Annotated in this window: 48 protein-coding genes, 13 pseudogenes and 1 other annotated feature (1 of these 62 running past the window's edge); of the genes and pseudogenes, 43 read left to right on the forward strand and 18 right to left on the reverse strand. The window is 42.7% G+C overall.

Annotated elements, in window-relative coordinates:
• Positions 1 to 173 precede the first annotated feature (173 nt).
• Together PCORN_RS10220 and PCORN_RS10225 are read right to left on the reverse strand one after the other, a co-directional pair.
• On the reverse strand, positions 174 to 986 hold the full coding sequence (locus PCORN_RS10220) for an alpha/beta hydrolase (protein WP_241433162.1): 813 nt from the start codon (positions 984 to 986) through the stop codon (positions 174 to 176).
• Positions 987 to 1,055: 69 nt separating this feature from the next.
• Complete coding sequence (locus PCORN_RS10225; protein ID WP_036080076.1) at positions 1,056 to 1,892, reverse strand: alpha/beta fold hydrolase; 837 nt, start codon at positions 1,890 to 1,892, stop codon at positions 1,056 to 1,058.
• A 153-nt stretch (positions 1,893 to 2,045) separates the two neighbouring features.
• Between PCORN_RS10225 and PCORN_RS10230 the strand changes: the two genes are divergently transcribed.
• Together PCORN_RS10230 and PCORN_RS10235 are read left to right on the forward strand one after the other, a co-directional pair.
• Positions 2,046 to 2,504, forward strand: coding sequence for a DUF4064 domain-containing protein (locus PCORN_RS10230; protein ID WP_036080079.1), 459 nt, complete (start codon positions 2,046 to 2,048; stop codon positions 2,502 to 2,504).
• A gap of 104 nt (positions 2,505 to 2,608) precedes the next feature.
• Positions 2,609 to 2,857, forward strand: coding sequence for a hypothetical protein (locus tag PCORN_RS10235; protein ID WP_051999388.1), 249 nt, complete (start codon positions 2,609 to 2,611; stop codon positions 2,855 to 2,857).
• Positions 2,858 to 2,877: 20 nt separating this feature from the next.
• Here the strand turns inward: PCORN_RS10235 and PCORN_RS10240 are convergent, their stop codons facing one another.
• Positions 2,878 to 3,123, reverse strand: a complete 246-nt coding sequence (locus tag PCORN_RS10240) for a DUF3116 family protein (RefSeq protein WP_051999389.1) — start codon at positions 3,121 to 3,123, stop codon at positions 2,878 to 2,880.
• Positions 3,124 to 3,548: 425 nt separating this feature from the next.
• Here PCORN_RS10240 and PCORN_RS21095 point away from each other — a divergent pair.
• The 9 genes and pseudogenes from PCORN_RS21095 (at position 3,549) to PCORN_RS21100 (ending at position 11,792) form a co-directional block, all read left to right on the forward strand.
• A pseudogene (locus PCORN_RS21095) lies at positions 3,549 to 3,847 on the forward strand (lmo0954 family membrane protein).
• A 29-nt stretch (positions 3,848 to 3,876) separates the two neighbouring features.
• A pseudogene (locus tag PCORN_RS10250) lies at positions 3,877 to 4,745 on the forward strand (PspA/IM30 family protein).
• A 180-nt stretch (positions 4,746 to 4,925) separates the two neighbouring features.
• The gene (gene nagA, locus PCORN_RS10255) at positions 4,926 to 6,065 is read left to right on the forward strand and encodes an N-acetylglucosamine-6-phosphate deacetylase (RefSeq protein ID WP_036080082.1); all 1,140 of its coding nucleotides are present in this window, start codon (positions 4,926 to 4,928) and stop codon (positions 6,063 to 6,065) included.
• A gap of 13 nt (positions 6,066 to 6,078) precedes the next feature.
• Complete coding sequence (locus tag PCORN_RS10260; RefSeq protein ID WP_036080085.1) at positions 6,079 to 6,783, forward strand: glucosamine-6-phosphate deaminase; 705 nt, start codon at positions 6,079 to 6,081, stop codon at positions 6,781 to 6,783.
• A 154-nt stretch (positions 6,784 to 6,937) separates the two neighbouring features.
• Positions 6,938 to 7,660, forward strand: a complete 723-nt coding sequence (locus PCORN_RS10265) for a GntR family transcriptional regulator (RefSeq protein WP_036080088.1) — start codon at positions 6,938 to 6,940, stop codon at positions 7,658 to 7,660.
• 315 nt (positions 7,661 to 7,975) lie between these two features.
• Positions 7,976 to 9,589, forward strand: coding sequence for a copper resistance CopC/CopD family protein (locus PCORN_RS10270; RefSeq protein WP_036080091.1), 1,614 nt, complete (start codon positions 7,976 to 7,978; stop codon positions 9,587 to 9,589).
• 16 nt (positions 9,590 to 9,605) lie between these two features.
• Positions 9,606 to 10,115 carry a YcnI family copper-binding membrane protein gene (locus PCORN_RS10275; protein WP_149024314.1) on the forward strand — a complete coding sequence of 170 codons (510 nt, stop codon included), beginning with the start codon at positions 9,606 to 9,608 and terminating at the stop codon, positions 10,113 to 10,115.
• Positions 10,116 to 10,631: 516 nt separating this feature from the next.
• Positions 10,632 to 11,294, forward strand: a complete 663-nt coding sequence (locus tag PCORN_RS10280; RefSeq protein WP_036080097.1) for an MOSC domain-containing protein — start codon at positions 10,632 to 10,634, stop codon at positions 11,292 to 11,294.
• 81 nt (positions 11,295 to 11,375) lie between these two features.
• Positions 11,376 to 11,792: pseudogene (locus PCORN_RS21100) on the forward strand (VOC family protein).
• Here the strand turns inward: PCORN_RS21100 and PCORN_RS10290 are convergent.
• Positions 11,781 to 12,563 (reverse strand): potassium channel family protein, encoded by a 783-nt coding sequence (locus tag PCORN_RS10290; RefSeq protein WP_149024315.1) that lies wholly within the window; start codon positions 12,561 to 12,563, stop codon positions 11,781 to 11,783. The pseudogene PCORN_RS21100 and the gene PCORN_RS10290 sit on opposite strands and share 12 nt — an antisense overlap.
• A gap of 94 nt (positions 12,564 to 12,657) precedes the next feature.
• On the reverse strand, positions 12,658 to 13,575 hold the full coding sequence (locus tag PCORN_RS10295) for a COX15/CtaA family protein (RefSeq protein ID WP_036080100.1): 918 nt from the start codon (positions 13,573 to 13,575) through the stop codon (positions 12,658 to 12,660).
• Positions 13,576 to 13,893: 318 nt separating this feature from the next.
• Here PCORN_RS10295 and cyoE point away from each other — a divergent pair, with 318 nt between their 5' ends.
• The 7 genes and pseudogenes from cyoE to PCORN_RS10330 all read left to right on the forward strand — a co-directional run bounded on the left by cyoE (position 13,894) and on the right by PCORN_RS10330 (position 18,976).
• Positions 13,894 to 14,802: a heme o synthase gene (gene cyoE, locus PCORN_RS10300; protein ID WP_036080102.1), complete on the forward strand. Its 909-nt coding sequence runs from the start codon at positions 13,894 to 13,896 to the stop codon at positions 14,800 to 14,802.
• Positions 14,803 to 14,923: 121 nt separating this feature from the next.
• Entirely contained in the window at positions 14,924 to 15,976 is a 1,053-nt protein-coding gene (locus PCORN_RS10305; RefSeq protein ID WP_036080104.1) for a CAP domain-containing protein, read from the forward strand.
• Positions 15,977 to 16,045: 69 nt separating this feature from the next.
• Positions 16,046 to 16,495 (forward strand): YlbF/YmcA family competence regulator, encoded by a 450-nt coding sequence (locus PCORN_RS10310; protein WP_036080107.1) that lies wholly within the window; start codon positions 16,046 to 16,048, stop codon positions 16,493 to 16,495.
• A gap of 15 nt (positions 16,496 to 16,510) precedes the next feature.
• The gene (locus PCORN_RS10315) at positions 16,511 to 16,792 is read left to right on the forward strand and encodes a DUF2129 domain-containing protein (protein ID WP_036080110.1); all 282 of its coding nucleotides are present in this window, start codon (positions 16,511 to 16,513) and stop codon (positions 16,790 to 16,792) included.
• Positions 16,793 to 16,864: 72 nt separating this feature from the next.
• Positions 16,865 to 17,438 (forward strand): annotated as a pseudogene (gene rsmD, locus PCORN_RS10320) (16S rRNA (guanine(966)-N(2))-methyltransferase RsmD).
• Positions 17,431 to 17,931 (forward strand): pantetheine-phosphate adenylyltransferase, encoded by a 501-nt coding sequence (gene coaD, locus PCORN_RS10325; RefSeq protein WP_036080114.1) that lies wholly within the window; start codon positions 17,431 to 17,433, stop codon positions 17,929 to 17,931. Before rsmD ends, coaD begins: the two are co-directional and overlap by 8 nt.
• Positions 17,932 to 17,933: 2 nt before the next feature.
• A pseudogene (locus PCORN_RS10330) lies at positions 17,934 to 18,976 on the forward strand (SepM family pheromone-processing serine protease).
• A 30-nt stretch (positions 18,977 to 19,006) separates the two neighbouring features.
• On the opposite strand, the gene PCORN_RS10335 reads toward PCORN_RS10330, so the two are convergent.
• On the reverse strand, positions 19,007 to 20,194 hold the full coding sequence (locus tag PCORN_RS10335; RefSeq protein ID WP_036080118.1) for a nucleotidyltransferase: 1,188 nt from the start codon (positions 20,192 to 20,194) through the stop codon (positions 19,007 to 19,009).
• A 264-nt stretch (positions 20,195 to 20,458) separates the two neighbouring features.
• Here PCORN_RS10335 and PCORN_RS10340 point away from each other — a divergent pair, with 264 nt between their 5' ends.
• The 4 genes and pseudogenes from PCORN_RS10340 to PCORN_RS10355 all read left to right on the forward strand — a co-directional run bounded on the left by PCORN_RS10340 (position 20,459) and on the right by PCORN_RS10355 (position 22,729).
• Positions 20,459 to 20,986, forward strand: a complete 528-nt coding sequence (locus PCORN_RS10340; RefSeq protein WP_036080120.1) for a YceD family protein — start codon at positions 20,459 to 20,461, stop codon at positions 20,984 to 20,986.
• Between the two features lie 97 nt (positions 20,987 to 21,083).
• On the forward strand, positions 21,084 to 21,260 hold the full coding sequence (rpmF, locus tag PCORN_RS10345; RefSeq protein WP_036064226.1) for a 50S ribosomal protein L32: 177 nt from the start codon (positions 21,084 to 21,086) through the stop codon (positions 21,258 to 21,260).
• 197 nt (positions 21,261 to 21,457) lie between these two features.
• Positions 21,458 to 22,348, forward strand: coding sequence for a 2-dehydropantoate 2-reductase (locus PCORN_RS10350; RefSeq protein ID WP_036080123.1), 891 nt, complete (start codon positions 21,458 to 21,460; stop codon positions 22,346 to 22,348).
• Positions 22,345 to 22,729 (forward strand): annotated as a pseudogene (locus tag PCORN_RS10355) (DUF3397 domain-containing protein). The gene PCORN_RS10350 and the pseudogene PCORN_RS10355 overlap by 4 nt, the downstream one beginning before the upstream one ends.
• Here the strand turns inward: PCORN_RS10355 and PCORN_RS18485 are convergent.
• Both PCORN_RS18485 and PCORN_RS10360 read right to left on the reverse strand, forming a co-directional pair.
• Positions 22,726 to 23,145: a periplasmic substrate-binding domain-containing protein gene (locus PCORN_RS18485; protein WP_051999390.1), complete on the reverse strand. Its 420-nt coding sequence runs from the start codon at positions 23,143 to 23,145 to the stop codon at positions 22,726 to 22,728. The pseudogene PCORN_RS10355 and the gene PCORN_RS18485 overlap by 4 nt on opposite strands.
• A 58-nt stretch (positions 23,146 to 23,203) precedes the next feature.
• The gene (locus PCORN_RS10360) at positions 23,204 to 24,457 is read right to left on the reverse strand and encodes an ABC transporter substrate-binding protein (protein ID WP_051999391.1); all 1,254 of its coding nucleotides are present in this window, start codon (positions 24,455 to 24,457) and stop codon (positions 23,204 to 23,206) included.
• Positions 24,458 to 24,558: 101 nt separating this feature from the next.
• Between PCORN_RS10360 and PCORN_RS10365 the strand changes: the two genes are divergently transcribed.
• Positions 24,559 to 25,806, forward strand: coding sequence for an MDR family MFS transporter (locus PCORN_RS10365; RefSeq protein WP_036080126.1), 1,248 nt, complete (start codon positions 24,559 to 24,561; stop codon positions 25,804 to 25,806).
• Positions 25,807 to 25,862: 56 nt separating this feature from the next.
• Here PCORN_RS10365 and PCORN_RS10370 read toward each other — a convergent pair whose 3' ends face one another.
• The gene (locus PCORN_RS10370) at positions 25,863 to 26,600 is read right to left on the reverse strand and encodes an ankyrin repeat domain-containing protein (protein ID WP_036080128.1); all 738 of its coding nucleotides are present in this window, start codon (positions 26,598 to 26,600) and stop codon (positions 25,863 to 25,865) included.
• 274 nt (positions 26,601 to 26,874) lie between these two features.
• Here PCORN_RS10370 and mraZ point away from each other — a divergent pair, with 274 nt between their 5' ends.
• The 20 genes and pseudogenes from mraZ to PCORN_RS10475 all read left to right on the forward strand — a co-directional run bounded on the left by mraZ (position 26,875) and on the right by PCORN_RS10475 (position 48,638).
• Positions 26,875 to 27,306 (forward strand): division/cell wall cluster transcriptional repressor MraZ, encoded by a 432-nt coding sequence (gene mraZ / locus PCORN_RS10375; RefSeq protein WP_036080131.1) that lies wholly within the window; start codon positions 26,875 to 26,877, stop codon positions 27,304 to 27,306.
• Positions 27,307 to 27,325: 19 nt separating this feature from the next.
• On the forward strand, positions 27,326 to 28,261 hold the full coding sequence (gene rsmH / locus PCORN_RS10380) for a 16S rRNA (cytosine(1402)-N(4))-methyltransferase RsmH (RefSeq protein WP_036080133.1): 936 nt from the start codon (positions 27,326 to 27,328) through the stop codon (positions 28,259 to 28,261).
• A gap of 18 nt (positions 28,262 to 28,279) precedes the next feature.
• Positions 28,280 to 28,651, forward strand: coding sequence for a cell division protein FtsL (ftsL, locus tag PCORN_RS10385; protein ID WP_036080136.1), 372 nt, complete (start codon positions 28,280 to 28,282; stop codon positions 28,649 to 28,651).
• A complete protein-coding gene (locus tag PCORN_RS10390; RefSeq protein WP_036080139.1) occupies positions 28,648 to 30,894 on the forward strand; it encodes a penicillin-binding protein in 2,247 nt (748 codons plus the stop codon). Before ftsL ends, PCORN_RS10390 begins: the two co-directional genes overlap by 4 nt.
• A gap of 232 nt (positions 30,895 to 31,126) precedes the next feature.
• Positions 31,127 to 32,614, forward strand: coding sequence for a UDP-N-acetylmuramoyl-L-alanyl-D-glutamate--2,6-diaminopimelate ligase (locus PCORN_RS10395; protein ID WP_036080213.1), 1,488 nt, complete (start codon positions 31,127 to 31,129; stop codon positions 32,612 to 32,614).
• 51 nt (positions 32,615 to 32,665) lie between these two features.
• A complete protein-coding gene (gene mraY, locus PCORN_RS10400) occupies positions 32,666 to 33,643 on the forward strand; it encodes a phospho-N-acetylmuramoyl-pentapeptide-transferase (RefSeq protein WP_036080141.1) in 978 nt (325 codons plus the stop codon).
• A 34-nt stretch (positions 33,644 to 33,677) separates the two neighbouring features.
• Positions 33,678 to 35,046 (forward strand): annotated as a pseudogene (gene murD, locus PCORN_RS10405) (UDP-N-acetylmuramoyl-L-alanine--D-glutamate ligase).
• Positions 35,043 to 36,138 (forward strand): annotated as a pseudogene (murG, locus tag PCORN_RS10410) (undecaprenyldiphospho-muramoylpentapeptide beta-N-acetylglucosaminyltransferase). The pseudogenes murD and murG overlap by 4 nt, the downstream one beginning before the upstream one ends.
• Positions 36,139 to 36,144: 6 nt before the next feature.
• Positions 36,145 to 36,952: pseudogene (locus tag PCORN_RS10415) on the forward strand (cell division protein FtsQ/DivIB).
• 348 nt (positions 36,953 to 37,300) lie between these two features.
• The gene (gene ftsA, locus PCORN_RS10420; protein WP_036080143.1) at positions 37,301 to 38,575 is read left to right on the forward strand and encodes a cell division protein FtsA; all 1,275 of its coding nucleotides are present in this window, start codon (positions 37,301 to 37,303) and stop codon (positions 38,573 to 38,575) included.
• A gap of 48 nt (positions 38,576 to 38,623) precedes the next feature.
• Positions 38,624 to 39,790, forward strand: a complete 1,167-nt coding sequence (gene ftsZ, locus PCORN_RS10425) for a cell division protein FtsZ (protein ID WP_036080146.1) — start codon at positions 38,624 to 38,626, stop codon at positions 39,788 to 39,790.
• A gap of 30 nt (positions 39,791 to 39,820) precedes the next feature.
• Positions 39,821 to 40,498 (forward strand): YggS family pyridoxal phosphate-dependent enzyme, encoded by a 678-nt coding sequence (locus PCORN_RS10430; protein ID WP_036080149.1) that lies wholly within the window; start codon positions 39,821 to 39,823, stop codon positions 40,496 to 40,498.
• Positions 40,499 to 40,517: 19 nt separating this feature from the next.
• A pseudogene (locus PCORN_RS20350) lies at positions 40,518 to 41,010 on the forward strand (cell division protein SepF).
• A 56-nt stretch (positions 41,011 to 41,066) separates the two neighbouring features.
• The gene (locus tag PCORN_RS10445) at positions 41,067 to 41,315 is read left to right on the forward strand and encodes a YggT family protein (RefSeq protein ID WP_338151775.1); all 249 of its coding nucleotides are present in this window, start codon (positions 41,067 to 41,069) and stop codon (positions 41,313 to 41,315) included.
• Between the two features lie 184 nt (positions 41,316 to 41,499).
• Entirely contained in the window at positions 41,500 to 42,276 is a 777-nt protein-coding gene (locus PCORN_RS10450) for a YlmH family RNA-binding protein (RefSeq protein ID WP_036080158.1), read from the forward strand.
• Positions 42,277 to 42,424: 148 nt separating this feature from the next.
• Entirely contained in the window at positions 42,425 to 42,967 is a 543-nt protein-coding gene (locus PCORN_RS10455) for a DivIVA domain-containing protein (RefSeq protein ID WP_036080160.1), read from the forward strand.
• Positions 42,955 to 43,196: a binding site (T-box leader), on the forward strand. It overlaps the preceding gene by 13 nt.
• Positions 43,197 to 43,410: 214 nt before the next feature.
• Complete coding sequence (ileS, locus tag PCORN_RS10460; protein WP_036080161.1) at positions 43,411 to 46,176, forward strand: isoleucine--tRNA ligase; 2,766 nt, start codon at positions 43,411 to 43,413, stop codon at positions 46,174 to 46,176.
• 78 nt (positions 46,177 to 46,254) lie between these two features.
• Positions 46,255 to 47,265, forward strand: coding sequence for a diaminopimelate epimerase (dapF, locus tag PCORN_RS10465; RefSeq protein WP_036080163.1), 1,011 nt, complete (start codon positions 46,255 to 46,257; stop codon positions 47,263 to 47,265).
• A complete protein-coding gene (locus tag PCORN_RS10470) occupies positions 47,262 to 47,954 on the forward strand; it encodes a phosphatase PAP2 family protein (RefSeq protein ID WP_036080166.1) in 693 nt (230 codons plus the stop codon). Before dapF ends, PCORN_RS10470 begins: the two co-directional genes overlap by 4 nt.
• Before the next feature lie 483 nt (positions 47,955 to 48,437).
• Positions 48,438 to 48,638 (forward strand): cold-shock protein, encoded by a 201-nt coding sequence (locus tag PCORN_RS10475; RefSeq protein ID WP_036080169.1) that lies wholly within the window; start codon positions 48,438 to 48,440, stop codon positions 48,636 to 48,638.
• Between the two features lie 72 nt (positions 48,639 to 48,710).
• Here PCORN_RS10475 and budA read toward each other — a convergent pair whose 3' ends face one another.
• The 9 genes and pseudogenes from budA to ilvB form a co-directional block, all read right to left on the reverse strand.
• Positions 48,711 to 49,436, reverse strand: a complete 726-nt coding sequence (gene budA / locus PCORN_RS10480; RefSeq protein WP_036080171.1) for an acetolactate decarboxylase — start codon at positions 49,434 to 49,436, stop codon at positions 48,711 to 48,713.
• 309 nt (positions 49,437 to 49,745) lie between these two features.
• Positions 49,746 to 51,015, reverse strand: a pseudogene (gene ilvA / locus PCORN_RS10485) (threonine ammonia-lyase).
• Between the two features lie 21 nt (positions 51,016 to 51,036).
• The gene (gene leuD / locus PCORN_RS10490; protein WP_036080174.1) at positions 51,037 to 51,618 is read right to left on the reverse strand and encodes a 3-isopropylmalate dehydratase small subunit; all 582 of its coding nucleotides are present in this window, start codon (positions 51,616 to 51,618) and stop codon (positions 51,037 to 51,039) included.
• Positions 51,596 to 52,994 (reverse strand): annotated as a pseudogene (gene leuC / locus PCORN_RS10495) (3-isopropylmalate dehydratase large subunit). The gene leuD and the pseudogene leuC overlap by 23 nt, the downstream one beginning before the upstream one ends.
• A gap of 2 nt (positions 52,995 to 52,996) precedes the next feature.
• A complete protein-coding gene (leuB, locus tag PCORN_RS10500) occupies positions 52,997 to 54,088 on the reverse strand; it encodes a 3-isopropylmalate dehydrogenase (protein WP_051999394.1) in 1,092 nt (363 codons plus the stop codon).
• Positions 54,045 to 55,587: pseudogene (locus PCORN_RS10505) on the reverse strand (2-isopropylmalate synthase). The gene leuB and the pseudogene PCORN_RS10505 overlap by 44 nt, the downstream one beginning before the upstream one ends.
• 206 nt (positions 55,588 to 55,793) lie before the next feature.
• Entirely contained in the window at positions 55,794 to 56,789 is a 996-nt protein-coding gene (ilvC, locus tag PCORN_RS10510) for a ketol-acid reductoisomerase (protein ID WP_036080179.1), read from the reverse strand.
• Between the two features lie 66 nt (positions 56,790 to 56,855).
• The gene (gene ilvN, locus PCORN_RS10515) at positions 56,856 to 57,338 is read right to left on the reverse strand and encodes an acetolactate synthase small subunit (protein ID WP_036080183.1); all 483 of its coding nucleotides are present in this window, start codon (positions 57,336 to 57,338) and stop codon (positions 56,856 to 56,858) included.
• A protein-coding gene (gene ilvB, locus PCORN_RS10520; RefSeq protein ID WP_036080186.1) for a biosynthetic-type acetolactate synthase large subunit crosses the window boundary here: on the reverse strand, positions 57,339 to 57,671 show its 3' portion. It continues 1,371 nt past the right edge of the window; only the last 333 of its 1,704 coding nucleotides appear in the window; its start codon lies beyond the right edge, outside the window — the gene reads right to left on this strand; the stop codon is at positions 57,339 to 57,341.

The following is a 57,671-nucleotide window of genomic DNA, read 5'->3' on the forward strand; positions in this document are numbered from 1 at the left end:
AAATTTAATAGCCTTACTCCGAGTGAATATCGAAATAAGGCCATCAATGAAGCGTAGTTGAACAGATAAATATGGTATTTTTGTTCCAAGTCATATTATTTTCTTTTTTGTTTTTTTAGCCTGTCTACTTGACAGGGGGCAGTTCAGTATAATCGGACGTAGCGCCTTTTTGTTTATGGCCAGAGAAATTGTTTCACAGCCTTATCAACCTCTTTGTTTTCGTGAAGTTTACTATGTTGCGCCTTACTACCAGTAAACACAAGCTCTTTATAACTAGCGACCTGATCAAAAATAAATTTACCAGATAACGCACTGGCTAGAGAAACGCTCGTATCACTTTTCGTGCCATCCTGCACATCCCCAGCAATATTCAAAACTTCTAGCGTAGCAGGTAGTGCTTTTTTATTCGTCATAAAATTTTGATACCGTTCTGTTTTCGTCTCAGGGCCATTTTCTGTTAAATCATATGCCGTTTTGCCATCTTCACCAATGACTAGCCCATTAAAAGGAGCGCCAATAGCAACCAACTTTGTCACCGTTGGAAAATCATCTCTGTCGCTGCCTTCTTCCAAATAACTCACCCAGTCAACACCGCCCATCGAATGACCAACGACATTCACAGTAGGGATATGATACTCGCTTTTGAGTGTACGCATTACATTTTGCAACCAGATCGTTTGATTAGTCAAAGAACTTTTATTATCCTCAAAAAGGATTTGAATCAACGGTTTTGTCGCAAATTTGTCCCAATCACCAGTTGCTTTCACCTTGCCTTCTGGTGAGACTGAAAGAACGAGCGAGCGAGCGGCATCCCCATTTCTAGCAAGTCGGTCCATCATGTGGCCCATCGAATTTTTCGTTCCAGAATAGCCATGTAGGAACAGTGTTGGTGTCTCGATACTTTTTACTTGGGCAGCCGCGTCTTTTGTCGCCGTTTTCTTTGCAACATTATCTGTTGTCTGAGGCTTTTTTTTCCGCCGCATCATGCGTGGCAAAGATGAAGCCGAATCCTACAGCAAAAACCGCTAAAACAGTAAAAACGATTAAAATCTTTTTCATTTCGTCGACTCCTTAAATCCCCATAAGAATTTAGCAACATAGTCATCAACTACCGGTAATTCATGCATGTTACTATGTTTTGCGGTTGGACCGGTCAGCGTGTGGGCCTCTACATATTGATTCGTAAACAGCTCTTTCCCATACATGACACTATCAATTTTGACTTCGCCATCACTGTTCGATCCATCTTCCAAATTACCACCAATAATCATAATTCGCGTCGTAGATTTAAGCTTCTGCTCCATCTGCTTGGCGAACTTAGTATGAATAGCACTCGCGTTTTGCAAATCCACTTCCTGATCGCCGTTTACATACTCTTCCGGATAAAACGGAACCGCTAAAAAGACGATCTTCTCGACTTCAGGGTAATCCGGGTTATTAGCATAAGAAGCAAGATAAGAAACCCAAGCGCCGCCCCCCATCGAGTGACCAACCGCATTAAATTTCGTCACATCATAATGGTCTTTCAAGTAGCGCATCACTTTCTTCGTCCATAAGGATTGCTGCGTCACAGTAGCTCGATTATCAGCAAAAACAATATTAATAAGTGGATTACCCGCTTCCTTGCTGTTATACGAACCTTTCACAGAGATATCACCAGTTGGACTAACCTTTACAGTCAAAGCATCCGTAGCCCAATCATATTTCTGATCGAAACGGCGAATCATCCCATGAAGCGATCTATCCGTGCCACGATACCCATGAATAAAAATGGTCGGTGTCGTACTTTTATTCACCTCCCGATGCGTTTCATTCAATTGAAGCAATAACAGTACGGAAGCCGCAACAAAAATAGCTGACAACAATCCCATCCATAAACTTTTTTTCCACATAGGCCAAATCCTCTTTTCTAAAATAACAATATCTTTATAAAGTATACAAGTTTTTTCGGAAAAACGCATCTTCTATCTATCTTTATTTTTACAGCGGAATGTATTTATAGTATACTAAAAACAAACATGTAAGAAATGAGGGAGTAGAAGAATATGATTAAACGTACAGCAGAGGTTGTCCTAGCTGTCATTGGTATGCTTTTCGGATTAGTAACCTTAGTTGGGTTTACGGCAATAGGGTTTATCTTAGATAGTGCAGCCAGTACAAAAGAGGGCGTCGCATCTTTCACGCGAAGCTATTACCAAAGTTTAGAGGAATCAGGTATTGCCGTATCGGATGTGCCGAGCGCGAAGCAAATTCTCGATATGGTGCATACATATGCCATTCTTGCCTTAATTGCAACGATTGTTTTCACGGTCTTGTTGATTATTGGCCTGATTTGCATTACTGGAAATAAAAAGCCTATCCTAGCTGGATTTATGTTTTTAATTGCAGGTATTATCGTCACAATTGGCGGTTTTGTCGTGGCTGGATTCATACCAGGATTACTGTTAGTTATTGCAGCAATACTAAGCTTTGTCCGCAAGCCAAAAGATCCATTTTTAGCATAGAATACTATCGTTTTTGTGAACCGTGTCTTTCATCGATGCGGTTTATTTTCATTTAGAGTGGGAAAAGGAAGAGAGATAGCGATTAGGAAGGTGAGGTATACGAGATGAAGGATAAGAAGCACTGGGTATTGCTCGGAACGGCAGTAGGCGCCATCAGTGGAGTCATTGCATATGTGCTATGGAATCAAAAAACATTAGATCCATTTGAGGAAGGGAAAGAAGAACTTAATTTGGAAGAAAATAATATGATTTCAGAAGGTGCGATGACGAGTATTGATTATGAAAACAGAAGGCAAGCGTTAAAAAAAATAATGTTCTTATGGCCTACCGCTAAGCATCTTCACTTGCGGTAGGCTTTTTCATCTCAATATTTCTATTCTTTTTCTAAAAGTCGTTTTCCTTTTGGTGTAATGTGGTAGGTTATATCTTCCAAATGATACACTCGAAATACATAACCGTAACTTTCCAACGTATAGAGGACAACTAAAATTATATCTTTGCTAAGGTTCGTTTTTCTCTCTATCTGCGTACTTGCTTTATTAAAATGTGTTAGCGATAGACCACCCTCATCTAAATGCCTTAAAATGGTAGTCAAATGCTTATTTATTTCTCTTTTCATTTCCCTTTCACCTCTATTTCCATTTGTCCCATTGGTACATTATCCCCTGTACACATACGTTGAAAAAGCCCTTGTTGTCAAAAAGTTAACAATCACCCCCGATACCTAGAGAATCAATAAGTTCATTGGTTTATCACCCCCATTCCGAGTATAACCTTTGTAAAGAAAAAAATAAAAATCAGAATCGATAGAAAGTGTATCGAACAAATCAAAAGGTTAATTTTGCTAGATGATAGTTTTTAAGGTGAGCTAGTAAGTTAGGGCAATATTTGATATAGTAAGAATAAGAAATCGTATACATAGGATGGACCTATAGAATAGTGGAGTAGGACTCTAGTTGTAGTGAAAGTTCAAACCCGAGTAGCTTACTGAAATCCGGAATCTATTTTATGATGGTTGTATAGTAAAGCAAGGAGGACATAATCATGAGAGGAATTATTATTGGCGTATTAGTCGCAGCACTTATTATTGCATCATTGTTTTCCTTTGGCCCGCGATTATGGCGGCGCTTGGAGCTGCACTTGGTTATTGGGCTCTAAGAAAATGTATGATAGCAACTAATACAGGCGAAAAGATTTTATATGGCGTACTTATCGGTGTTGGCGCATTAATCATTTTATCTAATTTGCACGGCGTTCTAACAGTAGCCATTGTTGTAGCATTGATTTATTTCTTAACAAAGAATAAGCGTAAAACCACAAATACGAATACATTTGATTACTAATAGATACGAAACAATTGGAGGAAAAAACAATGACAAACTTTTTTTAATAAATTCAAACAAGCAGTGAATAACGATTGGGACGCAATGAAAGAAAAGCGCGAAGAGAAGAAACGTAATTCCGTATCTTATTATATGGATCAAACGAAGAAAGAAATGAAAGATATTGAGCGTGCGGTTGACAAACAACGCGAGCTGAAATCTTTATTCTATAAAGAGTGCACAGAAATCGAAAAATACATCGAAAAACGTGAATACCAAGCAGGAATCGCGGAAGAAGCTGGCGAAACAAAACTAGCGAACTTCGCAAAAGAAGAAGTAGCACAGTACAAAGAGCAGTTGGCAACCACACAAGGACACTATGATAGTGCTTCTGAGCAATTAGATACGTTAGAATTAAAAATGCACGAGATGCGTCTGAAATGGAAGAACCTAAAGACACAACACCTAGCAGAGACAGCCGAAAAGAATGCAACAGAAACAGCTGAAAAAATGGATAAAGTCATTCATGATATGAGCTGGGGCAGCGTTACAGACTATCACGAAGCACAGAAACAACGCGATCTTGCTAATACAGCTAAAAAAACAAGCAGACATGACAAGTGAACTCTCACAAACATTTGATGAATTAATGGCAGAATTAGAGAAGAAAACGGCAAAAGGAAAAGAAGCTATCAAAGGAAAGACACAAGATTTCACGCAAATGGTCGATGAAATTATCGAGCGCGAGAAACAAAACTTTAAGAAAAAAGACAATGCTTCGATGGAGGAAATGTTAGAGGACTTGGAGCGTGACGCGAAGAAGCAAGCGAAGGAAGACAAGCCAGAAGAAAAGGAAGTTCTTATTCCTGAACTTGAAAAGAAAGATGTACCAAACGAAGATAAAAATGAGCAAAAATAGATAAAGATGTAAAGATACAGCTGTTTCTCAGATTGGAGAAGCGCTGTATCTTTTTTTATTTTCAACGTCTAAGGCATAGTTATTGGAATCTAGGGTAAAGAAACAACGTAAAGAGTTGCATTTTTTAAAATAAGTTGTATAATAATTGGTATAGACCAGTTAGAGAAGGGATGTTTTTAAATGACTTCAAAAGTAATCAAGAACGCAGTAGTGTACACCGGCGATTCCGTTATCGAGGAAGGGTTTGTGAGGTTCAGTAAGACTGTGAGTGAAGTTGGCCCGATGACAAGCTATCAAGAAGTAGCAGGCGAAGAAGTTGTAGATGCCAAAGGTCAGAAATTAGTACCAGGATTTATCGATGTTCACTCGCACGGAGGCTTTGGTTTCGACGCGATGGATGCCGATCCTGTCAAATTAAAAAAACAAGTACAAGGTATGCTGAACGAGGGAATTACCACGTACTTCCCAACGACGATGACGCAATCCAGTGAAAATATTGAGAACGCGTTGAAAGTCATTGACGAAGTAGCAAAAGATGAGCCTCTAATCGGTGGAATTCATCTGGAAGGTCCTTTTGTGTCACCTGTTTTCAAAGGTGCTCAGCCAGAAGAATATATTACCGCGCCTGACTTGGAACTTTTCAAAAAATGGTTTAAGGCAAGTGGAGAACGTATTAAATTGGTGACATACGCGCCAGAACACAGTACGTCACCGGCTTTTGAGGATCTTTGTATTGAACTTGGTGTTGTTCCATCTGTGGGCCATTCTAATGCCGTTCGTGCGGAGTTGATTCACAGCAAGGCGAGCCACGCGACCCATATGTACAATGCGTGTCGTCCGCTACATCACCGCGAACCAGGCGTTGTAGGGCACGTTATGTTGGAACCTAGCATCCATGCAGAATTGATTGTAGATGGCATTCACGTGCATCCTGACATGATTAAACTGGCTTACAATGTGAAAGGTCCGAAGCGTATTAACATTATTACAGATGCGATGCGTGCAAAAGGAATGCCGGATGGTGACTATGAATTAGGCGGTCAGAAAGTATTTGTGAAGGATCGCCAAGCGCGTTTGGAAGATGGGACGCTTGCTGGAAGTGTATTAATGTATGATGATGCTTTCCGTAACATGGTGAAATTTACTGGTTGTTCGATTGAAGATGCGGTATTAATGTCCTCGGTTAACCAAGCAGAAGAATTTAAATTGGATTCAAAAGGCGGTATTGCAGTAGGTAAAGATGCTGACTTTAATCTTTTGAATGATGCGCTTGACATTCAAGCAACCTATTCATTCGGGAAAAAACATAGCAAACAATAGGAGGAAATAAATCATGAATATTATTGTAAAAGAGTCAAAAGCAGAAGCATCAAAAGAAGCTTTTCAACTGATTGAGAAAGCTATCAAAGCCGGTGAGGCAAAAACACTGGGCCTTGCAACCGGAAGTACGCCAACCGATTTATATAAAGAGTTTGTGACTAGTGATGTAGATACATCGAACTTGGTTGCTGTGAACTTAGACGAGTACGTTGGGCTTTCAGCGGAAGATCCAAATAGCTATCATTTCTATATGAACGAGGCGTTGTTCTTGAAAAAGCCATTTAAAGAAAGCTATTTACCAGACGGTTTAGCGGAAGATGGGGAAGCTGAATGTGCACGTTATGAGCAAGTTTTGGCAGATCACCCAATTGATATTCAAGTTTTGGGAATCGGTACGAACGCGCATATCGGTTTTAACGAACCTGGAACGCCGTTTGAAACGCCAACGCATAAAGTTTTGCTAACGGAATCAACACGCGAATCGAACAAGATTTATTTTGAGCATGAAGAAGATGTACCGACACACGCGTATTCGATGGGAATTAAGTCGATTATGGGCGCTAAAAAGATTATTTTACTAGCATTTGGCGAAAATAAAGCACAAGCTATCAAAGACACAGTAGAAGGCAAAGTGGATGTAAGTATCCCAGCTTCTGTCTTGCAAAATCACCCAGATGTGACGATTGTTGTAGATAAAGCCGCGGCATCTTTGCTATAGGGAATAAGCAAGATATTAGGTGTTTTTCTTCGGATAGGCCATGAATCTTGCTTTCCGCCGATTTATTTGGGTTATGTACTAGACTAGTTCTAGGAATGGCGTAGCTTGGTGTTATATGTTATACTTCACTTCTACAAAAAAGAAGGTGTAAATAATGATAGATAAGTCGTCAGGGATTCCGATCTATATTCAAATTCAAGGTGAGATTAAGCAGAAAGTTGAAGATGGTACGTGGCAAGTTGGCAAAGCAATTCCAGCTGAGAGGCAGTTAGCGGAGATGTTTCATGTGAGCCGAATGACGGTTCGCCAAGCTATTCAAGGGCTTGTGGATGACACGATTTTGCAACGTCGGGTTGGTGCGGGGACATATATTGCAGAGAAAAAGATGACAGAACATTTAGAAGCGGTTACCAGTTTCACGAATTTAATGATGCATGAAGGAAAAACGCCATCGTCACGGATTGTTTCCTATGGTATTAGACCTGCAAGCGCGCAGGAACGTGAGGCATTGCAATTACCGGAGAACAGTAATGTTATGCGGATTGAACGGATACGTTATGGTGATAAGATACCGATTTTATTTGAAGTCGTGGTTGTTCCGGAAAATATTGCTTCGTTATTGAATAAAGAAGATATCATGGATTCGCTTTATGAAGCTATTTTGTCGAAGTTGGGTCAAAATATTGGAGAAGCCGAGCAGATTATGGAAGCAGCGCTTGTATCTGAAAAAGTCGCGCCATATTTGGATGTAAAACTCGGTTCACCGGTGATGAAATTACGCCAAATTACATTTTTACAAGATGGGAAGCCGTTTGAATTTACGCGTTCGCAATACGTTGGGAATCGCTTCCAATTTGTAGCGAGAGTGAAACAATAAAAAGACTGGAGTAGTCAAGCATAAAATTATGTCTTGACTATTCCAGTCTTTATTTTGCCTGTTTTTATGGGATAAAGAACAAGATGTGTGTTAGGGTTGCGTTTGTGATCCCTATTGACGCAAAGTTATGGGATTATAATGTGGCGCTTCATTGGAATGTCGTTGCGTACACACAGGTTTAGGAATTTTGAAGATGAAAGGAGGTTGGAGTCTTGTGAGGCTTTCGACTTTTGTGAAGCAAATTAATTTCGCAAAGACGAGACGCGTGTTATCTTAGAGGGTAGGAAGTTTTCGTTAAGAAGGAGTCGGTGGCAGTTGAAGCAATTTTGGTGGTGGAGTGTGGGATTGGTTGTTGCGGTGTGTTTGTTCTGTGTGCCAACTACTGTAGTGCAAGCCCATGCATATTTGCAAAGTTCGACGCCAGTGGATCAATCCTCCGTAAATCAAGCACCTAAAAAGATTGTATTGACGTTTACGGAGATGATTCAAAATGAGTATCCCTCTGTTGTTGTTAGGGATTCAGATGGGCGTCGTGTGGAGAATGGGAAGGCGTTTATTAACCCAAAGAACGATCATGTGGTGGAAGTTGGTCTGCAGGATGATTTACCTGATGATGTATATAGTGCGGAATGGCGTGTTGTATCGGCCGATGGGCATCCGGTTTCAGGTGTTATTTCTTTTAAGGTTGGTGAAACGAGCCAAGGCTTTACAACTGGTGGGGATTCAGCAACGAATGCGACTTCATCATGGCCTAGTACGATTGTAAAAATTGTTTTGTACATAGGTTTCAGTTTGGTGGCTGGTGTGTTATTATTTTTCTTGGCTCTTTATCGAGTAGAGGTGGGCCTAAAATTGCGTAAGACTACGATTCGTGTCTTATTCGCAGGACTTGGGTTACTGGTCATCGGATTCTTGCTATTTTTACCGTTACAAGTTCAGATTTATACAGGTGGAAACGGTTGGGATTTTACGGCGATGGGGGAATTGGTGATGCAGTCAAGAATCGGGCACCTGTGGTTGGTTCAGGTTGCGAGTCTTCTGGCTTTGATGCTCAGTTTGTTTCTCCTTTTCCAGAAAAATTGCTTGGAAAAAGTCTGGCTTTGGCTAGTGCCACTTGCCTTGTTTATGGTACTATTATTTATAAAGGCTATGCAGGGGCATGCAGCGGGGAGTCCTGATAAGACAATCGCGATTCCGATGGATTTTCTGCATCTTGTAAGTGCTTCGGCATGGGTAGGTGGCATCGTCGTGCTATTTTTACTCCTGCCAAAACAACTAGAGGCAAAAGTCGCGTGGAATCGATTTAGTCCTTGGGCCGCAAGTTTTGTGGGGATGATTATTGTGAGCGGGTTGCTGATGAGCGTAATGAATCTAGGCTCGATGGCGAAATTGTTCACGACGGAATATGGGAAAGTTATTTTGCTTAAAATAGCGCTGTTTCTCGTGATGGGTGCGCTTGGTTTGGTCCATTATTTGTACATGCGGCAAACTGGGAAAATGATGTCGGCAAAAACGATTGTCGTCGAATTTGGCCTTGGTATAGTCATCCTTGGAGTAGCCGCATTTTTGACGAATGTGCAGACGCCACCGCCAACTCCCCCAGAAGCTTTTTCTCAAAAAGTGGCAACGGATTCCGGTTTCGTTTCCCTAAAAATTGACCCGGCGATTGTTGGTGACAATACGTTTCTCGTTACGTTTACAAATCAAGATAATCAGGTGCGAACTGATTTTCAGAAGGTGACGTTGACGGCGACTCCATCTGGTAATAAAAAAGCGACGGAGTTCGAGGCACGAAAGAATTCACAAAATGAATACGCGACAAGTGGTCTATATTTGAATGCGACAGGGCGTTGGGAAATAAAAGTTCACGCACTAACAAAGGATTTTTCAGAGATTGACCAAAGTTTTACCATAAAAATAAAACAATGAGGGAGTGTGTGATAGAATGAAAAAAATAATGACTGGTTTATTGGCTGGAGCGATGTTGCTGATATCGCCAGTGCTTGCGAGCGCACATGTAACGGTAGCACCAGCAGAATCCACAACGGGAGCTTGGGAAACATACACGGTGAAAGTACCAGTAGAAAAAGAAAGTGCGACGATCAAGGTGGTCGTGAAAGTACCAGCGGGCGTGGCTTTTCAATCGTATGAGCCGGTTCCAGGGTGGCATGTCGTGGTAAATAAAGCAGATAGCACGGTGACTTGGACGGCGACTGGTGGTGGCATTCAGAATGGACAATTCCAACGTTTTAGCTTTGTGGCACAAAATCCAGATAAAGCTGGAACGGTAGATTGGAATGCGTACCAATATTATCAAGATGGCTCCATTGTAGAGTGGACTGGAAATGAGGACGCGGATTATCCTCATGCGACAACGACTATTTCAAAGGCTGTATCGGACAGTGCTACGGATTCACATGGTAAAAAAAGCGACAGAAAAAAGCGAGACCGATGAGGATGAAAAAAGCCCTTCTGTGATGCAATGGATTTCGCTAAGCATTGCTATTTTAGCACTTGTTCTAGCTCTTTGGACATTTGTGATGAAGCGCAAGAAATAATGAAAGGATTTGATAGGAATGACAAAGGATAAGGTTTGGGCGATACTTTCCTACGCTAGCCACTTCTTCTTACCAATTATTTTTCCGGCGGTAGTATGGATTTTTGTGAAATCGGAATATGTAAAAAAAACATGCTAAGACGGTGTTATTTGTCGATTTAGTTCCGACTGTATTGAATATCTTATTTTTAATTACGCTGGGATTATATGGATTTTCAACGGGCGACAGTTCTGGAATGACGTTTATTGCCATGTTCATGCTATGTGTGATTATTGTTGTGAACATCGTTATCTTCCTATGGATAATTGTCAGAATTGTGAAGGTCTCCATGAATAAAATATAAAAAAAGGACGTCAGAGCTTGAAAGTTCGGCGTTTTTTTTGTTAAATTGAAAGCATCAGAGGGGTGAAGACATGGAAGGGAAAATTATTGGACTTGCTATTGGTGAGCCAAAAGAGATGGCGATTGGTAAGAAGAGGTCGATGATGACGGGAATTGTAAAGCAGCCAGTTGAGAAAGCAATGTTGACGCAATATGGATTTTTAGACGATGGGCAACAGGACCTGAAGCACCACGGCGGAGTGGATCGTACCGTTTGTATTTACTCCGCAGAGCACTACGCGCGCTGGAATGAGCAGTTTGGAATCGAGTTGCCACCTGCAGCGTTTGGTGAAAACTTGACAGTAACGGGAATGCTGGAAAAAGATGTGTGTATCGGTGATGTTTTTAGAATTGGGAAAGCGATTATTCAAGTAACAGAGGCACGTAATCCGTGTGCAACGATTGGAAAGCGCAATGATTTATCTGAATTATTCAAAGAAGTTAGAAATACAGGGTATACGGGATATTTATGCCGTACGATTGAGGTTGGCGAGATTTGCCTAGGGGATAAAGTGGTGTGCATCGAACGCCCGGATGACTTGGTGACAGTTGCGTATTGCCATGAAAACATTCTCCACGGACATGGAACAGAAGAAGAGATGATTCGCATTTTAGAGGTGGAAGCACTGGCGGAGCGTTATCGTTTTGATGTGGAGACGCGTTTAATCAACTTGACGATGGTAAATGAGAAATAAATGTGTGTGCTTTTCTTTAGTAGTATGATATAATTTTAGCGAATGAAAGCGTTGTAAAATCAAAAGAAGGTGGGAATAAAGATGACATTAGGTGTATATATTAATATGAAAGATCAGGTAAGTGAGGCGTTAGATTTTTATGGGGAAATATTTGGTTCGACGTGTACGGATATGATGACGTACGGTTCTATTCAGGAAGAAGGTGGACCTGAAATAGATGAAAAAAACAAAAAAAATTAGTAATGAATGCGAGTCTTCAAATTGAAGGAGACACAGTAATGTTCTCGGATACACCGGATTTCATGGAGTTCATTCCTGGAAATAACGTAACACTCGTATTGGATACGAAGGATGCGGAGAAGCTAACGCGGTACTTTGATGCTTTATCCGATGGGGCGACGAAAATCATGCCATTACAAAAAAACATTCTGGTCAGAGCAATTTGGTCAATTAACGGACAAATATGGCGTTGGTTGGTCTTTTAACTTAACGGAGTAATAAAAAGGGTTTGCATTTCGTCTTAGGACGAGGCGCAAACCTTTTTTTTATGGAGCGTCTTCGGGTGTTTTTTTTGCTGTGAAGAAAGGTTTGGATCATGTTTATTTCTGCTTCTGTTAAAGTGCCAGCTTGCTCGATGCTTCGCGTAATTTTTGTGATTTTTTCGGAGCTGTTGAGCTTTTTCTTATTGTTTGTAATAAAGCTACGAATAGTGGATGTTAATGCTCCTATGAAACCGATTCCGAATAGCATTAGGAGAATAGCTAAAAAACGACCGATTCCTGTGACTGGGATAATATCACCGTAACCTACCGTTGTTGTCGTTACAATGGAAAACCAGATGGCGTCTGGGTAATTCTTAATATCTGGTTCTACAAGAATGAGTGGTAACGGAATAACGATGACGAGAATCACGAATGTATTGATCATCCGATTGAAACCATTCGTCCGTAAGAAAGTATAGAGTGGAGCGATGTAGCGTCGTCCGATAGCTGTTAATTGAAGGATTCGAAACAAACTAACGATACGAGCTAGACGGAAGAAGCTGTATAGTGGTAAAATCGCAATGAGTTGAAATAGGTGTGTTTTGATGTATGTTTTTTTATCTTTTGCCAGGATTAGCCGTGCGAAATAATCGACTGTAAAAACGGCCCAAATAACGGTATTAAGGATGGTAACTGCCTTGCTATGTATCGGGATAGTTAGGATGGAGAGCAGGACTAACAGGAGCATGAACAATTCGTAATAAAGCGTGCGGCGTGGAGCTTTCAACCGATTACCTACTTTCTGATTATATAATACACCTATTCTATCACAAAAAACCGCTAAACTCATCTGGAACGCGAGTTTGGCGGTTTTATTCGTGTTATCTAATACGTAATCTATTCTGCTTACTACGACTAGCGAGCAGGCAAAGATAGGTCATCAGGGCGAACATCATTGTGATAATTAAGCTGTGCGCCAGTGCTACATAGAGGTTCACGTTTGTTACGACAGACATGATTCCTGTAAAAGCTTGAGCCGCAACGAAGATGATTTCAAGCACCATTGCATATTTCAATACGCGATAATGGCTGTATTCGCGGAACACAATCCACGTGACGTATAAAATCCAAACAACGAGAATGAACGCTGCGAACCGATGCAAATATTGTACGTAATCTTGCACGTTGGTTGGCATGACGAATTTTCCATCTTCAAATGGCCATGCTGGAACTGCGAGGCTTGCTTTTTCGTGACGAACGAGCGCACCTGTGTAGACCGAGAGATAGGTATAGATGGTGAGCAGATAGATGTTGACTTTTAGTTTGGTGCCAATGACCATGTTGCGTGCGTCGAACTTGTTATCTACTTCAAAAATAAGCAGACAAAGTAGAACGATGGCAGCGTAACAAATGATGGAGATTCCAAAATGGAGCGCCATGATATATGGATTTTGGCCCCACATAACGGCTGCAGCCCCCATAAAGGCTTGTAATACTAGGAAGGCAACAGCGACGATAGCTAACGGTTTCGTTTCGCGACGATCTTTAATATAAATCCATGCTAAAATAGCTAAAACAATAACGAAAATCGAGCTAATTCCTGTTGTGAGTCGATGCATCACCTCAATAATTTTTTCGGGTGTGATGTCTGTTAGGCGAACGAATTGGCCGTTACAGAGTGGCCACGTGTTCCCGCATCCGTCTGCTGAACCGGTCTTCGTTACTAACGCGCCACCAAACACGACGAATGTCATGCAAAGGATTGTTAGGACGGACCAGACTTTTAGAAAAGTTTTCATTTTTTTATGGTTTCCTCCTTCAATATGTATTAATTAAAAACTGAGCATACAAAACTAGTTTGCATCGCTATATACTATCTTATTTTAACTTGTTTACTAATGTAAGTAAAGAGCACGGCTTGTGAAATATAAAGGAGAACCAAAAGTTACAGATGCAGTTCTTCGTGCTCAAATGAAGTCCAAAGGCTTGACAAATAGGGTGTTTATTTCCGATAATGGTTAGGATGGTGTCCATAATGATATTGTGAACAGGCGATCAATGCAGGCTTCGATATCTATGTGAATAATGTGTAAAGCGCAACATAAGGGGGAAAACAAGTGAATCAAATGGAGAAGACGGCAAAAATCGATGCTGCTACGAAGTTCACTGTGAAAGATTTTACGGAACTTGTGAAAATTGGGATTGTTAATTCCAACACGATTACGGCTTTTACAGGTATGTGGCTGGCATTTCAATTAACAGGGGTTTCTTTTATACAGAACCTTGACATTCTTATTTTTACTATTTTGGGGTCAGGAATGGTTGTCGCTGCGTCGGGCGCTTTTAATAACGTCATTGATCGCGATATTGATGGGATTATGGAACGGACGAAAAACCGCCCAACGATGACGGGTAAAATTTCAGGAAAACGGGCGCTACTTGTGGCTGCGGTACTTGGTGTTGTCGGTGAGGCGTTGCTATTTATGACGACGTGGCAAGCGGGAGTAATCGGATTAATAGGTATTTTCTTGTATGTCGTTGTGTACTCGATGTGGGCAAAACGCAAATTGGTTAGCAACACGATTATCGGTAGTTTCTCTGGTGCTGTGCCGCCGCTTATTGGTTGGTTTGCAGTAGAGCCAACGTTTAGCGCTGTGCCGATTATGTTATTCCTCGTGATGTTCTGCTGGCAACCGCCGCATTTTTATGCGATTGCGATTAAGCGGAAAGAGGAGTATGCGGCTGCTGGAATCCCGATGTTACCTGTTGTCAAAGGTATCGAACGGACGAAGTGGAGCACGCTTTTCTGGGTTGTATTACTAACTATTTTGCCATTCTTTATGTGGGAGTTAGGGCTCGTTTATGTGATTCTAGCAACCGTTTTGAATGTGATTTGGTTAATGCTATGTTTATATGGATTTAAGATGGAAGATAGCATGAAATGGGCGCGTATTAGTTTTGTGTACTCGATTAATTACATGACGATTCTTTTTGTATCGATGGTTGTTATCGGCGTATTTTTATAAGAAGCGGAGCCTGACTTTAGAGTTGGGCTTTTATTTTGCGAAAAATGTCGATTTTCGTACTAGTAATTTTCGGGAAAAGCCGATACAATAGAAGAAGTAGCGTGAAGGAGTGCAGAAGTCTATGCGATTTATTTTACGAACAATTTGTGTGATAGTAGTATGTCTCTTTGTGGGCTACTACACGGATTTATTTTTTGAAACGCCTACGGATGTGAACTCTGTGGATGACAAAGCAGTGCAACAAGGGAACGTGGATAAGAACAAAACGAATGAAAGCGACCCGAAAGTAGAGACCCAAGCGAGTCTTGCGGCCTATATTAATAAAGATGTGTCGTTACTTGTGAAGAATTATGGCGATCCTAAGCGAATTGATGCTTCTCCATATAGTTATCAGAATTATATTTTCCACCAAACAGACGGTACGTATATGCAGGTTGGTGTGGTGAATAAGAAGGTGCAGACGATTTATGCACTGGGAGATAAGTTGCCATTGAAGCCGTTTGAGATTGATATGCCAACGGAGAAGGTTTTCTTGAATATGAAGTTGCAGTCGGAGATTACGTTTAACTACGAGGATAATTATTATCGATTTGAGTTGTCGGAGGATGAGCTGAACATTCGCCCGCTTGTGAGTTTGGGGAACGGTGTTTATGCACAGGTGAATTTTGATAAGTTTGAGTCTAAGGTGATTAGCGTTCGGTATTTTAATAAATTATCACTTATAAAAATGCATCCGTATGAGATGACGTATCAAGGAGATATATTTAAGGATACGGTGACGGATGAGCAGTGGGATAAGGTGGATAAGGCTTCGGATCAGCAGGTTTTTGATATTTCGAATATATTCCGCGAGCGCTATGGCAAAAAGCAGCTAGATTGGAATGAGGATGTTGCAAAAGTGGCGTACGGGCATAGTGTGGATATGTATCAGAACAAGTATTTTGATCATGATTCGCCGTCATACGGGACGCTTGCCGATCGGATGAATCGCGCGAATATCGATTATACGAAGGCGGCGGAAAATATTGCTTCTAATTATTTAGATGGCCCCGCGGCGGTGGAGGGCTGGCTGAATTCAGCTGGGCATCGCAAAAATTTATTTGATGACAGCTTTACGGATATGGGAGCTGGAACTTATCGGAAATTTTATACGCAGAACTTCTTGCAAAAGTAAAGCGTTTTTCAGGGAATCGTGCTATAATGGAGCATGTAATTTGATTTACGATGGAAAGAAGGTGGCAACATGCTTGCTACAATGGAAAATCTGGCGTTGCTCGATATGTCAGATGACCTTGCATCGATGATTTTGGCGTCGACGGAGGCGGATCAATACCGCGAATGTCTGCACCAAATGACGACGAGTTTACCTACCGGGCAGCGTATTAAGCGCTTGGCAAAGATAAAGGAACAATACGATGAAGTGCAACGTTTTGGTCGCTATCATCCAGATTATAAAGAAGTAAATCGTCTGGCTCGCCAATATAAACGTGATGTCGATATGGATGAGCATGTCGCGGCGTTTCGGCAAGCGGAGATGGATTTGCAAAGTTTGCTCGACGAAATTAGTTTTATTTTGGCAGATGCTGTCTCGGAAAATATTAAAGTCCCAACTGGAAACCCGTTTTTTGAAACGAAATCTTCTTGCTCTACTGGAGGATGCGGATCAGGCGGCGGTTGTGGCTGTTCAGCTTAAAGAGGGGGAAAGGCAATGGAGAATGAACGTCAATCCATCATTATTTGGATGAATCATTTGAAGCAAGTACGTTCTTTAAAGCGTTTTGGAAATGTGCATTACGTTTCTAGGAAATTGAAATATGCGGTTTTATATTGCGATATGGCAGAGATAGAAGAAGTTGCTGCTAAATTAACACGGTTCCATTATGTAAAACGTGTGGAACTTTCGTATCGGCCGTTTTTAAACACGGAATATGAATCGAAGAAAGACATGAAATTTCGTGACCGCATGGATGACGTACAGATTAGTATTTAATAACAGTGGCATGATTCGACTTTGCTTTGCAGGGTTGGGTTGTGCTGTTTTATATTGGAGGTACATAATATTATGAGAGTTATTGCAGGAGAACGTAAAGGGCACCATTTGAAGGCGGTGCCGGGTACGAATACAAGGCCGACGACGGATAAAATTAAAGAGTCGCTGTTTTCGATTATTGGGCCTTTTTTTGATGGGGAAAAGGTGCTGGATTTGTTTGCTGGAAGTGGTGGGCTGGGTATCGAAGCACTTAGTCGTGGGGCGAGTGAATGTGTGTTTATCGATCAAGCGCAGGCGGCGATTAAGACGGTGCATCTGAATGTATCCGCATGTCATTTGGAGGAGCAGGCGCATATTTTTAGAAATGAAGCGAAACGAGCGTTGAAGGTTTTGGCTAAGAATGAGTGGGCTTTTGATTTGGCTTTTTTAGACCCGCCATACAAGAAACAGCAGCTGGAACAGTTGATGACATCGCTTTCGGATTTTGGATTGGTGAATGATGCGGCGCTTGCGATTTGTGAGCATGACGCGGATGCAGTTTTGCCTGATAAAGTTGCCGGATTTAAAAAAAATTCGGGAAGAGCGCTACGGAATTACAGTGCTTTCGATTTTCGAATACGAGAAGGAAGTGGTTGGGAATGAATAAAGTAGCGGTGTGTCCGGGTAGTTTTGATCCGATTACAAATGGTCATTTGGATATTATTACGCGTGCGGCGAAAGTTTTTGATGTACTGTACGTGGCGGTTTTGAATAATTCATCGAAGAAGTCGCTATTTGATGTCGATGAGCGGATTTATTTGATGGAGCAGGTGACGAAGCATTTGCCGAATGTGCGGGTGGAAAGTGCTACAGGATTGCTTGTGGACTATGCGAAAAAGAAAGAGGCAGATGTGATTGTCCGTGGTTTGCGTGCGGTCAGTGATTTTGAATATGAGATGCAGATTACGTCGATGAACCGTGTGTTGGACGATCATATCGAGACGTTTTTTATCATGACAAGTTCGCAGTATTCATTTCTCAGTTCGAGCATTGTCAAGGAAGTCGCGCAGTATAACGGGAATATTGCGGAATTAGTACCACCGATTGTGCACCAGGCGTTGTTAAATAAATTAGGAATACAGGAGAAAAAAGATGATTAAAAATAATTGGAAAAAAACTTTTAGCCGGTCTGATTGTTTTGGCATTGGTTGTGGCGTTTTTTTGTACCATTGCCGTACTATGTGACGAGACCGGGAAGCGCAGATAAATTGAGCCCGTTAGTGACAGTGGAGGGGCATCCGAGCAATAGTGAAGGCGTGTTCCGGTTGGTAACAATCGCGATGGGACAGGCTAATATTTATTCATACTTAGCGGCGAAGGTATTGCCGTATCAAGAAATTGAGAAAGAATCAGATGTCCGTGGGGAAAATGAAACGGATGAGGAGTACAATGTTCGTCAGTTATCGCTTATGAATCAATCTAAGAATAATGCGATTCAGGTGGCATACAAAGCGGCAGGTCAATCGGTGAAAATCGAATATCGTGGCGTGTATGTTTTGAGCGTCATGCCAGATGCACCGGCGGCGAAAGTGTTGGAAGCTGGCGATTTAATCACAGCAATTGATGGGAAATCATTTGAATCGAGTGCGGAATTTATTGACTATGTGCGCAGTAAAAAAGTGGGGGAAAAAAGTCGAAGTAAGCTATAAGCACCAAGATAAGTCCGAAAAAGCATCGGTCGAACTAATTGATATTGATAAAAAAGGAACACCTGGAATAGGGATTTCACTTGTAGATGATCAAAAACTGGTGACTGATCCAAAAATCACGATTGATTCCGAGAAGATTGGTGGGCCGTCTGCTGGTTTGATGTTCACGCTTGAAATCTATAATCATTTTGGCAAAACTGACTGGACGAAAGGGCATAATATCGCGGGAACTGGTACGATTGATGTGGAAGGCAATGTTGGTCGAATTGGCGGCATTGACCAGAAAATTGTAGCGGCAGACCGCGATGATGTGGAGATTTTCTTCGCGCCAGATGATATGATAACACCAGAAATGAAGAAGGCGCAACCTGGAATTGTGAGCAATTATGAAGATGCAGTGAAAACGGCGAAAGCGATTGATTCTAAGATGAAAGTCGTTCCGGTGAAGACGTTCCAAGATGCATTAGATTATTTGAAGACATTGAAAGAGAAATAGATAGACAGAAAAAATCCTTGATGCTGTTGATTAAGGATTTTTTCTGTATGGAAATGAATGAAAGTCACGCAAAATCTGATTTTCTAGCGTGGCTGCAAAAGAATATAGTTTTGTTGCGCGGATGTCGTTCTCAATCAAGGCAGGGTTAGCTTTAGAAGCTGTACTGATGATTGGTAATGCGATGTCTTTTTTGATTTGGCGGAGATATTGTTGGCCAGTGACTGACATGCCTAAAAGTCGGATGTAGTTTTGCGTCGGCGCAGTAGCTTCGGTTTGTTGCGCTAGAATTTGAAGTGCCGTGCGCTTGATACGTGAGTTGCTATAGCGTTTCGTTCTTGTTGCTGCAAGAAATTCGTCAAAATTGATCGCGTGAAGTGCCGCTTGTTGTAATCGGTTTTCGATGCCTTCGGAGACGCCACGTATGCTTGGAAGTTGAGCGGTGGGTGCGGTAATAAGTTGGTATTTAAGTAGCGGCCAAAAATCATTCCAAGAGACAAAGGAATGCGTTTCGCGGAATTTCTGCAAAATACTGAATGTGGTATGGGGGACGTATTGATGGGCTTTTTTCCAGTCGTTGGCAAGCAACATCGTTCGGATAGCTGTGGCACTCGCGATAGAATGATGCGTTGGATTCGCGTCGTGATAGGCCGCATTTTGTCGAGCCATCGTCGCGATTTCGATTTTTTTGCCCTGCTCAGCGATCGCGAGTGCATAGTGGAATCCAAGAATGTTATTCGGTTGCGCTAAATCAAGCGTCAAATCGGGCGCTAGTTCGTGAATAGCAGCATTCCAAGCTGTTGCATAGCTATGCGTCTTATCGTCCAGAAAACGTCGCATAGCCGCTTTAAAAGGGATGCTTTGTTCTATCATCAACTTTGCCGCAGAACTAAAAGCATGCGCATCCCCATTTTCACTACCAAAAAAGATCGACTGAACATTTAGTGCGCCTAAAATTTCGATGGCTCCATTGGCAAAAATCGCTGCCTGCTGTGTTGCGAAGTGAAAAGGAAGTTCTACCACGAGATCCACACCAGCATCAATCGCCATCTGCGCGCGTTCCCATTTTGGTAGGAGAGCCGGTTCGCCTCGCTGCAAAAAAGAACCACTCATAACAGCGATAATAACATCAGCGTGCGTTTGTTTCTTTGCTTCTCGTAAATGCAGTAAATGCCCATTGTGGAACGGATTATATTCCACGATAATGCCGGTTGCTTTCATTTTTATCAACTCCCTGTCACAATAATATCTAGTAAAACAATTCGTTCTAATAGCTAGGTGAGTCTACCATTTGAGTTTGGCAAGTGAATCATGTTAGACTAAATAAATGAACTATTTTAAAGGAATTCATCGGTTGCTATTTCTGATTACTTCCAGAATACCATAAAAACTGGCGGGAGAACATGGTTCGCTTAGGAAATAGGGATTGACAAAAGGCTTAGAAAAGTCTATAATATTTTTTTGTTGCGCTTGGAGTGATAAACGATGAAATGGTCATTAATTCAACTACAGAAATACCGCGGTAAGAAAGTGCCGTTTGAACAGGAAATAGATGTAACAGAATACTTGAAAAAGCACAATCATGATGTTCGTTCAGCGAGCCTAGTAAAGGTTTCTGGCAACATTACGGTGCGTCAAGATTCGGTTTTGATTGACCTTGTTTTGGATGGAACCTTTGTATTACCATGTGCCAGAACATTTGAAGATGTTATTTATCCGTATCATATCGAATCTGTGGAAACGTATGTGAACAAAGAGGAGAAGATACTGGACGAGACACATCATATGATGGACGGCGATAAAATTGACGCGTTGCCAGTGATGGAAGAATTACTTTTGTTGGAGATTCCGATGCAAGTTTACAGCGATAATGTGGAGAACGCGTTATCAGAAGGAAACGATTGGAACGTCATAACAGAAGAAGAACTGGAGCAACAAGCAAAGCAAGAAGAAACAAAAGTGGATCCTCGTCTTGCAGGGTTAGCCGATTTCTTTGATAAGAAAGAAGACTGATTCTAAGAGCTGGAATATATTTTAAGAGAAAGAAATTTTTTCTTAAATGGATTGCGATCAAGGAGATATCCTGAAGTCGCGAAGGAGGTGTATGGAAATGGCAGTACCTTTTAGAAGAACATCTAAAGCGAAAAAACGCAAACGTCGTACGCACTTCAAATTACAAGTGCCTGGTATGGTTGAATGCCCTAATTGTGGCGAGTACAAACTTTCTCACCGTATTTGTCCTGAATGTGGTCAATATAACGGCAAAGAAGTAGTAGAAAGCAACTAATTTGCGTGAACAAAGCAAGCGATACGTACGCTTGTCCAAATAAAAACCCCAGAAGACGCCATGGATCTTCTGGGGTTTTTATTTTAGGATTTTACGACGTACATAAATAGACAAAATATTTTACCTTACCCTCAAAAATGCAAAACACCAAAGATTTTGCTAAAATAGAGCCAAGCTATGAAAGAGGAGTGAAGGACATGACTTATCGAGTTGGCATTATTGGTGCAGGAGCATTAGGAATTTTATATGCAGGGCTACTACGTGCAGAGGTAACGCTCTATACACGAACGAAGAAGCAGGCTGATATGATTGAAGAACGTAGCGGTATAGCAGTCGTTGTCGATAATGTGGAGAGTCTTGTCGGTGTCCGCGCGACCCCAATAGCAAATGCGGATTTCACAGCGATGGATTTTGTCATCGTAACGGTGAAGTCTTACCAACTAGAGACTGTGATGGAAGTACTCATGAAAATCCCTGAGAATACGCCACTTTTATTCTTACAAAATGGTATAGGTCATCTATCGCAACTCCTGAATCTACCACATAAAACAATTCTAATCGGAACATGTGAGCACGGCGCTGGGAAGATGGATGCTACAACAGTAGTGTGGCGTGGTGTAGGCCAAACGAATTGGGCGATTTATCGTGGGAAGGTAAACGCGATGTTACGGACTGCCATGACGGCTAACCCTGCCTTTCCTTTTTTAGAACAAGCAGATTTTGAAGAAATGGTTTATAATAAGTTATTGGCAAACGCGGTAATTAATCCGTTGACGGCCGTTCTTGGCGTGCCGAACGGTGCTTTATTACATAATGAATATTGGTATGAAATATTGGTAAATCTAACGGGAGAAGTGGCGTATGTGCTGCATTGTGAGGATGCGCTGGAGAAGGTGACCGCGATATGCGCAGCGACATCTGCTAACTATTCTTCGATGGCGACAGATGTGCGAGAGAAGCGGCGGACAGAGATTGCAAGTATTTCGGGAGCTGTTGTTGCGCTTGCTCGGAAACAGGGAATGGTAGCGCCAATTTCAGAGACATTATACGGCCTAGTGAAAGGGCTAGAAGGAGAGTACCTACAGTGAATTGGTTAACGAATATAACGGTGCTTGTGATTATAGCTCCTGTGCTTATTTTTACGGTGACATTCATGGTGACGCAATATATGACAAAAAGAACGCCAAAAGCTGTGAAGCGAAGCGCTGATGTGACGACGTTTTTTTTTGATTTTAGCAGTTCATTTTTTCATGATTGTGCTGTTTGATCAATCCTTTTTGCTATATATTTTATTGTTTTTATTTTTGGTTGGCATTGTATTTGTCGCGTTATACGCCAAGTCGCAAGGTGATATTAATTTTCGCAAGGTGATTCGCGGGTATTGGCGTATTTGTTTCTTTGCTTTTGCGATTTTGTATTTACTGCTGTTCGTAGTAGGTATTGTGAAAAGTATCCTATTAGTGTTTTAATCAATCCACAGTTTTTTCAAGTTTAAATGGCCGTATAGGTGCTTGTCTTCGGTCTGGATGGTGGCGTGGATGAATTGGTGCTTGGTGAGGTGCTCTAAGAAAAGAAATAGGTGATTATCGCGCACAAAGCACTCTATCTGGTCGTAAAAATGATCGCGGTCACTGAAACGAATACATTGCCGCGCTTGGCGTAGTAGCTCCTCTATTTGTTGGAGCTCTTTTTCTGCCAAAAAACGTTGAGGTGCCAGATTAGGGTTTCCGTAAAAATCCATAAAAGCAACCTCGATATCAGTACTCGGAACGTCTGCACTCATGCTAATATCTACATCTTCCCACTGACTAGGTTGATAAAATTCAGAGCTAATATCGATAATTCGTAACTCGAGTGAAATACCGAATCTAGCAGCTTGAGCCACAATCCAATGTCCTTGGCGGATACTTTTTGCGTGTGAAAGAATAGCGAATTGTAATGTCTCACCAGTATAGTGGGCGTTTTTTTAGCAATATCTTTATTTTGCTTGGATTTCTTGGCTGTGCACTGGATTTATGGAAAAAGTAACTGGATGCCTCGGAATTTTCGTGATTTTCTAAGTCGCGGAGCATTTTTTGTGGGTTAAGTAGGTGGTAAAAGGCTTCACGAAATGCTGGGTGATGTGCAAAAGCGCAATGCTTGAAATTAAAAGTAAGGATATTGACGCCGTAATCTTTTGTGGTGTGGTCTGTGTAGTCATTGTCATCCGCGTTTCCCATGTTTGTGACGGTGATGACGGGATTAGTCTGGTCTTTTACGAGCCAGAACTCAATGCGATCGAGAAACGGACGTTCTAAAAAATGAGAACCGAATGCTTCTAAAATAAGTTTTTGAGAGCTCCTTTTTGCTATTTTGAAGGCTCCAGTGCTGATCCATTTAAACTCGTCAAACGGAACATCATGTGGTAAGATAACGAGGTTTCCTAAGCAAAGATAGCGAATGAAAAAGGGATTGGGAGCGCGGAGATGAATTGTAATTTTAGTTTTGGATGGGAGGTCAATTCGTGCGATATCCTTTAGATACCAATGGGTTACAGTGCCTTTTTGCATGGCTTTTTCAAGGGTTTGGCGAATATCGGTACTCGTCAATGTTCTGCCGTGATGAAATGGAATTCCTTTTCTGATATAAAATGTCCATGCGGTGCTGTTATTCTCTGCTTTCCAATGATGCGCGATGCATGGCACGACGGTATTGGTCGTTGTGTCGAAGCGAACGAGTGGATCGCCGAGTTGAAGAAGTAAGGAGCTTTCCATATTGATCGATGTATGTAGTGGATCAAGGATGCTAAAAGGGCGTGCGATGACGAGACGCAATATGTCTTGGTCGCCTTTTTCGGTGTGAAGCCCGAATAGTTCGTTTATTTCGGAAGATACGGCGCTAAACCATTCGCGCGGAATATTCAGCTGCAAAAGGGTGAGTAGTTTATCTAGATTTTCTTGCTCCACTGCAGTGCGGATGAAGTCCTCGATTTCTGATTGGAAGCTTTGTTGGAATGTGATTTTTGATGCGTTTCCTCGGCCACGACCGGGTTGATAATGGCACAATTTGAGTTCTTGATATTTTTTAAGTTTGCGCTTGACGTTTTTATCGCTACACTCCCATTTTTCGGCCAGTTCATTCAGGCGAAATATGGCTGTGTCACGGATTTGTCTTTCTAGTAAAAAAGCACGCATATCGTAATAGGCGAAATCTCGCATGGTAGAGCCTCCTTCTATTATAAAAGGGGACAAAAAAATATGATATTATCCCTTTTTCTCCTTTTTAAAACTAGTTATACTATGTTTAGGAGGTGAAGTCAATGTTTCGTACATTGCATCCCAATATAAAGGCACGGATTGGTATTTCGTTTTTAAGCAAACTGATTGGTTCGATGGTATTTCCGTTTATGGCGATTTATTTTGCGAAGGAGATTAATATTGGTGTCGCGGGTATTTTACTCGTGATTAATATTGCTGTGCAGTTTGTTGCAAGTATTTATGGCGGGCATTTGGCGGATCATATTGGACGTCGGAAATTGATGGTTTGGGGAGAATGGGTGAAAGTTGGAGGGTTTGCGCTGATGCTGTCCGTGAATTCGCCTTGGTTGGTGTCTCCGTGGTTGACATTTGTAGCACTACTTTTGATTGCGGTGTCGCAAGGCTTTACTATTCCTGCCAGTGACGCGATGCTGATTGATGTGAGTACGCGTGAGGAGCGGGCTTATATGTATTCGATTAATTACTGGGCCAACAATTTATCAGTGATGATTGGTGTTATTATTGGTGGCTGGTTTTTCCAGAGTTATTTATTCGAACTGCTCATCGGTTTGCTCGCGATGTCTCTGGTGACGACGTGGCTGACGATTACGCTGATTTCGGAAACGTTGGAGCGGAGTGAAAATGCTTTGGCTAGTGATGCGGGAATAAGAGGTTTATTTCGGAGTTACCGGAAAATTTTGTATGATGCGCGTTTTCTATGGTTCACCGCAGGAGGGATCGCAGTATTGTCGATTGAGTTCCAACGTAATAATTTTATTTCGGTACGGCTAGCCGATATATTCCCGCCGATGATGTACCAATTTGGTTGGCTTGGAAATATACCTTTTGATGGCGTGAAATTAGTCAGTATTTTGACATTGGTAAACACACTGATGATTGTGCTTTTCACAGCCCCGATTGCAAAATGGGTTCGAGATCGCAATTTGCAGAAGTGGATGTATGTTGGTTTTATTGTTTTTGCGTCTGGGTTTGCGGTATGTGCGTTTACGGATAGCATTTGGATACTCTTCGGCGCCACGGTTATTTTATCTGTTGGAGAACTGCTTTACGTGCCAACGCGGCAAACGATTCTGGCGGACATTGTAGACGATTCCATGCGCGGGACTTACATGGCATTTAATGGCTTTGTTTTTCAAATTGGAAAATTAATTGGAGCTGGAAGTTTGATGTTTTCGCCGTATATTGGGAAGTATGGCATGGCTTTATTCATCTTGCTTTGCGGACTAGTTGGGGTAATGATGACGTTCTGGGCGCTTAGACCAACAATGAGGACGGTGAAGCAAGAATAGGGAAAAGAAGAGATACGACCGAGGGATTTTTCGGTGGATATCTCTTCTTTTTTGCGTTATTTTGCGCCATGATCTAGTAATAAATTGGTAATGGCATGATAGCCTTGTTGTTTCGCGTGCGCAAGCGGTGTGACGCCGTTTGAATCTGCGATGTTTGGATCCGCGCCGTTTTCCAGTAATGCTTGCACGATTTGTTGTTGCGTTTTGCCACCGTCAGAGAGAACAATCGCTTCTAAAAGTGCCGTCCAGCCTGGATTGTTTACGTGATTCACATCGATATTAGTTTCAGCTAAAAGCAGTTGAACGTTGGCTAGGTGACCTTTTTCAGCAGCTGGGATCAAGGCTGTTCCTCCAAAACGGTTCGTTAGCGTGTAGTCGGGTTTGTGCAGAATCATTAATTTCAAAATTTCCGTCCGTCCCTCTGCGCCAGCGTATAAAAAGGGACTATCTTTTATCTTGTCTTGCAAATTGACATTGGCGCCGTGCTGTAGGAATACTTTTGCCATCGGGATATTGTTTGCGTGTGTCGCGACGAGTAAGCCACTTTCGCCGCGTTGATTTACCGTATCAACTTGTGCGCCTTCTTGTAGCAGGGCTTCGATTTGTTGGGTATCGCTTGCTTCAGTAGCTTGGAGTAAGGATTGATTCAAATCTGCCATATTTTTTGGCATAGGCTTCTCCTCCGTTTCTTTTTTAGTGGTGCTTTCCTGCGTGTTGGTGGTTGGTTTTTCTGTGGTGACATTCGAGCAGGCGGTGAGTAAGAACGTCACGAGAATGAGAACTAATTTTGCCATTGGATGACCTCCTTCATTAATCTTAGTATGTCATATAAAAATAAACTGGAGATTAACTGGGGCTTAAAATGCTGTTACTATAAATTTTGTTATGTATTTTACTATTCCTCCCACCATCACCCACTTTTTTTTAAGGTTTTAAAATGGCTCTATAACTTGCTTTTTAGCGTTTGAATTTCATATGTTGTTTCTTTTTTGAGCTTTTTTTTCATTTTTTGGTGGTACGAAGTGGGGAGTTGTGGTAAAGTTGTCTATAAGAAAGTGGGGATGGACTATGTTCATGGGCGAATATCAACATAACATTGATATAAAGGGTCGTTTAATCGTGCCATCTAAATTCCGTGAACAATTAGGGGATCAATTTGTCATTACCCGAGGGCTTGATAAATGTCTTTTTGCTTATCCGCTTGATGAGTGGACGAAAGTAGAAGAAAAGATCCAGACGCTCCCGCTGACTAAAAAAGATGCTCGTTCTTTTACCCGTTTTTTCTTTTCTGGGGCTTCGGAATGTGAGCTTGATAAGCAAGGTCGGATTAATATTCCGTCCAATTTAACAAGCTATGCGGAACTCGAGAAAGAGACGGTGATTGTCGGGGTCGCAAGTCGTATTGAAATTTGGAGCAAGTCGGAATGGGATAAATTCTTCGATGAAGCCGAAGAGTCATTCACTGACATTGCCGAAAATATGATTGGCTTTGATATTTAAAAAGAGGAGGGACACAAAGATGTTCCAACATGAGACGGTATTGTTAAAAGAAACGGTTGATAGTTTGAATATAAAACCGAATGGTGTATATGTGGATTGCACGTTAGGTGGTGCAGGACATAGTGCTTACTTATTAAGCCAACTTTCAGACGCAGGACATTTATTCGCATTTGACCAAGATAATAAGGCGCTTGCTCACGCCAAAGAGCGATTAAAGGAATATGAAGGACAGGTCACGTTTATCAAAAGCAACTTTAGATATATGAAGGAAGCATTACTAGAAGTTGGGATTACGGAAGTGGATGGCATTTTGTATGATTTGGGTGTTTCGTCACCACAGCTAGATGAACGGGAACGTGGATTTAGTTATCATCAAGATGCACCGCTCGACATGCGAATGGATCAAGAGGCAGAACTTACGGCACGCGATGTCGTGAATGATTGGCGTTATGAGGATCTTGTGCGTATTTTTTTCCGTTATGGTGAGGAGAAATTTTCGAAGCAAGTGGCGCGTGAGATTGAGCGTAGGCGTGAAGTCGCGCCGATTGAGACGACTGGGGAATTAGTGGATGCGATTAAAGCCGCGATTCCAGCACCAGCAAGGCGAAAAGGTGGACATCCGGCAAAACGGGTTTTCCAAGCGATTCGTATTGCAGTGAATGACGAGCTAGGCGCAGTAGAGGATTCGCTAAAAGAGGCGATGGATTTACTGAAACCGGGCGGACGAATCAGCGTGATAACGTTCCATTCTTTAGAAGACCGTATTACAAAACAAATGTTCACAGAGGAAGCAAAAGGACCGGAACTGCCACCAGGGTTACCGATTATTCCAGATGAGTATAAGCCAAAAATGAAGTTAGTCACAAGAAAACCGATTCTCCCGTCTGAGGAAGAACTAGCAGCAAACAACCGCGCGCGTTCGGCGAAACTCAGAGTGATAGAACGGAATATTTAGGAAGTAGGAGTGAAGTAGATGAGTAACAATGTAGCCTACAAAACGAATGCGGAACCGAAACGCGTACATAGGGAAGCACCGCAACCGCAGCCTAAAAAACAAATTTTAAAACGTGGTAAAATAACGTTGGGCGAGAAGTTGATTGCGTCTGTATTTATTATCGTTATTGCGGTATTTGCTTTTAAAATCATTCATGTACAAGCGCAAGTATACAGTGTGAATCAAGGCATTCAAGAGAAGCAGGCAGATGTGGATAAGCAAGTGAAGGCGAATGAGGACTTGTCGGCAGAAGTGGCTGACCTTAGTCGTTATGAACGTGTATGGAAAAAAGCGAAAGAACTTGGATTGAAACTCGATCCAGATAATGTGAAGGTAGTGGAAGGTAAATGAAAAAACGAGTAGGAAACATGCGAAGAGGCGCTTTGGTTCTTTTTATCATCTTTGGAGTTATTTTTCTGTCGGTTATCGGACGCTTCTTTTACATGCAAGTCGTTGGCGATGTTAACGGCGTTCCACTTGCGGCCAAAGCGGCTAAACAGCATTTACGAAGCAGTGTCATTGAAGCAAATCGCGGCTCTATTTTAGATCAAAAGGGCGAAGTGATTGCTAAGGACACTGCTTCTTATACGTTGGCGGCAGTGCTTGATCCAAAGCAAACGGTGGACGCAAAAAATCCGCATCACGTGGTGGAAAAAGAAGAGACAGCGGCCCTTTTGGCGAAATATTTGCCGATGAAAGAAGCGGGTATTTTGAAAAAACTGCAAAAGAAAGATGTATTCCAAGTGGAGTTTGGAAAAGCTGGGAAGAATTTATCGGCGGAAGTGAAGGACAAGATCGAGGCTTCGAAATTGCCAGGCTTGGTATTCACGAAACAGGCGGAACGATTTTATCCGAATGGCGTGTTTGCCTCCCATCTGATTGGTTATGCGCAACAAGAAACTGGTAAGGATGGCATTTCTAAATTGATTGGTAAAATGGGCATTGAGAAGGCGTATAATGATATTTTGACTGGTAAAAATGGTTCGATTAATTATGACGCGGATAAATATGGCTACATTTTGCCGAATGCGAAAAGTGCGGTGAAAGAGGCGCAAGATGGGCAAGATATTTATTTGACGCTTGACAAGAAGATTCAGACGTTTTTGGAGGATACGCTAAATACGGTGGATGCGAAATATAATCCGAAAAATATGATGGCGGTTGTGATGAATCCGAAAACGGGCGAGATTTTGGCGATGAGTCAGCGGGATACATTTAACCCAACAACGAAGGAAGGTTTGACGAACCAATGGGCGAACTTGCCGGTTGAGATTACGTATGAGCCTGGTTCGGTTATGAAGATATTTTCGCTTGCCTCGGCCATTGATTTAGGTGTTTATCATCCGAATGCATACTATCAATCGGGAACGTATAATGTTGGTAGTATACCGATTCATGATCATAATGCTGGTGTTGGCTGGGGTTCGATTACGTATCGCGAAGGCGTGGAGCGTTCGAGTAACGTTGCTTTTGCGAAACTCCTAGCTGGTATGGGCCCGGATAAATTCAAAACGTATTTGCAAAACTTTGGCTTTGGTGCGAAAACGGGTATTGACCTTCCGAATGAAGCGACTGGTAAAATTTTGTTTGATCGGAGAATCGAGCAGGTGACTACGGTCTTTGGTCAAGGTACGACGGTGACGATGATGCAAATGCTTCAAGGTGCGACGGCGATTGCGAGTGACGGTACGATGAAGCAGCCGTATGTTGTGTCGAAGGTTGTCGATCCGAATACTGGTAAAGTGACGGAAACGAAGACGGTCACAACTGGAAAACCGATCAGCGCGGCAACGGCGAAACAGACGCGTGAAGAGTTGCGGAATGTTATTAAGGGTGAAGTTGGAACTGGGAAGTTGTACGCCATTGATGGGTATGATATTGCTGGTAAAACCGGGACATCACAAATTCCAAATCCGAATGGTGGGGGCTATATGACGGGGAACGATAACTATATTTTCTCTTTCATGGGCATGGCACCAGCGAAAGATCCCGAGCTTGTGATGTACGTGACGATGCAACAACCGCAATTATCTGGTACGGAGACGGGCGGAAAAGCAGTGTCGGAAATTTTCAATCCAGTGATGAAAAACAGTTTGCAGTATTTGAATATTAAATCGGCGGATACGGCGAAACTGAAAACGGTTGAGATAACATCGATGGCTGGGAAAACCCCGGACGCTGGGAAGAAAGAGTTGGAAGCGAAGAAATTGATTCCAGTCGTGATTGGCAACGGTAAGAAAATTGTACAACAGTTGCCGCTAACTGGGGAGAAAATTTTAGAAGGGCAGCGGGTTATTTTGATGACAGAAGGCGACATGACGATTCCTGATATGAAGGATTGGGCGAAGAATGATGTGCTCAAGGTTTCGGAAATAACGGGTGTTCCTTTTAAAGTTAATGGGAATGGTTATGTATTGAAACAAAGTCTTTCTGCGGGATCGGTGCTCAATGACAAGTCGCAGGTAACGATAGAACTTGCTACACCAGATAACATTCCGAACTTCAATAAGGTCCCGAAAGTAGAGGACAATAAAGAAGATTCAGCGGATACGACAGTGCAAGAGGCGACGGGGCTAAACGCTTTATTAAATTAGTAAATGGGGTAGGCGCACACTTTTTCGAGAATCGTAAGCGTGATGTGCCTGCTTGTTTTTATAGCTGGGGAAACAGTGTTAAAAGACTAGTATTTCGCCGCTGTTTTTGCTAATATAGAATAGAAGATTTGTCATCGTTACGCGCGCTGATATGCACTCGTTTTTTTTAGAGGTTGCGATATCATTTTTTGCGTTGGACTTTGGAGGTGATGAGATGGAAGGGAAGTTCGAAATGGAATTAGAGAAGCTGATACAGGCAATTCCTTATAGCCAGCTGGTGCAAGCCAAGGAAGATGCGCTACATATAGAAGTGAAAAGCGTTGAACAGGACAGCAGACAGGTGACGACGGGTACGTTATTTGTGTGCATCGACGGAGAAGTGGTAGACGGGCATGCGTTCGCGAAAACGGCGCAGGAACAAGGTGCGGTTGCGATTGTAGCGGAGCGGATGTTAGCGGATATCACGATTCCAGTCATTTTGGTACAGGACGGAAAACGGGCGATGGCGATGCTTGCCGCGGCATTTTACGCGTATCCAACGACGGAAATGAATTTGATTGGTATTACGGGAACAAACGGCAAAACAACGGTGAGTCATCTAGTGGAGTTCATTTTAGCGGATCATGCGGTGACGACGGGCTTGATTGGAACGATGTATCGCAAAATTGGCGCAGATATTTTGGAAACGAAAAATACGACGCCTGACAGTTTGACGTTGCAAAAGACGTTTCGGCAAATGCGTGATCAGGAAGTGACGACGGCGATCATGGAGGTGTCCTCGCACGCGCTTGTGCAGGGACGTGTCTATGGCTCAGAATATGACATCGGGGTATTTACGAATTTATCGCAGGATCATTTGGATTACCACAAGACGATGGAAGAATACGCCCACGCGAAAAGTTTATTGTTCGCCCAACTCGGGAATGGCTATGGCGGTTTCGCGAAAACGGCGATTATTAACGGGGATGACCCGCATGCAAAAATGATGATTGAGGCGACAGGCGTGAGCTTGTTGACGTATGGCATTGATGGTGCGGCGACATTCCGGGCTAGTGATATTAGGATTAGCAGTAAGGGGACAGGATTCCAGCTTCATTTTCAGGATGAGGTTTTCGCTGTGCGACTGAAATTGATTGGCAAATTTAACGTGTATAACGCGCTCGCAGCGATTGCGACGGTTTACGCGGCGAAGGAAGCACCACACGCGATTCCAGACATTATCGCTTCCCTTGAAAAAGTGCAAGGTGTAGCGGGGCGTTTTGAGCTTGTGGACGCGGGACAACAGTTTCCGGTGATTGTGGATTACGCGCATACGCCAGATGGTTTAGAAAATGTCTTAAAAACAGTGACTGAATTTGCGATAGGACGCATTTTTGTCGTCGTTGGCTGTGGTGGTGATCGGGACAAGGGAAAACGCCCACAGATGGCGCAGATTGCTGTGAAGTACGCGACGGACCCGATTTTCACATCGGATAATCCGCGGACGGAAGTGCCGATGCAGATTATTGAGGATATGCTAGCGGGTGTGCCTTACGCGATGTATACAGTGAAGGAACACAGGCATGACGCGATTCGGTTTGCAGTAAAGCAGGCGAACCCGGAAGATGTGATTTTGATAGCTGGAAAAGGGCATGAAACGTATCAAATCATTGGTGATGTTGTCCATGATTTCGATGATCGCAAAGAAGCACGCGAAGCCATTTTAGCAAAGATATTATAACGGGACATTTTACGATAGCGAAAGATACAAAATAGATTGGAGCGAAAAAGCGTGTCATTATATTGGATAGTTACAACATTTGCGATGGCTTTTATTATTACTGTCATCGGGGTACCTTTATTTATCCCGTTTTTACAAAAATTAAAGTTTGGTCAAAGTATTCGTGAGGAAGGTCCACAAAGCCATCAGAAAAAATCAGGGACACCCACAATGGGAGGTCTCGTATTCCTTCTCGCGATGATTATCAGTTTCGTTATCATGACGCTAATCGGTGGTTGGTTTGGCAGTGAAGCATTGCTATTACTCATTCCGCTCGTCCTATTCGGCGCATTAGGATTTTTAGATGACTACATTAAAGTCGTGAAAAAACAAAATTTAGGATTGCGTTCGAAGCAGAAGTTTTTAGGGCAAGTTGTTATTTCGCTCTTGTTCTACCTGATTTATCGCTGGAATGGCTATCCAGAAACACTGACAATTCCGTTCACGTCAACGGAGGTTAATCTTGGTTGGTTCTTCCTAATCTTCGTGATTTTCTGGCTAGTAGGATTCTCGAATGCTGTGAATTTAACGGATGGCTTGGATGGCTTGGTTTCAGGGCTTTCTGTCATTGCTTTTGGTGCTTTTGGAATCATCGCGATTTTCCAAGACCAAGATGTTGTAGCCATGTTCTGTTTGGCGATTGTCGGGGCGATGCTAGGTTTCCTACTATTCAATAAGAATCCTGCAAAAATTTTCATGGGGGATACAGGATCATTAGCACTTGGTGGCGCGATTGCCGCGATTTCGATTTTGTTACAACAAGAATGGATGCTGCTTTTAATCGGACTCGTATTCGTTATCGAAACGGCCTCGGTTATCATCCAAGTTTTCTACTTTAAAGTTACAAACGGAAAGCGATTATTCAAAATGAGTCCGATTCACCATCACTTTGAACATGTCGATATTGGCTGGTCAGAATGGCGTATCGTCTTCACTTTCTGGGGTGCGGGACTTGTCTGTGCGATCATTGCACTGTTCATCATCCTTTAAAAAATGGGAATGAGTTGAAACTGGGGGAATAAAAATGAAAAACATTATTCAATATAAGCATCGCAAAGTACTTGTATTGGGCTTAGCGAGAAGTGGTGTCGGTGCGGCATCATTACTTCATAAACTCGGCGCCTTTGTGACAGTGAACGATCAAAAGCCGTTTAGTGAAAATCCAGAAGCACAAGGCTTACTAGAACAGGGCATTAAAGTCATCTGTGGCGCGCATCCTGTGGAACTTCTGGACGAAGGATTCGAGCTTGTCGTGAAAAATCCGGGGATTCCGTACGACAACCCGATGATTAAAAAAGCACAAGATTTAATGATCCCAATTATTACCGAAGTCGAGCTAGCGTATCAAATTTCTGATGCGCCAATCATTGGTATTACTGGTACAAACGGAAAAACAACGACGACGACTATCGTGCATCATATGCTGAATGAAATGACGCCCAATAAATCGCTACTTGCTGGTAACATCGGTTTTCCAGGTTCAGAAGTTGCTGAAAAAGCGACGGCAGATCAATATATTGCGATGGAGCTCTCCTCGTTTCAGTTGATGGGAATTCGCACGTTTTGCCCGAAAATCGCGGTGATTACGAATATTTATGAGGCACATATCGATTATCATAAGACGCGCGAAGAATACGTGAAAGCCAAATGGCGCATCCAAGAAAACCAAACAAAAAATGAATTCTTAGTTATCAACTGGGATCAAGATGAATTGCGGAACATGACGAAGCGTACGAAAGCGAAAGTGATACCGTTCTCGCCAACCCAAAAAACTGGGCGAAGGTGCCTATGTCAAAGATGGCAATATCATGTTTTACGACGAAGTTATCGGAAAGCGTGATGATATCTTACTTCCAGGAGAGCATAATTTAGAAAATATCTTGGCTTCCATCGCAGTTGCTAAAATTTGTGACGTGAGCAATGAACAAATCATGCACGTGCTGGAAACCTTTAAGGGCGTAGAACACCGGACACAGTTTGTCAAAGAGCTGAACGGACGCAAATTTTACAATGACTCCAAAGCAACGAATATTTTGGCAACACAAAGCGCGCTTAGTGGTTTTAATAAACCAGTGGTGCTTCTGGCTGGTGGGCTTGATCGAGGTATTGAATTCGACGAACTCAAACCATTTTTCAAAAACGTGAAGACATTGATTACATTCGGCGAAACGGCTGAAAAAGTAGGTCGTGTCGGTAAAGAAGCAGGCGTGGATGTACACCGTGTGCATGATGTGACGGCTGCTGTGCCACTTGCCTACGAACTATCCAATCCAGGCGATATCATTTTACTGTCACCAGCATGCGCGAGTTGGGATCAATACAGAACGTTCGAAGTTCGAGGCCGTGCCTTCATGGATGCCATCGAAGAATTGCCAGATGAGGTGGAAAAATGAAATTTGTTATAAGCGGTGGCGGAACGGGTGGACATATTTATCCAGCTCTTGCGCTAATCCGAGCAATAAAAAAAAAGAAATCCTGAAGCCGAATTCCTCTATATTGGAACGGAAAAAGGTCTGGAATCAACCATCGTAAGGCGTGAAGGGATTCCTTTTGAAGCAATCGAAATCACCGGCTTTAAACGCGCCCTATCCTTTGAGAACGTCAAAACAGTGACGCGTTTTTTCAAAGGAGTGACGCGGAGTAAAGCACTGATTCGCGCTTTCAATCCAGATGCCGTTATCGGCACAGGTGGTTATGTTTGTGGCCCTGTCGTCTACGCAGCAGCCAAACTGAACGTCCCGACACTCATCCACGAACAAAATAGCGTGGCCGGTCTAACGAATAAGTTTTTAAGTCGTTATGCAGACCGTGTGGCGATTTGTTTTGAAGAAGTGAGCGATTCCTTTGCCGCTGAAAAAGTCGTTTTCACAGGGAACCCACGAGCATCTGAAGTGGTGGGTATCGAATCAGGGGATATATTAACCGAATATGGCTTGGAACAAGACAAGCCGACAGTCCTTGTTTTCGGTGGGAGCCGCGGTGCCCGAGGAATTAACGAAGCTGTGGAAGCCAACCTTGCGAAAATCGGCAAACGAGCTTACCAGTTGCTTTACGTTACCGGCGATGCTCATTTTGAGAAAATCAAAGAAAAGCTTGCCGATATGGAGCTAAACAATAACATTAGCATTCAGCCGTTCATCTACGACATGCCAAAAGTACTTAACGTCAGTACCTTAGTTGTATCAAGAGCCGGCGCCACATCACTAGCAGAATTGACCGCGCTAGGCGTACCTAGCATCTTAATCCCAAGTCCGTATGTCACGGCAAATCACCAAGCTAAAAATGCAGAATCATTGGCTAAGAAAGCGGCAGCATCCGTCATCGCAGAGTCAGATCTTACACCAGTACGTTTACTAGATGAAATCGATAATATCATGGGGAGCCCTGAAAAATTGGCAAAAATGCAATACGAAGCCAAACAACTCGGTGTTCCTGACGCAGCAGACAAGCTTGTGGATGCCATCTATGATATTATCAATAACTAAAAACAGATGAGGAGGACAGTCACATGGCGAGTAATAAAAAAAATTGTTTCTATCGAAAGCAGAATTCCAGAACTAAAAAAAATATCGCAAAAAGAAACTGATTCGCCATATGTCAATCCTAATTAGTATCTTTGTGCTCCTCATTTTAATTACGCTCTACTTCCTGTCACCACTAAGTAAAGTCCAGCGTATTTACGTCGATGGGAATCATCAAGTGGATGAACAGACCATTTTGACGGAAGGGAATTTAAATCTGGAAGCTTTCGTTTTTGGGATAAATAAGTCGAAAAGCATTGCCTCGCTGGAAAAAAATCCACTGATTAAAGAAGCCGCGATCGAGCTACAAGGCTTAAATACGTTACGCGTCCGTATCACAGAAAACAAAACAATCGGCTACCAAGAGAAGGCGGGTCAGTATTTCGATATTTTAGAAACAGGTAAACTGCTCACGACACAGCCGAAGCAATTCCCAATCGGAAATAATCCTATTTTTAGCGGCTTTAAAAATGGGCAAGTGTTAGAAGACATGGTATCTCAGCTTAACGAATTACCAGAAGGTGTCCTACTATCCATTTCCGAGATTCATTTTGCACCAACAAAAAGTGATGATGAGCACATTAGTCTGTACATGAATGATGGCAACCAAGTCTCCGCGACAATCTCTACCTTCGCTGAAAAAATGGCGCATTATCCATCCATCGTTGCCCAATTAAAAACGGATCAAAAAGGTATCATTGATTTAGAAATTGGTTCCTATTTCCGGACATATTTAAAAGATAAAGAAGAACAAGCCGCGTTAAATAATAAGAAATGATAAGTAGATTACAAAGTGGTCTAAGCTGAAACGTAAGAATCAGCACATAATCTGTTTCGCTATAAGAATGTACGTTCCTCTTTTGGCAATGAATTAAAAAAAAAAGCTAAAAAGTTGCTGAAAAACATCCTTTGTGCTTTTATTACCATGCTTCTTGGTGTAGACTGTAGATAAGTGTTGATTGAATAGTATATCTTTTATACTCTACTATCACGTTTGCCTGAGAGGGGAATCTTGAAGGCCAAACTCCAACCATTAAAATAAACATTCAACTAAAACTGACTACTGAAATTTTGCAAGTAGACAAATAAAATAAGACAGATTATGAAGTAAAGGAGGTGCCGATAAGTGGGAGAAAACGAGATTTACGTAAGCTTGGATATTGGAACATCATCTGTGAAAGTGATTATCGCAGAGATGGCCAATGACAGACTCAATATTATCGGTGTGGGTAATATAGCGTCTCAAGGAGTTAAAAAAGGCGTTATTGTTGATATTGACAAGACAGTAGAATCGATTAAAAAAGCCATTGAACAGGCAGAGCGTATGGTAGGTGTACACGTGTCACAAGTGATTGTTGGCATTGTTTCTAGCCAAGCGCGACTGGAAGCTTGCCGTGGCGTCGTTGCCATTAGCGGTGAAAATCGCGAAATTACAGATGACGATGTATGGAATGTCATAGATTCCGCGCAGGTAATTTCACTCGCTCCAGATAGAGAGATTATTAATGTGATTCCCGATCAATATGTAGTCGATGGCTTTGAGGGCGTAAATCCAAGAGGAATGATTGGTGTGCGTCTAGAAATGGAAGGAACACTTATTACTGGTTCAAAAACGATCCTACATAATACGCTGCGTTGCGTAGAACGTGCTGGGTTAGAAATTACAGATATCGTGCTTCAACCACTCGCAGAAGGCTCGGTTTCCTTAACAGAAGATGATAAAGAATTCGGTACAGCATTGGTAAATATCGGTGCTGGAACGACGACAATCAGTGTGTTTGAACAAGGTAAATTAACGTATACAACCGTGCTAGCAGTTGGTGGTGACCACGTAACAAAAGATTTATCACTAGGATTAAACACATCCACAGCCAACGCTGAAAAAGTGAAATTAGAGCATGGATACGCTTTTTACGATGATGCTTCTGCGGATGTTGCATTTGGTATCGACGTCATCGGCAGTGATCAACAGCAACATTTCACGCAGTTAGAAGTAGCAGACATTATTGAGGCGCGTATGGAAGAAATTTATACATTGACCGTAGAAGAATTGACACGCGTTGGTAAAGGACATCTGCCTGGAGGTTATGTGTTAACAGGTGGAACGATGTCGATTCCAGGTGCGATTGATCTTGCTGGTAAAGTATTTCAAGCGCATGTAAGATTAGCTATTCCAGATTATATAGGTGTTCGTGAACCGAGTTTTACGACTGCTGTTGGCTTGATAAAATATGCCTATCAAACGGCTGAAAAAGAAGGTAGAAGCCTAAATTCTGAGCCGTCCGAAGCGATAGAAACGAAAGAAGAACAGTATTCGAAACCAAAGCAAAAACCAAAGAAAACAGAAGAAGAGAAAGTTTCCACCAAGATGAAGAATTTCTTCGGGGCATTTTTCGATTAGAAGAAGCAAGTGTTTTCGTTAAAAAGGTGAAATTAGGAGGCAAATAGTATGTTAGATTTTGACACGAGTGCAGAAAGCTTAGCAACAATTAAAGTAATCGGAATCGGTGGTGGCGGAAATAATGCGGTCAACCGGATGATTGAACATGGTGTCCAAGGTGTCGATTTTGTCGCCGCAAATACGGATGCACAAGCTTTGAATCTTTCTAAAGCAGAAGTTCACTTGCAAATAGGCACGAAATTAACGCGTGGACTAGGAGCAGGAGCTGTTCCTGAAATTGGTAAAAAAGCTGCAGAAGAAAGTCGCGAAATGATCGAAGAAGCGCTAAAAGGTGCTGATATGGTTTTCGTAACAGCTGGTATGGGCGGCGGAACTGGAACTGGTGCAGCGCCGGTTATCGCAACGATTGCTAAAGAAATGGGTGCGTTAACGGTAGGTGTGGTGACGCGTCCATTTGGTTTTGAAGGTCCAAAGCGTTCGAAACAAGCAGCAATTGGTACAGAAGCAATGAAGGAAGCAGTAGACACGCTTATTGTTATTCCGAATGATCGTTTACTACAAATTGTCGATAAAAATACGCCGATGTTAGAAGCGTTCCGTGAAGCTGATAATGTTTTACGCCAAGGTGTACAGGGTATATCAGATTTAATTGCTGTTCCTGGTTTAATCAACTTGGATTTCGCCGATGTAAAAACAATTATGACGAATCGTGGTTCGGCATTAATGGGAATCGGTATTGGAACTGGTGAAAATCGTGCGGCTGATGCTGCGAAAAAAGCGATCTCATCTCCACTACTTGAAACATCGATTGACGGTGCAAAAGGCGTGTTGATGAATATCACTGGTGGTTCTAATTTGAGCCTGTATGAAGTGCAGGAAGCGGCTGAAATCGTATCTTCTGCATCGGATGAAGATGTGAATATGATTTTTGGTTCGGTTATCAATGATGAATTGCAAGAAGAATTGATTGTGACGGTTATCGCGACGGGGTTTGACGAAGCAGCTCAAGCGAAACAACAAGCCCAAGCCCAAAGTCGTCCAAATCCAGCGATTCAGGTGAACCGCCCTGGTTATGCTGTAAAAGAAGAATCGAATGCGCCACAACAGCAAGCATCAAATGATGAACAAAAACAGGCGCCCCACGTAGAGGAACAACGCCAAAATCTCGATGTAGAAGTGCCTGCATTCATTCGCAACAGGAATCGTCGAAACTAATAAAAGTATGAAAAAAATAGGTGATAAGTGATGAGCTATAACGAAAACTTACAAGCAATTGAAGATAAAATTTCCGAAGCAGCGAAAAGAAGTAGTCGTGACGTGGCAGACGTTCATTTAGTTGCCGTAACGAAAACTGTGGACGTTGTTGCGATGGAGAAGCTGTACAATCTCGGCATTCGTCATTTTGGTGAAAATCGAGCGGACGTATTTACAGAAAAAGTAGAAGCGTTCACGGATAAAACCGATATTGTTTGGCATTTTATCGGATCATTACAAACACGAAAAGTGAGAGCCATCCTACCATATATGCATTTTTTACATTCGCTGGACCGGAAGTCATTGGCTGATGAAATCGAAAAACGTGCGACGCAAAAGATTGCTTGTTTTTTGCAAGTGAATATTTCTGAGGAAGAAACAAAGCACGGTTTTAATGCCGAAGAAGCCATCGCATTTGTGAAGGCGCAGAATTATGAATATGTTGAAATTGTTGGCTTAATGACAATGGCTCCAAACACCGATGATGAGCAGACTTTACATCACGTTTTTCAAGGATTAAAAGCAGTGCAGCTAGAAATAGAGAAACTTGGAATCCCGAATGTTCCGTGTCACGAATTATCGATGGGAATGACGAATGATTTTGAGGTTGCAGTAGAAGAAGGCGCAACGTTTATCAGAGTAGGAAGAGCTTTAGTAGAGGAAAACTAAATGTGGAGGTGTAAATCAGATGGGATTAAAAAATAAATTTAAATCTTACTTTTTCTTAGATGAGGAAGAGGGCGAAGATTATTACGAAGAGCAACCGGTTGCGGCGAAACCTCAACCACTTCGCGAGGTTCCAACTGAGAAAAAAATGAAAAAACCAACAGGAAAAAAACTATTTTACGAATCAAAGCGAAGTAGCTCCAGTCGATGAGCATAAAGTGGTAAGCATGAACGGTGCCCAATTTTCAAGCCAAATGGTGCTTGTGGAACCACGTGTTTATGCAGAAGCGCAAGAGCTTTCTGATTACTTGAAGGAATATAAAACGGTGGTTGTGAATTTACAACGTATTAGCCATGACCAAGCAATCCGAATTGTGGACTTTTTGAGTGGAACTGTGTATGCTTTAGGTGGAGATATTCAACGTATTGGCAACAATATTTTCCTCTGCACACCAGAAAACGTCGAGGTTGATGGCGCAATTTCTGAGATGTTAGAAGAACAAGATTTTATGTAAATGAGGTGTAACACATTATATTAGCATATCAGATCGCACATTATGTCTTTCTAGTACTGGATTATTTCCCGTACGTACTGTTTGTTTATATTTTAATGTCTTGGTTTCCTGGTGCTTATGAAACCACATTTGGCCGCTTTTTAACGAAGATTTGTGAGCCTGTTTTGGCACCGTTTCGGAAAATCATTCCGCCTATTGGTGGGGTCCTTGATTTATCACCAATCATTGCCTTTTTTGCGATAAGAATGGCGACGTTTGGCTTGCAGTACTTAGTGTATAATTATTTATTGCCACTATTTTTCTAAATAATGTTGATACCGAAATGAAAGCTGTCTGGAAATCAGGAGTGCTTTCATTCGGTATTTTTTGGAATTATACGGGTGTTAAAAAACTTGGAAGCGTGCTATAATGGGAGTTATGAAAGCAACGACTATATCGCAAAATGACTTTTTCATAAGAGGCATTTTGTTGTTAAAGGGAGTAAGGGACATGGAAGGGATTTATCAACATTTTAGAGCAGAAGAGCATAGTTTTATTGACGTAGCGTTGGAGTGGATTTTACAGGTTGAGGATCAGTACACGCCGCGTTTGACGGATTTTTTGGATCCGCGGCAGCGTCTGATTTTGGAGTCGGTGGTCGGAGGTTATGATCATATGAAGGTGAAATTCTGGGGTGGGGTCGCACATGCAGAACGTCGACGTGCGCTTATTTATCCGGATTATTATGAACCGACGGATACTGATTTTCAGATTACACTGTTTGATATTCGCTATCCGGTGAAATTCACGACATTGTCGCACCAAACGATTCTTGGAACGGTGATGTCGCTTGGTATGAAGCGGGATATTTTCGGTGATATTTTGACGGAAAATGAGTTGTGGCAGTTTTTTGTGATGAGCGAGATGAAAGAGTACATTAGTTTGCAGCTTGATAAAATAGGGAAAGTGAATATCATGTTGGAGGAATTAAGCCTAGACCAAGCATTACCTGTGCGTACGGATTGGGAGTATGTTGGGACGACGATTACGAGTTTGCGACTGGATCTTGTCGTGGCAACAGCACATAATATTTCACGTCAAAAAGCGAAACAGCTCGTGCAGGGAAAACTGGTGAAGGTGAATTGGAAGACGGTTGAAAATCCTGATTTTGAATGTGAAGAATTGGATATTATTTCAGCACGTGGCTATGGTCGTGTCAAGCTGGGAGAAATCAATGGACACACGAAGAAAGACAAGATTCGAATGGAAATCGGTTATTTACGTTAATATTTTTGCTTTTTGAGAAGCTAATACTTGCGAGAAAGTTAGAATTTTATTATAGTAAGAGTCAGGTATGTATGGAATGAAGTTTTATGGTATAATAGAAGGGCTAGCCTAGATTTTGTTAGGCTTTGACCATATGGAGGTGTTGAGCATGCCATTATCACCGCTGGATATACATAACAAAGAGTTTAGCCGTGGTTTTAGAGGTTACGAAGAGGATGAGGTGAACGAATTCCTCGACCAAATTATTAAGGATTATGAACAACTGATTAAAGAGAAGAAACGCTTAGAGGAGACGCTATCTTCAAGAGATGACCGCTTAGGACATTTCACAAACATTGAAGAAACGCTAAACAAATCCTTGATTGTAGCGCAAGAGGCTGCGAACCAAGTCATTGATAATGCGGATAAAGAAGCGAAGTTAATCGTGCGTGAAGCAGAGAAAGACGCGGATCGTATTTTGAGTGATTCGCTATCAAAAGCTCGTAAAATTGCAATCGAAATTGAAGACTTGAAACGTCAATCTAAAGTGTTCCGTGAACGTTTGCGCTTGCTTGTAGAAACGCAAATGGATTTAATTAAGAGTGATGATTGGAAGCAATTGATGGAATATGAAGTCGATGCAACCGAATTGAAATCAGCAGAACCAGAGAAATTAGAAGTAGTAGAAGAAAACGATATCGAAAAGCTATAATAGAGACAAGTACACGTTCTGAATACAATCTATTTTAAAGCGAGCTGGTGATGGTGAGAGACCGGCAATAGGATAGAAGGTGGAAATCACTCGGGAGCTCTTTTTTTGAAAGGTATTCGTGCCAATTAGGAAGAAGCGTAAGTCGGCGTTAACGATGTAACGAAGTGGGCAAAGATATGAGATCGATGTCAACAAGGGTGGTACCGCGACTATTAGACTCGTCCCTTTTTTGAGGGAGGGGTTTTTTGTGTTGAAAAGCGAAAACGGCTCGTCTAGCTCCGAAAAAAACTGGAGTAGCCGCAAGAAAAAACCGCTTTTGTTTTTTGTGGAGGGTGTGAAGTTTTCGAGGAGTTGGCCGTTGTAGCTGGATTTGAAAATGAGGTACGCAAGCCTTGTGAGATACAAGAGAACAAAAATGACTATATACAAAGGAGAATGAACTGATGGAATACAAAGATACGTTATTAATGCCAAAAACAGAATTCCCAATGCGAGGTAATTTACCGAATAAAGAGCCGGAATGGCAAGCGAAATGGGAAGAGATGGATTTATACGACCAAATTCAACAAAAAAATGCGGATAAGCCTACGTTTATTTTGCATGATGGGCCGCCGTATGCGAATGGTGAGCTACATATGGGCCATGCGATGAATAAAGTAATCAAAGACATGATTGTTCGTCAAAAATCGATGAGCGGTTTCCGTTCGCCGTATGTTCCTGGTTGGGATACGCATGGTTTACCGATTGAACAGGCGCTAGCGAATAAAGGTGTAAAACGTAAGGAAATGTCTGTTGCAGAATTCCGTAAACTTTGCGCAGAGTATGCGTATAAGCAGGTGGACATTCAACGTACAGGATTCAAACGTCTTGGCGTGACTGGTGAGTGGGCTAATCCGTACATCACGTTGCAACCAGAGTATGAAGCGGAACAAATCAAAGTTTTCGGTGAGATGGCTAAAAAAGGCTATATTTACAAAGGGAAGAAACCGGTTTATTGGTCTCCATCTAGTGAATCTGCTTTGGCTGAAGCGGAAATTGAATATCAAGATAAGAAATCTGCCTCGATTTTTGTGGCGTTTAAAGTAACGGATGGAAAAGGTGTGCTAGAAGAAGGCACGAATATCGTGATTTGGACAACGACGCCGTGGACGATTCCTGCGAATATGGGGATTACGGTGAATCCAGACTTAGAATACGTGGTTGCGACGGTTAATGGTGAAAAATATGTGGTTGCAGAAGCGCTATTCGAAAGCCTCCGCGAAACATTAGGCTGGGAAGCGGCTGAGGTTGTGAAAACAGTGCGTGGCTTAGAGCTTGATCGCGTTGTGACGAAACATCCATTTTACGATCGTGATTCCTTGGTGATGAACGGTGGTCATGCGACAGCAGAAGCTGGTACTGGAGCGGTTCATACGGCACCTGGACACGGGGAAGACGACTTTATCATCGGCCAAAAATATGGCTTAGAGACATTGGCGCCACTAGATGATCGCGGCGTTTTTACAGACGAAGCACCAGGTTTTGAAGGCGTGTTTTATGATACAGCGAACAAAATGGTGACGGAGAAATTGGAAGAAGTCGGCGCGTTATTAAAAATGGAATTCATTACGCACTCGTATCCACATGATTGGCGTACAAAGAAACCGGTTATTTTCCGTGCGACACCGCAATGGTTTGCATCGATTAATGCATTCCGTCAAGAGTTGTTAGACGCTGTGCAAGGTGTGACTTGGACGCCTGCATGGGGGGAAACGCGTTTATTCAATATGGTTCGCGATCGTGGGGACTGGGTTATTTCGCGTCAACGTGTATGGGGTGTTCCGCTTCCGATTTTCTACGCGGAAAATGGCGATTCTATCATCACGGATGAGACGATTAACCACGTTTCAGAATTATTCCGCGAGCATGGATCGGATATCTGGTTTGAGCGGGAAGCAAAAGACTTATTACCCGCTGGATTCACGCATGAAGGTAGTCCAAATGGTGAATTTACCAAAGAGAATGATATTATGGATGTTTGGTTCGATTCAGGATCAAGTCACCAAGCCGTTCTTGAAGCGCGTCCTTACCTGAACCGCCCGGCGGATCTTTACATGGAAGGCTCTGATCAATATCGCGGTTGGTTCAACTCCTCGTTAACGACAAGTGTGGCTATCAGTGGCGAAGCGCCGTACCGCAACGTTTTAAGTCATGGTTTTGCCTTAGATGGTGACGGTCGTAAAATGAGTAAATCGCTTGGAAACACGATGCTTCCAGGGAAAGTTATCAATCAATTAGGCGCGGATATCGTGCGTTTGTGGGTTGCTTCTGTAGATTACCAAGCGGATGTGCGTATCAGTGACAATATTCTAAAACAAGTGTCGGAAGTCTATCGTAAAATTCGTAACACGATGCGTTTCTTGCTTGGAAATATTTCTGATTTTACGCCAGCAACGGATGCGATTGCGTATGAAAATTTACGCGAAGTTGATCAATATTTACTAATTAAACTGGATGAACTCGTTAAAAATGTTCGTGCAAGCTATGATAAGTATGAGTTTTCAACGATTTATCACCAAATTAATAATTTCTGTACGGTAGAGCTTAGCCAATTTTATATGGATTTTGCAAAGGATGTTGTGTATATCGAAGCAGCAGGTAGCAAAGATCGTCGCGCGATGCAAACGGTATTCCATGAAGCGGTCGTTGTGTTGACGAAGTTATTGGCGCCAATTTTGCCACATACGGCGGACGAGGTTTGGTCGCATTTAACGGATCAAGAAGCAGCGAGCATTCATTTGACGGAGATGCCGAAAGGGAAGAATTATCCTGCGACAGAAACGATCACGGAGAAATGGGATCAATTCATGCGAATTCGCGATGTGGTTCAAAAAGCATTGGAAGAAGCGCGTAATGAAAAAATTATCGGTAAATCGATGTTGGCAAAAGTAACGCTGTTCGTGGATGGCGAAGCGAAGCAATTGTTTGATTCATTGGAAGGGGACTTCGCACAACTACTGATCGTCTCTGATTTTGAATTAGTGGAAGGCTTAGAAGGAGCGCCGGCCAATGCGGTGAAAGATCATCATGTTGCGGTTGCAATCACAGTAGCAGAAGGCGAAACATGCGAACGTTGCCGCGTTGTGAAGAAAGATGTTGGCGAGAATCATGATCACCCGACGTTGTGCAAACGATGTGCAGATATTGTGGTGGAAAACTACCAAAACTGATAAACGAATATCTGAGGTCCTATGATAGCTACTAGTGCTTAAAAAGGACCTTAAGTTAAGAGAAACGGAGGGACCTTGATGGCACATATTAACTTCATCAAAGTACATGGTTCGCAAAATGATTTCTTTCTTATTGATGAGACTAAAAATAATCTGAGCCATTGGCAAGATGCAGATCGAGCGAAGTTAGCAGTCCGTATTTGTGATCGAGATGAAATGCTCGGTGGCGCGGATGGCATTTTGTTCGTTTCGGAGAGCTCAGATAACGCCTCTATCGGCCGTATGCGCGTTTTTAATGCAGATGGCTCTGAAGCCTCGATGTGCGGAAATGGCTTGCGTACGGTGGCGCGTTACCTGCTAGAACAGCATGACTTACAACAAGCAACCGTCGAGACGATGAAAGCGACGCTCCACGTTTCGAAAGCAGAAGAAATCGGCACTGGTATTCCAACGTATCAAGTAGAAATTTCGCCGGTCTTATTCGCGCCTGAAACATTGCCGCTAAACTGGGACGAAGCGCAAATGATAGATGAGAAGGTTCCGGCGTTTGATGATGATTTACGTTTTTCAGCGGTAGCTGTGCCAAATCCTCATTTAATCACCTTTGTTGACCAGGCAACGCTCGACTCAGATAAACAAACGAAGCTTTCCACTTACCTTAACGGTGACAACCCTTATTTTACAGATGGTGTTAATGTTAGCTTTGTCAAAGAATTAGCAGAAGATACTATCTATGTTCGGACTTTTGAACGTGGTGTGGGCTTTACAAACGCTTGTGGAACCGCGATGTCGGCCTCAAGTCTGATGAAAAAACTACTTCACAATGATAAACTGGAAACGCCTGTTCATGTGTATAATAACGGCGGCCGCGTCAAAGTTACCGCCAGTAAAGATGCAGATGGCGCGTTACATTTGCAACTGATTGGTAATGCTACTTTTGTGTACCACGGAACGCTTGCTGTCACGGATACAACGATCAATCTGATTGAAAAAAGCGACACCGACGAACAAGCGCAGTATCAAGCAATGGTGGAAGAAGTGAAAACCTTCCTACAAAAAAAACAAGTGAAGTTAGGAGTAAATCTATGAATACAAATAAAAAGAAAGCCATACCATTATTCACAATTGGCGGTTTCGCCTTGTTGATTTTCGTTATTGTCGCATTGGCGGTTAATTCCGAACCACGATGGGTTGTCAAATTTGATTTAAACTGGATCAGTCGTATTCAAACAAACATAACGGCTTCGAAAACAAGCTTAATCGAGAATTTAACGTTATTCGGAAGTGCAGAAGTAGCCATTATTTTAACGCTTATTGTCGTTGCTATTCTCTTCATCTTACGCAAATTCGTCGTTGGCCTATGGTTTGGTGGAACTGTACTTGTGTGTGCGGTTCTGATGAATACAGTTCTTAAGCATATCTTTGAGCGGCCACGTCCAAACTTTGACCGTCTGATTGCAGAAACTGGTTTTAGTTTTCCGAGTGGGCACGCAACAGGTACGACCATTTTTTACGGTTTAGCAGCGATGTTCTTGATTTTCACTGTGAGACAAATGTGGGCTAAAATCGTGATTGGTGTCGTCAGCCTAGGCTGGATTTTCTTCATTTTATATTCGAGAGTATACCTTGGCGTGCATTATCCAACAGATGTTTTTGGAGGATTTCTATTCGGTATCGCCTCGATTTTCATCTCATTAGGCGTGTACTTCCTTGTCCGCGAACCACTACACAATTTACTTGTGAAATGGCGTATTAAAGATCGCAGTGTAATCAAGTAAACAAAAAAAATCGCGAAATATACCTGTTCCAGCCGGTCGACAAACACCCATTTTCTTCGTTAAAAGCTCCGTTCCGATGCTCACGTACTACAAGTACGCTCTGCTTCGTTACTCGCTTTTGCCTTGAAATTGGGCATTTGTCGGCCGGCTGGTTCCTCATGTTTTTTGCGATTTTTTCATGGAGCAAGAGTTGTCAAAATAATGACGCATATAGGTAAATATTACTTGCATTTTTGAAATGAAAGCGTTAAAATAATGATATCGGTAAGATTAGTATTACTTTTACTCTATATTGTTGGGATACTGTAGAGATGGTGATAATTATTCACACATTATAAAGGGTATTGAACAAGGCTGAATATCTTTTATAATATGTGAATTTTGAAATGAAAACCAAGGAAAGCTTGTTGTTCAGCAGTTTCCCAGTAAGTTTTATATTTGTAAAAGGAACATATTAAGAAAATTTTTGGAGGTTTTTGACACATGCAAGAAGGTACAGTAAAATGGTTCAATGGCGAAAAAGGTTTTGGGTTTATCGAAATGGAAGGCGGCGACGATGTATTCGTACATTTCAGCGCGATTCAAGGAGACGGTTTTAAAACACTTGATGAAGGTCAAAAAGTGGAATTTGAAATCGTAGAAGGACAACGTGGACCTCAAGCAGATAACGTAACGAAGCTTTAATTCTGCTGAGAGAACGCGAAATAGAGATTGAGCGATTACCTTTTGAGGAGGGTACTTGCTCAATCTTTTTTGTCATTCCCTTTTTTTTTCTGCGGTGCTAATTTGTTCAGACATTTCTGGAGTGTTGAGATTACTAGTTAGAAAAGCAGGAGTATGAGGTAGTTGTAGTTCGAACGCGGTTTGTTGTGCTACTTCGACGAGTCCCTCTACTAATTCATAATCAAAGACGTGGCCACCAACTTGTTTCAAATCATCAATAAAATGAAGATGATAACCAGGCGTGTCCAGACCTTGAAGATATTCAGGCGTCCAAAAACCTACAATAGTACCAGTAATATTTTCTGAAATATAAGTAGGTTGTGTTTTAACGGCTTCAATCAGCGGTGGATAGGGTTGACTTTGCTTTTTGACAACGCGTGTGTGCACGATGCGAAAGGTGCCGGTTACTTTAAGCGCATAAAAGAGATTGGGGCCTTGCGTTAGTGCTGCGACTAGTTTCTCCACTTCCTTTTTTGAGGTTAAATCATTAATTCGAAAAGAACTATCGGCTTCAAAAAAGGTGATGGAGGCATAGGGGGATGTATCAGTTGGAGCCATGTGGTAAGCGTTCCCGTCTTCTCGTATTTGATAAGCTATTCCGTCTAAGATGATGAGCTCACCGTATAAGCTATCTAATGTCCCAATACCAAAATCTCCGTGTAATAACAATTCCCGAAAATTGATAGAGCCTTCATAAAGACCACCAATCAGTGCAGCCATGGTGGAATGCTGGAAAAGTCGATTTTTTTTTATTCGTATTCATACGGCAACTCTCCTTAGATCATATTTTTAGAATAGCAAAGAAGTATATCATGCCATTATACACCAAAAAAGGGGGTTAGGACATAACCCAAATAAATCGGCGACAAGCGTTCGCATTCAAGGAGTTTGGCGGACTTCCGGTTCTCACGTACAGTCGTACGCTCCGCTTCCGGCTTCCACCAAACTCCCTGAATACAAACGCTTTCGCTCGATTTGTGTAAAGCATAGTTTTCGTCTTACCCGAATAATGAGCAAGTCGATTTTATCTTGTTTGGAGTTTTATCCCAGTCTGTCATAGATTTACTATTAAACAAGTAACGTATACAGCATTTGGTTATCATTAATCGGCATGAAACTAGGATCAAAAACAGCAATACGCTCGAGTAATTTTTCGTAGTCGTTGGGATCTTGAAGTAAGACACCGATAATAACTGGACCTTGATTACGGTTCACTTTTTTTTGTATATTCGAACTTAGTGATATCATCATATGGTCCTAGGACATCATTTACGAACTCACGCAAGGCACCTGGACGCTGTGGAAAATTGACGATGAAATAGTGTTTCAAGCCTTCGAAAACGAGAGAGCGTTCTTCAATTTCTTGCATCCGATTGATGTCGTTGTTACCACCGCTGACGATGCACACGACGTTTTTACCCTTGATTTGTGGACGGAAATGATTGAGTGCCGCAACAGATAGGGCCCCAGCTGGTTCCGCGACGATGGCTTGTTTTGTATACATATCAAGGATAGTAGAGCAAACTTCGCCTTCATCAACTTCCATGACTTCATCGACAAGTTGCGCGCAATGTTTATACGTCAGTTGCCCGACTTGTTTGACGGCAGCTCCATCGACGAATTTATCGATTTTTGGTAGATTGATAACTTTACCAGCGAGCAATGATTTGGCCATCGAAGGGGCACCGCTTGGCTCTACGCCAATAATGGTGGTATCTGGACGCACCGCTTTCACATAGGATGCAACGCCGGAAACTAAGCCACCACCGCCGATTGCAGCAAATATGAAGTCGCAGCTTTCCGAGCCTAGATCATCGAGCATTTCAACGGCAACCGTTCCTTGACCAGCGATAATATCTGGGTCATCAAACGGGGCAATAAACGCTTTGTTATGCTCCTCGCTAAATTTCTTAGCCGAATAAGCTGAAGCATCAAACGTATCACCAGTTAAGCGAACTTCGACAAACTCTCCACCGAAAAAGCGAACTTGCGATACTTTTTGTTGTGGCGTTGTCGTAGGCATGAAGATCGTTGCTGGTACGCCAAGTTTTTGGCACGTGAAGGCGACTCCTTGTGCGTGATTTCCAGCACTGGCGCACGTAACGCCGTTTTTCAGTTGTTCTTCGGTTAGTTGAGCGATGGCGTAATAGGCACCGCGTAGTTTGAACGAACGAACCCACTGTAAATCTTCGCGTTTTAAGTAGACGTTGCAGTCATATTTTTGTGATAAGTAGTAGTCTTTTTCGAGTGGCGTGTGCTTGACGATAGATTTTAACGTGTCATACGCATCAAGCACGTCTTGTTTGCTAACTAAAGCATCGACATCAACCATTTCCATAACATCCTCACATCCTCATTTTTAATAGGCGCGTGCCTTGTTTTCATAATCGGTAATCATAGATTCATGTGCCATTGTTTGGGCGATATCGTCGAGGCCTTTGATGAATTTCTCTTTCCAGGTCGCATCGATGTCAAAGTCATACGTGCCGACGGAGCTCATGACTTGTTGCTTCGGCAAATCGATGGCTATTTCTTCGTTCGCCGGAATCGCTGCCAGTTTCACGCGTGCTTCTTTTGGCAAACTAATGGGAAGAATACCATTTTTCGTGCAGTTCATGTAGAAAATATCACTGTAACCGCCGGCAATAATGACGCGGAAACGGTAGTCGAGCAGGGCCCAAGGAGCGTGTTCTCGACTGGAGCCACAGCCAAAATTCTCACCGGTGACAAGGATGGTAGCTTCTTGTCGGTCAGGCGCGTTCAGCGGGAATTCTGGGTTCAAGGAACGATCGGGAAGGTAGCGCCATTCGTCAAAGAGAAATTCGCCAAATCCAGTTCGTTCGATGCGCTTTAGAAATTGTTTCGGGATAATTTGATCGGTATCAATGTTATCATTCATGAGTGATACGGTTTTTCCTTTATGCAACACCATTGCTTCCATTTTGCCACACTCCTTTGCGAATATCGATAAATCGGCCGTGAATCGCTGCTGCTGCGGCCATTGCTGGGCTCACCAAGTGGGTTCGTGCGCCTTTTCCTTGACGTCCTTCAAAATTACGATTGGATGTCGAGGCACAATGAATGCCTGCTGGTACTTGATCGGGGTTCATGCCGAGACACATCGAACAGCCGGGCTCGCGCCATTCAAAGCCTGCGTCGATGAAAACTTGATCAAGACCGATGCGTTCTGCGGCAAGGCGGACTTGGCGGGAACCGGGAACAACCATGGCGCGGATACCGGATGCAACTTGGTGACCTTTCACGATTTGGGCAGCTTCTTCAAGGTCGGAAAGTCGTGAGTTGGTACAAGATCCGATGAAGACGTAACCGAGATCGATTTCGGAGGCCGATTGACCGGGTTCGAGTCCCATATATTGATAGGCGCGCTCGTCGTCGATACTTTCGATTGCTGGAAATGCTTGCGTGACTGGAACACCCATACCAGGATTTGTTCCCCAAGTAACGTATGGTGCTAGGTCGGAAACATCAATTTCGATATCACGATCGTATGTTGCATCAGGATCGCTAGGCAAGGTTTCCCAATCCGCGATAGCTGCTTCCCAATTGGTCGGTGCATATTCGCGACCTTTGATGTAGGCGAATGTCGTAGCATCGGGAGCCATCATCCCCATTTTAGCACCGCCTTCGATGGACATGTTACAGATTGTCATGCGTTCCTCCATCGTCATATTCCGAACGGCTTCTCCGTAGTATTCGACGGCATATCCGTTACCAAATGCGACACCATACGTTGCGATAAGATGCAGGATAACATCTTTTGCATACACGCCTTTAGGAAGCGTCCCGTTAATTTTGACACCCATTGATTTTGGTTTTTGTTGCCAGATGGACTGCGTAGCAAGGACATGTTCCACTTCACTCGAGCCAATGCCAAAAGCCATTGCTCCAAAAGCGCCATGTGTTGCGGTATGCGAGTCACCACATACGATTGTTTTGCCAGGCTGTGTTAGCCCCGTTTCAGGACCAACCATGTGCACGATTCCTTGGCGCTCACTACCAACATCGGCAAGCGTAACGCCAAATTCTTCACAATTTTTGCGAAGCGCATCGATTTGTTTTTTTTGCAACGACGTCATGAATGTTGAAAATATCTTCGGTTGGGACGTTGTGATCCATTGTGGCAAACGTACGATCCGTGCGGCGAACCTGTCTTCCTTCCATTCGCAATCCTTCAAAAGCTTGAGGGGAGGTAACTTCATGCACCAAATGCAGATCGATGTATAACAGTTGCGGTTCACCTTCTTTTCCAAATATGACGTGACGATCCCACAACTTATCGAACATTGTTTTAGCCATTGTTATTCTCCTCCTTTAACTCGTTTTTTAACTTCATTTGTAAAATCGGTGGTCGATGTATTTCCGCCAAGGTCTTTGGTTAAAAATCCAGCTTCCATTGTATCCGCTGCTGCTTTGTCAAGATAATTTGCCGCTTCGAAAAGCTGGAAAGACTGGCGTAGCATCATCGACACGGATGAAATCATCGACATCGGATTGGCAATATTTTGACCAGCGATATCAGGCGCGGATCCATGAATGGGCTCATACAGTGATGGACCAGATTCTGGATGACTCGCGGAAGGCAACATGCCAAGCGAACCAGTGATAACAGACGCTTCATCACTCAAAATGTCACCAAACATATTTTCCGTCACGATAACATCAAAAGTGGTTGGGCGTTGGATTAGAATCATGGCCGCGGCATCAACATAAAGATGTTCTAATGTGACTTCAGGATAGCGCTCGGCAACGCGTTCGATGACTTCGCGCCATAGCTTACTGGATGCCAGTACGTTCGCTTTGTCCACCGAAGTAACTTTATTACGACGTGTTTTTGCAAGTTCAAAAGCTTGTACTGCGATGCGCTCGATTTCTGAGGCCGTATACGTTAATGTATCCACCGCGCTGTTTTCATCCCAATGCTTCGGTTCGCCGAAATAAATACCACCAGTGAGCTCGCGGACCACGATAAAATCGGTGCCTTCTACGATTTCCTTTTTTAAAGGAGAGAGGTGTGCTATCGTGTTTGGGACTTGGATAGGGCGGATGTTTGCGAACAGGCCGAGTGCTTTACGCAAGGCTAGCAAACCTTGTTCTGGTCGTTTCGGTGCATTGTCCCATTTTGGACCACCAATCGCGCCAAGTAAGATCGCATCTGCTTTTTGACAAGCACTAAGTGTTGTTTCTGGAAGTGGATCTGACAAGGCGTCAATGCCGGCACCGCCAAATGGATGTGTTTCTATTTTAAAATCTAGTTGGAATTTCTCGGCGAGGGTTGCTAGAACTTCTAGACCGCTCGCCATGATTTCTGATCCAATCCCGTCGCCAGGAAGGCTGTAATGGAATAGGTCACTTGACTGGTACCTCCTCGTTTGTTTGTTGTTTTGCCTCATTCGCTTTTGCGCTGGCGTGAAGGTAAGATTTGGCAGAGGCGGTAAGGACATCGTTGTCAATACCAATTCCGTGATACGTTGCGCCGTCTTTGTCTTTGACGATAACATGAACCTCAGCTTGTGCATCGTGTCCCGCAGTAATCGCTTGAATACGATAATCCGTAAGCTCGACATCTTGCTCCATCAGGCGGTTAATCGTATTATAAATCGCCTCAATACTACCAGCCCCAGTCGCTGCATCTTCTAAAACAGAGCCGTCTTCCGTATGAATTCGTACAATCGCGCCTTGAATACCACCTGTCACATATTGCACTTGTAGGTGATTCAATTCGTAATCATCCGCTTTTTCGGACGTTTGACCAAGAATCAAGGCGTGCAAATCGTCTTCGGTTACATCTTTTTTCACGTCTGCCAAATGCTTGAATCGTTTAAACGCATCATTTTTCCTCATCGTCGGTCATTGTATAGCCAAGTTCCTCCATACGTGTTACAAAAGCGTGGCGACCAGATAGTTTACCAAGTGGCAACGAATTTTTCTCAACTCCAACAAGGGCTGGCGTGATAATTTCGTACGTCGTTGGCTCTTTCAAAACGCCATCTTGATGGATACCGGATTCATGCGCGTAAGCATTACCACCGATAATCGCTTTATTGCGCGGTACAGGCATTCCAGAAAGGCGGCTAATCAGGTCACTCGTTTTCTTCGTCTGATTCAAAATAATACCAGACTCCGATTTGTAGTAATCATTGCGAATGTGAAGCGCCACAGCAACTTCCTCAAGCGCGGTATTCCCAGCACGTTCACCAATCCCGTTCACTGTACCTTCGACTCGTCGCGCCCCATTTTCAATCGCAGCAAGCGCGTTCGCAACCGACATACCAAGATCATCATGACAATGCGTGGAAAAAATAACTTCATCAAAACGCGGGATACTCTCACGCAAGTAGCGGAAGAGGGCGCCAAATTCCGTCGGGTTCGTAAAGCCAACCGTATCCGGAATATTAATTACCGTCGCCCCAGCATCGATCGCCGTCTGCACAGCCTCAACAAGAAAAGCAGGATCCGTACGCGTCGCATCTTCCGGCGAAAACTGAACGATTGGGAAAAGTTTACGAGCATGCGCGACATGGTGTTTGATCGATGCCAAAACCTGCGGCCTGCTCATGTTTAATTTATGCTTCATATGTACATCACTCGTAGCAAGAAAAACGTGGACTTGGGCATTCGCCGCATCACGAAGCGCTTCATACGCCCGGTCAATATCACGTTCTACAGAGCGTGCCAAACCACAAACTGTAGCCGTTTTAATCACATTAGCAATCTCTTTCACGGAATGAAAATCACCGTCCGATGCAATTGGGAATCCGGCTTCAATCACATCAACCCCGTATGTTTCAAGCTGACGTGCAATTTGGATTTTTTCTTGCTGGTTAAAATTAACACCCGGCGTTTGTTCACCGTCACGTAGGGTCGTATCGAAAAATTGAATATAAGCCATAATTATTCCACTCCTTAGTTTTAGAACTAGCTATACCCTAACTATAAGTGTAGAAGAACACTGCCAATTTTATTTAGTAGGATTCTATCTTCGCTTTAAACAAATCGAGCGAAAGTGTTTGTATTGTTGGGGCTGTATATCACTATGTTTCTAACAGCTCCAACAATACGAACGCTTATCGCCGATTATTGCGGGTATGCTCGTCTTCAGTTACTTGGTTTGACGAAAGGCATCATTTCGCGCAAGCTCGCACCAACCGATTCGATTTGGTGTCCTTTTTGTTCTGCGCGTAGACGATGGAATTCTTTGAAACCATTTTTATTATCATCAATAAATGCTTTGGCAAAGTTACCGTTTTGAATGTCCGTCAAGACTTCTTTCATTGCTTTTTTCGTGTCGCTCGTTACAACGCGTGGACCAGAAACGTAGTCGCCATACTCTGCTGTATTCGAAATCGAATCACGCATTTTTTCCATGCCGCCTTCATACATCAAGTCAACAATCAGTTTCAACTCGTGCAATACCTCGAAGTAAGCAAGTTCTGGTTGGTACCCAGCTTCAACTAATGTCTCGAATCCAGCTTGTACTAAATGCGTTGTACCGCCACATAATACCGCTTGTTCGCCAAATAGATCCGTTTCCGTTTCTTCTTTAAATGTCGTTTCGATAACACCAGCACGAGTTGCGCCGATGCCCTTAGCGTAAGATAGCGCCACATCTGTTGCTTTTCCAGTAGCGTCTTGGTAAACCGCGAATAAACCTGGAACCGCGCCACCTTCCACGAATGTACGACGAACTAAATGTCCCGGACCTTTCGGTGCTACTAAGAACACATCCACGTCAGCAGGTGGTTTAATTACGTCAAAATGAATGTTAAAACCATGCGCAAAAGCTAAGGCATTTCCAGCTTCTAAATTCGGCTTGATTTCAGCTTCATAAGTATCTCCTTGCGTTTCATCTGGTAAAAGGATCATCACAACGTCAGCCGCTTTCGTAGCATCTGCCACAGATAAAACTTCAAAACCGTCATTGCGAGCAGCTTCTGCAGATTTTCCTTCACGAATCCCAATAATGACATTGTTTCCGTTATCGCGTAGGTTTTGCGAATGTGCATGGCCTTGTGAACCATAACCAATTACTGCAACTTTCTTACCTTGTAACGCGCTTTCTTGTACCGAATCTTCATAATAAACTTTTGTCATTTTCCTAACCTCCATAAATTATCTTTATATATTTCTCAGAAAAAGGTTTTCTGGGATTCAAAATGATTATTTAGCGCTACGAGTAAAACCAGTAACACCGGTGCGAGCCATTTGTTGAATGCCGTATGGGCGAATGCTGTCAACAAACGCATTGACTTTTTCACTCGTTCCCGCGACTTGCACAACAACGCTCGTTTTACCAACATCGATAATCGTCGCACGAAACGGCTCAATAATTGAATTAAGTTCCGCTCGTGTCGTCGCTGGGGCGTTGACTTTAATTAAAGCCAGTTCACGCTCCATATGCGGATCATCGGTAATATCACTTACTTTTAGCACATCAATTTGCTTGTTTAACTGTTTCGTCACTTGTTCAATTTCATAGAGTGAATCGACATGAACGACGATGGTAATACGAGAAACATTCGGCGTTTCCGTCCAGCCAACAGAGATGCTATCAATGTTGTATTGACGGCGAGAAATAACACCGGTAATCCGATTCAGCACACCACTTGAGTTATTAACAGTTGCTGTAATGATACGTCGCATTTATTCCACTCCTTCCATTTGATGATTCGCCTTGCCTGGTGGAATCATTGGTAGTACAAGCTCACTAGGCGATACAACGCAGTCGATAACAATCGGACCAGGATAAGCAAACGCTTCTTCTAAATCGGCTGCCAATGTTTCTGGATCCGTCAATCGAACGCCTTTTACACCATAAGCCTCCGCAAGTTTCACAAAATCGGGCTGACTTTGGAAAATGGAGTGGGAGAAGCGTTCATTGTGGAACTTCTCCTGCCACTGCCGTACCATGCCAAGCGATCCGTTATTAATAATGACCGTTTTCAAATTAATATGGTAGTCATTCAAAATCGCGAG

It is taken from the genome of Listeria cornellensis FSL F6-0969 (assembly GCF_000525855.1).
Classification (GTDB): domain Bacteria; phylum Bacillota; class Bacilli; order Lactobacillales; family Listeriaceae; genus Listeria_A; species Listeria_A cornellensis.

Excerpts from the sequence above, each read along its gene's own strand:
- PCORN_RS10470 (WP_036080166.1), top strand. The coding sequence starts at position 47,262 with ATGAATACAAATAAAAAGAAAGCCATACCATTATTCACAATTGGCGGT.
- PCORN_RS10305 (WP_036080104.1), top strand. The coding sequence starts at position 14,924 with ATGCGATTTATTTTACGAACAATTTGTGTGATAGTAGTATGTCTCTTT.
- PCORN_RS10335 (WP_036080118.1), bottom strand. The coding sequence starts at position 20,194 with ATGAAAGCAACCGGCATTATCGTGGAATATAATCCGTTCCACAATGGG.
- rsmH (WP_036080133.1), top strand. The coding sequence starts at position 27,326 with ATGTTCCAACATGAGACGGTATTGTTAAAAGAAACGGTTGATAGTTTG.
- PCORN_RS10310 (WP_036080107.1), top strand. The coding sequence starts at position 16,046 with ATGCTTGCTACAATGGAAAATCTGGCGTTGCTCGATATGTCAGATGAC.
- PCORN_RS10235 (WP_051999388.1), top strand. The coding sequence starts at position 2,609 with ATGAAGGATAAGAAGCACTGGGTATTGCTCGGAACGGCAGTAGGCGCC.
- ileS (WP_036080161.1), top strand. The coding sequence starts at position 43,411 with ATGGAATACAAAGATACGTTATTAATGCCAAAAACAGAATTCCCAATG.
- PCORN_RS10260 (WP_036080085.1), top strand. The coding sequence starts at position 6,079 with ATGAATATTATTGTAAAAGAGTCAAAAGCAGAAGCATCAAAAGAAGCT.
- PCORN_RS10390 (WP_036080139.1), top strand. The coding sequence starts at position 28,648 with ATGAAAAAACGAGTAGGAAACATGCGAAGAGGCGCTTTGGTTCTTTTT.
- leuD (WP_036080174.1), bottom strand. The coding sequence starts at position 51,618 with ATGGAAGCAATGGTGTTGCATAAAGGAAAAACCGTATCACTCATGAAT.
- PCORN_RS10280 (WP_036080097.1), top strand. The coding sequence starts at position 10,632 with ATGGAAGGGAAAATTATTGGACTTGCTATTGGTGAGCCAAAAGAGATG.
- PCORN_RS10230 (WP_036080079.1), top strand. The coding sequence starts at position 2,046 with ATGATTAAACGTACAGCAGAGGTTGTCCTAGCTGTCATTGGTATGCTT.
- PCORN_RS10340 (WP_036080120.1), top strand. The coding sequence starts at position 20,459 with ATGAAATGGTCATTAATTCAACTACAGAAATACCGCGGTAAGAAAGTG.
- ilvC (WP_036080179.1), bottom strand. The coding sequence starts at position 56,789 with ATGACAAAAGTTTATTATGAAGATTCGGTACAAGAAAGCGCGTTACAA.
- ilvN (WP_036080183.1), bottom strand. The coding sequence starts at position 57,338 with ATGCGACGTATCATTACAGCAACTGTTAATAACTCAAGTGGTGTGCTG.
- mraZ (WP_036080131.1), top strand. The coding sequence starts at position 26,875 with ATGTTCATGGGCGAATATCAACATAACATTGATATAAAGGGTCGTTTA.
- PCORN_RS10240 (WP_051999389.1), bottom strand. The coding sequence starts at position 3,123 with ATGAAAAGAGAAATAAATAAGCATTTGACTACCATTTTAAGGCATTTA.
- leuB (WP_051999394.1), bottom strand. The coding sequence starts at position 54,088 with ATGAGGCAAAACAACAAACAAACGAGGAGGTACCAGTCAAGTGACCTA.
- PCORN_RS10360 (WP_051999391.1), bottom strand. The coding sequence starts at position 24,457 with ATGCGAGATTTCGCCTATTACGATATGCGTGCTTTTTTACTAGAAAGA.
- dapF (WP_036080163.1), top strand. The coding sequence starts at position 46,255 with ATGGCACATATTAACTTCATCAAAGTACATGGTTCGCAAAATGATTTC.
- nagA (WP_036080082.1), top strand. The coding sequence starts at position 4,926 with ATGACTTCAAAAGTAATCAAGAACGCAGTAGTGTACACCGGCGATTCC.
- PCORN_RS10430 (WP_036080149.1), top strand. The coding sequence starts at position 39,821 with ATGAGCTATAACGAAAACTTACAAGCAATTGAAGATAAAATTTCCGAA.
- PCORN_RS10370 (WP_036080128.1), bottom strand. The coding sequence starts at position 26,600 with ATGGCAAAATTAGTTCTCATTCTCGTGACGTTCTTACTCACCGCCTGC.
- PCORN_RS10475 (WP_036080169.1), top strand. The coding sequence starts at position 48,438 with ATGCAAGAAGGTACAGTAAAATGGTTCAATGGCGAAAAAGGTTTTGGG.
- PCORN_RS10455 (WP_036080160.1), top strand. The coding sequence starts at position 42,425 with ATGCCATTATCACCGCTGGATATACATAACAAAGAGTTTAGCCGTGGT.
- PCORN_RS10450 (WP_036080158.1), top strand. The coding sequence starts at position 41,500 with ATGGAAGGGATTTATCAACATTTTAGAGCAGAAGAGCATAGTTTTATT.
- PCORN_RS10350 (WP_036080123.1), top strand. The coding sequence starts at position 21,458 with ATGACTTATCGAGTTGGCATTATTGGTGCAGGAGCATTAGGAATTTTA.
- ftsL (WP_036080136.1), top strand. The coding sequence starts at position 28,280 with ATGAGTAACAATGTAGCCTACAAAACGAATGCGGAACCGAAACGCGTA.
- PCORN_RS10265 (WP_036080088.1), top strand. The coding sequence starts at position 6,938 with ATGATAGATAAGTCGTCAGGGATTCCGATCTATATTCAAATTCAAGGT.
- PCORN_RS10220 (WP_241433162.1), bottom strand. The coding sequence starts at position 986 with ATGATGCGGCGGAAAAAAAAGCCTCAGACAACAGATAATGTTGCAAAG.
- PCORN_RS10225 (WP_036080076.1), bottom strand. The coding sequence starts at position 1,892 with ATGTGGAAAAAAAGTTTATGGATGGGATTGTTGTCAGCTATTTTTGTT.
- coaD (WP_036080114.1), top strand. The coding sequence starts at position 17,431 with ATGAATAAAGTAGCGGTGTGTCCGGGTAGTTTTGATCCGATTACAAAT.
- PCORN_RS10365 (WP_036080126.1), top strand. The coding sequence starts at position 24,559 with ATGTTTCGTACATTGCATCCCAATATAAAGGCACGGATTGGTATTTCG.
- PCORN_RS10315 (WP_036080110.1), top strand. The coding sequence starts at position 16,511 with ATGGAGAATGAACGTCAATCCATCATTATTTGGATGAATCATTTGAAG.
- ftsZ (WP_036080146.1), top strand. The coding sequence starts at position 38,624 with ATGTTAGATTTTGACACGAGTGCAGAAAGCTTAGCAACAATTAAAGTA.
- PCORN_RS10275 (WP_149024314.1), top strand. The coding sequence starts at position 9,606 with ATGAAAAAAATAATGACTGGTTTATTGGCTGGAGCGATGTTGCTGATA.
- PCORN_RS10295 (WP_036080100.1), bottom strand. The coding sequence starts at position 13,575 with ATGAAAACTTTTCTAAAAGTCTGGTCCGTCCTAACAATCCTTTGCATG.
- PCORN_RS10395 (WP_036080213.1), top strand. The coding sequence starts at position 31,127 with ATGGAATTAGAGAAGCTGATACAGGCAATTCCTTATAGCCAGCTGGTG.
- rpmF (WP_036064226.1), top strand. The coding sequence starts at position 21,084 with ATGGCAGTACCTTTTAGAAGAACATCTAAAGCGAAAAAACGCAAACGT.